The sequence below is a fragment of the Arthrobacter sp. ISL-28 genome, from assembly GCF_018613875.1.
In the GTDB taxonomy this organism is placed as follows: domain Bacteria; phylum Actinomycetota; class Actinomycetes; order Actinomycetales; family Micrococcaceae; genus Arthrobacter.
This window is the reverse complement of record NZ_JAGGPJ010000021.1, coordinates 1-49,456: the sequence shown is the minus strand read 5'-3', so window position 1 is coordinate 49,456 and position 49,456 is coordinate 1. Positions and strand designations below refer to the sequence as shown.

Sequence of the window (49,456 nt, the reverse complement as noted above, 5' to 3'; positions counted from 1 at the left end):
GCTTGACGCGGCTGCTGCCCGTGACGCTATTGGCGGACGAGCCGGCTTCGCTGCTTACATCAGGTGTAGACACAAAAACCCCTATGGGTAGATAGATGACCTTCGCCGGGGGTGCAGTCGACACGGAAATGCCGTAATTCGCACACACCGGGTTACCGGATCCATTGACCAGGCAGTCCTAATACTAGTCCCACCGCGGCAGCCCGGCTTAATCAGCCCAGTTCGGTATCCGCCAGGGATTGGCGCCGGACGGCCAGCACACGCTGCACCACCGTGATGAGGCTCGCCACGGCCAGCAGGATGAGCGTCACGAACAGGACGATGCTCGGCAGCCCCAAGCCCGTGAAGCCGGTGACCACAAGCACGGAGACCAGCCGCTCGGCGCGTTCAGCAATGCCGACATTCGCCTGGAAGCCGAGTGATTCCGCCTTGGCCCGGACATAGGACACCACCATGCCCAGCACAAGGCAGACGACGGCGCTAACGGCTATCCCTGTCTCCGCTCCGCCGGTGAAAAACCAGATGGCGACGCCGGCGAACAGGGCTCCGTCAGCGAGCCGGTCCAGCGTGGAGTCCAGGAAGTTGCCCCAGCGGCCTCCGCGGTCCTGCATCCGCGCCATGATGCCGTCGATGACATCGGAGAAGATGAAGGCTGTGATGAAGATGGTCCCCCACCACAGCTGCCCCAGCGGGTAGAAGACGAGGGCACCGACCACCACGCCCGCCGTTCCGACAATGGTGATGGCATCCGGGGAAACGCCAATTTTGAGAAGCCAGCGGGCAAGCGGGGAGAACAGCGCGGTGAAGAAACCGCGGGCATGCCTATTCAGCATGCGTCTCCCCCGGCCAGGCCTCGGCCACCTGCTGGCGGACCTCGTCGAGGGTCTGGGTGATCGCCTTGGTCTGGGCGATGATCGGGAAGAAGTTCCCGTCCCCGCCCCACCGCGGAACGATGTGCTGGTGCAGGTGCCCGGCAATGCCCGCACCGCCCACCACGCCCTGGTTCATGCCCAGGTTGAACCCGCCCGGATTCGCCACCTTCCGCAGCACGCGCATGGCGGTCTGGGTGAGCTCGGCGAATTCGGCGGTCTCCTCGACTGTCAGGTCCGTGTAGTCCGGAACGTGCCGGTAGGGGCAGACCAGCAGATGGCCCGGGTTGTAGGGGAAAAGGTTCAGCACCACATAGCTGGTGCGGCCGCGGTACACGATCAGGGATTCCTCATCGGTGCGCGCCGGCGCCATGCAGAACGGGCAGTCGTCCTGATTCTTGAACTGGTGTTGCCCGCCCTTGATGTACGCCATACGGTGCGGAGTCCACAGGCGCTGGAAGGCATCCGGAACACCGGCGAGGCCAAAGTCGTCCGTCGCCTCGGCATCGCCCGGATAGCCCGCGTCTGTGTTCTCCTGCACTATGTGCCTCTCCCCCTGGCTAGCTGGTCCGGTTGCGGACGGCGTCCACGATCCGCTGGACGGCCTCGGCCACCGGCACGCCATTGTCCTGGCTGCCGTCACGGAAGCGGAAGGAGACCGCCCCCGCCTCGGCGTCCTCGCCGCCGGCGATCAGCACGAACGGGATCTTGTCCTTGCTGGCCGTGCGGATCTTCTTCGGGAAGCGGTCGGAGGAGATGTCGACCTCGGCGCGGATCCCGGCGGCCTTGAGCTGGTCCACGACGTCGAACATGTAGTCGTTGAAGGCTTCCGCCACTGGAATCCCCACAACCTGGACCGGAGCCAGCCAGGCCGGGAAGGCACCTGCATAGTGCTCCGTGAGGACGCCCATGAAGCGCTCCACAGAGCCGAAAAGGGCGCGGTGGATCATGACCGGACGCTGGCGGGTGCCGTCGGCGGCCTGGAACTCGAGTTCGAAGCGTTCGGGCAGGTTGAAGTCCAGCTGGATCGTGGACATCTGCCATGTGCGGCCCAGGGCGTCCTTCGCCTGAACGGAGATCTTGGGGCCATAGAACGCGGCTCCGCCCGGATCCGGAACCAGCTCGAGACCGGATTCCTGGGCCACCTCGGCCAGGGTTCGGGTGGCTTCGTCCCAGGCGGCGTCCTCGCCCACGTACTTTTCGGGATCCTTGGTGGACAGCTCCAGGTAGAAGTCGTCCAGGCCGTAGTCCTTGAGCAGCCCGAGGACGAAGTTGAGCGTCTTGGTGAGCTCGTCCTTCATCTGCTCACGTGTGCAGTAAATGTGGGCATCGTCCTGTGTCATGCCCCGCACGCGGGTCAGGCCGTGGACCACGCCCGACTTCTCGTACCGGTATACGGAACCGAATTCGAAGAGACGCAACGGCAGCTCGCGGTAGGAACGGCCCCGGGAGCGGAAGATGAGGTTGTGCATGGGGCAGTTCATCGGCTTCAGGTAGTAGTCCTGGCCGGGCTTGCGCACGGTGCCGTCCTCGTTCAGTTCCGCGTCGATGTGCATCGCCGGGAACATGCCTTCCCTGTACCAGTCAAGGTGGCCGGAGACTTCGTACAGGTGTCCCTTGGTGATGTGCGGTGTGTAGACGAACTCGTAGCCGGCGTCCACATGCCGCTGGCGGGAGTAGTCCTCCATCGCCTTGCGGATGATGCCGCCCTTGGGGTGGAAGACCGGCAGGCCGGAACCCAGCTCATCGGGGAAGGAGAACAGGTCCAGCTCGGCGCCCAGCTTGCGGTGGTCGCGGCGTTCTGCCTCGGCGATGCGCTCCTGGTAGGCCTTGAGGGCTTCCTTGGTGGGCCAGGCGGTGCCGTAGATGCGCTGGAGCTGCTGGTTGTTCTGGTTCCCCAGCCAGTAGGCGGCCGACGATCGGGTCAGGGCGAACGCATTTGAGATGAGCTTGGTGTTGGGCAGGTGCGGGCCGCGGCACAGGTCGCACCAGACGCTGTCTCCGCTCTTGCGGTCCACGTTGTCGTAGATCGTGATGTCGCCGGCACCCACTTCGACGTTGACGCCCTCACCGGCCTCGGCGGCGTCATTCTTCTTGCCCAGCAGCTCGAGCTTGTAGGGCTCGTCCGTCATGGCCTCGCGTGCTTCGTCCTCGCTGACGACCCGGCGGACGAACTTCTGGTTCTGGTTGACGATCTTCAGCATCATCTTTTCCAGCTGCCGAAGGTCTTCCGGAGTGAACGGCTCTTCGACATCGAAGTCGAAGTAGAAGCCGTCTGTGATGTACGGGCCGATGCCGAGCTTGGCATCGGGACGCAGCTGCTGCACGGCCTGGGCCATGACGTGTGCGGTCGAGTGGCGCAGCACGTTGAGGCCGTCCGGGGAATCGATGGTGACGCCTTCGATCTCGGCGCCTTCGGGAAGCGGCTGGTCAAGGTCCTTCAGCTCGCCGTCGACTCGGGCAACAACGACGTCACGGCGCTCAAAGAAGAGTTCCGCGCCGGTGGTCCCGGTAGTCACCTTCATCTCTTCGCCATCAACGATGAGGGTGATCTGCTGGGCTTCTGACACGGGTGTCTCCTATTCAAAGTTAAGGCTTCATAGCTTGTGGCATACGGGGACCACAGCCAGCCTCGTCAATCGTATCGGTTACGGCAGAGGCCAGCCAAAGCGGCGCACGGGGAGGGGCGGGCCGAGGCAATCAGCCGCCCAGGCCCGTGATGGCCAGATTTCTGCTGATTCCGGTGAGCGGTCCCGGGAGCCGGAATTCGTCCGGGATTGTCATGCCGGGGTGGGGTTCCCCATTATCGCTGGGCTTATCATTCGAAGGATTGCCACTCGCAGGATTGCCAGGAGCAGACAGATTGCCGGCTTCCTCCTCCGGCACGGGAACCTTCTCCGGGAACGGCAGGGTTTCTATCCGGCTGAGATCCCAGGCCATGGTGGCACTAAGGCTGATCCCCCGGGGACCGGTTCTCCTCGTGGTTCCGCGGATCAGGAGCAGCCGAGTCCCGAACAGCAGGGAGCCCGCCTGCTCCTGGGCTTCGTGGAAGAAAACAGAGTCAATACATCCGGTCCCGTCATCGATGCTGATGAACACGACCCTGCGCCCCCCACGCATGGGCGGCGTCTGCGTGGCGACCCGGACCCCGGCCACCAGCACTTCGGTGCCGTTGCGCAGCCCGAGGAGTTTGTCTGCGGTGGTGACGCCCAGCCTGTCCAGAAGCGGCCGGTGGCTCGACATCAGATGCTCGCTGACATCAACCGCCATCAGGTCAAGCTCAGCCCTGACGTTTTCAATCATGGTAGGCGGCGGGAGTTCTGCCTTGACGTTCAGCAGTTCAACATCTCCCAGGGGCAGGGCCAGCTGGCCCTCAATGACGTCCATTCCTTTCTTGGTCTGGCGGTTCTGCAGGTTCTGAAGATGCTGGACAAGGTCGGCCCTGTTGGCGGCCCCGCCGGATTCGCGGTGCAGCGAATCGAAAGCGCCCAGCTGGGCGAGCCGCTTGATGCTCGGCTTGGTCAGCCTGGACCGCGCCCTGAGATCAGCCAGGGAGTCATATGGCTGCCCGGCCACGATCCTCTTCAGCTCAGCTCCGGAGAGGCCGAAGATCCCTTTCAGGCTCAGCCTGATGCCAAGTTTCCCGCGGTCCGGCCCCTCATCGATCCGTTCCACCCGGTACTCAGCCCCGCTGCAGTTGATGTCCAGTGGAAGAATGGGGATGCCCAGACGGCGGGCCTCGGCGACAAGGAGGCGCTTGGGGTACATGCCGGGATCGTGTTCCCAAAGTCCGGCAAGGAACGCCTCCGGATGATGGGCTTTCAGCCAGGCTGACTGGTAGGTGGGCACGGCAAAGGCCGCGCCGTGTGCCTTGCAGAACCCGAAGCTGCCAAAAGCCTTGAGGGTTTCCCAGACCTTGTCCACCACTTCCGGGGTGTAGTTGTTTTCCCGTGCCTTCTGCCGGAAATATTCCTCGACCTTCGGCTCAAGCTCCTCGTTCCCCAGGGCACGGCGGAATTCGTCGGCCCTGGCCAGCCCGCAGTGAGTCATGACGTCAAAGGTTTTGAGAATCTGCTCGTGGAACACGGTCACTCCGTGGGTTTCCTGCAGCACGGGCTTCAGATCCGGATGAGGGTAGACCTCCGGCGCGAACCCGTGCCGGTGCTCCAGGAACGGGCGCACCATGTCCGATTTCATGGGTCCAGGACGGAACAGGGAGATATCAATGATGAGGTCATTGAAATCCCGGGGCGCCATTTTGCCCACAAGTTCACGCTGGCCGGGCGATTCGATCTGGAAACACCCCAGCGTATGAGTGCTCCGGATGAGTTCATAGGTAGGCTCATCATCCAGCGGCACCGCGTTGAGGTCGATGTGGCCGTCCTCGCTGATGTAGTCCGGCCCGTTGCCATCAGGTCCTGCAGGATGGGCGCCTGCAGCCACCACCTGTGCCTTGGACGGATGGATCCGGATGATCTCCCGGACGGCGAAAGCCATGGCGCTTTGCATCCGGACTCCCAGCACATCCAGTTTGAGCATGCCCATGGGATCCATGTCGTGCTTATCGAACTGGCTCATGGGCAGCCCCAGTCCGCTCGGCTGGACGGGGGTGCGGTCCAGCAGGGTCGCGTCGCCGAGGATTACCCCGCAGGGGTGCATGGAGATGTGGCGGGGAAGCCTGTCGAGGCGTTCAGTGAGATCAACAAGCAGGTCCAGCTGCTGGTTGCCTGAAAAATCCCGCTGCTCCACCCGGTCAGCAAATTCACGAAGCTCAGGCTTTTCCTCAAGCGCTTCCCGGAAGTTGCGCGCAGAGAACCGCCACAGCTGCTTGGCGATCTCCCCGACGTCGTGATCGTCCATTCCCAATGCCATCCCGGCATCACGGACGGCGCCCCGTGCACGATAACCGTTCTGCATGCTCATCAGCGTGACGCGCTCGGCCCCAAAGCGGTCAAAAATCTTTCGGTAAACGTTGTGCCGCTCAGCGCTTTCGACGTCGATGTCAATGTCCGGCAGGGTGGATCTGTCCCGCGACAGGAACCGTTCGAAAATGAGGTCGTGCTGCAGCGGATTCACTTGGCTGATATCGATCAGGTAATTGACCAGGCTTGAGGCGCCCGAACCTCTGGCGGCGGCCCTCACCCCCATGTCCAGGATCATCCGTGACACTTCCGCCACAGTCAGGAAATACGAGGCGAAGCCGAGGTTCGAGATGATCCTAAGTTCATGCTCGAGGCGGGCGCGCATCTCAGCCTCGGCCGCACCGGAAATCCCGGGGAACCGCCGCCCAACACCCGCCTCACACCTTTGCACTAGCTCGGCCAGGGGATCGCCGTCTATGCCGATCACCGAGGCTTCAGGCACCACGGGCTGTTTCCAGCCCATGTCAGAGACAGGATCCATCCTGCAGCGGTCGGCGAGCGCCTCCGTTTGCGCGAGCAGCACCTGAAGATCCGCCGCCCCATAGCCGGCGGCATGAATGATTTCCTTCCCCAGCTCCAGCATCTGCGCGGGCGTTTTCAGCCAGCCCTGCCCGGTTGGCTGAAGCAGCGGTGCGGCGGACAGCTCGGGCAATGATTTCAAGGTGCGGGCGGAGTCCAGGACATCTGCTGTAGCTGCTCCGTCCTCGGCGCAATACCTGACGGCGTTGGTGAGCACGGCAGGAACACTGTATTCCTGGGCGAGCTTGAGCATGCGGACGGCGTGGGCAGTGCTCAGCGGCTCCCCCGGGGCGCTGAGGTGGGAGACGATTTCGGCCACGACGCTTCCTGCCGGCATGGCGTCCAGCCAGCCCTTGAACAGGGTGCGCGGCCGGAGGTAACGGCGCCCTCCCATGGCGCGCCCGACGTCGGAATCAGGACCAATCAGCACGGTGAGCACCGGCTTCAGGGTCTCCGGGTCCAGGACCCTGGATGCCAGTTCTGCCCGGGTGACAGCAACGGGCACGACTCCCCCAGCCTTCCCGGTGGTGCGGGCGTGCGCATCCGAAATCAGCCGGCACAGCGCCTTGTACCCTGCCCCGTTGGTGTGGCCATGAGCGAGCACCACGACGCGGCCGGCGAGCTGGGTGCGGAGGTCTCCGCCGTCGTCGAAAACGGCGAGGTCCACCCCGATGACGGGGTCCAGGCCGGCAGCCATGCACGCCTTGAGGTGTTTTACGGTGCCGTACAGCCCGTCCCTGTCAGTGCAGGCAAGGGCGGTTGCCCCTTCACTTGCTGCCGACTGGGCAAGCTCATCAGGCCAGGAGACCCCATAGTGGGCGCTGAAGGCGGTGGAAACGTGGAGGTGGGTGAAGCTCATGCTGTCTTATGCCGGAGTGCATCGTGGATCCGGAGCAGCCTCCAGCGTCCGCTGCCGGTTTGCCGGACCAGATCAAGGGTCAGATGTCCAGGGGCAGGTGATACCGGTACCGGCTCCGGCGGACTTCCCGCTGGCATCACTTGGACGCGCCAGATCTCGTGATCCACCAGTCCAGGGCCGCTGCCCAGCGGAGCCCGCTGCTCCTCGGCCCACCACTGGCGGCGTTCATACCAGCGAACTGGTTCAGCACATACTGCGTACGTCCTGCCGCCCCATCGAAGTTCCACAGGCTGGCCATCAGGACCGCAAACCACGTCTACGGACTCGCTGAACATGCCCATAGGTGCCTCCGGAAGCCAAACTGAATCTGCTGCATTTAAGTTGCATAACCGCGCGTTCGAATATGTATTCGAATAAGAACAGTCTACGCCGGGCCACCGACAAAACCTAGATGGGTGTGGACGGACGACGGCTCAGGGGGCAGGATGGAGCCATGAGTTCCAATGACGCACTCCTGAAGCATGTAAGCATTGCTGCCAAAGACACTGTTCTGGAGGCCACATTCGATATTGACGGCAACATTCCAGGATCGGGTGCCTTTGTGGTGGGACTCGTCGCAGCAACTCCGGATTATTCGCATCAACGGAGGCTTGGAATTGAGTTCATGAATGGCGAGGCCGTGTCGATGTACTCGTTCAGCCATGACGGCTCTGAAGAGAACTTCGACGTCAAGGGTGTCGAGCACTCGGGCAGCACCATTACGGGCCATTTCCCCATGAGCACCATACTCGGGCTCGGCAAGGGGCACCTCATGTCAGCCTTCAGCGAGGCCGATGGCCGGGAGTTCCAGGCCGGGGTGCCGGTGGAAGAGTCGCTCTAAGCGCCTGCGGCACACGCCAGCCCTCACGCGCCCGCAGCCGCCTGGGGTGAGAGGGCTCGGGCGTGAGACGGGCTAGTGACGCGCCTGGACTGCTTGTTGTCCCTAGTTGTTGTCCTTGTGGATTCTCATCTCAAGTTCAATGAATTTTGAGATCATCGCCCGGTAGGTGCTTTCCACGATGTCCGGGTCGATTTCCTTTTTCTCGGCTGCGGCGCGGACGTGCTCTATCACCCGCTCCACCCGGCCTGGTGCCCGGACTTCCGCATCATCGCCCTTGAGCGTTCCCGCGATCCGGATGAGACGTTCGCGGCGCGCAATCAGCGTGACGATCTGGTCATCAACCTCGTCCACGGCGATTCGGACAGCGGCGAGCTGTTCCCTGTCAGCCTGGGCGCTTTTATCGACTCCGTGATTTGTGGACATGAGCATGACAGTATCGAACCATGCAGCCTCGAGTCGATTTTATTTCACTGGGAGTGCGAAGCGTTGCCGCCTCCCGCCGGTTTTATGTGGACGGCCTAGGCTGGCCGGTCCACCGTGAATTTCCGGAGGTGGTGTTCATCCAGGTCAACCATGGACTCATGCTCTCGCTCTGGGACGCCGGACAGATGCAGGCCGAGGCCAGGGTCGATGCTCCCGCATCCGTCCCCTGCATTACGCTCAGCCACAACGTGGGAAGTGCAGCCGACGTTGACGAGGCAATGGCACAGGCTGAGGCCGCCGGGGCCACCGTCGTCTCCAGTCCCAAGACGCAGCCCTGGGGAGGCTACACGGGCTACTTTGCGGATCCGGACGGCTTTCGGTGGGAGATCGCTTTTAATCCCACGTGGACCGTGGACGACGGCGGCCGGGTCACCGTCTAGCGGACGGGTCACCGCCTAGAAGAGCGCTGCCACCGGCTCGATAAGTTCCGGCGCGTTATTGCGCACATTGCCCACGGCCGGCCCCACTGATTCCACCCGCCAGCCGGCGGCGACCTCCTTCACACCGGAACGGACCAGATCCACCAGGCCCGCAGCGTCATCAACCTCCGGATCCAGCCAAGCGGCCATGGTCTCGCGGCTCATGGGCAGCGGGACGCGGTCATGGAGTGCGGTAAGTTCGCCAAACACGCTGGCTTCTGCCCCCTCCGGCGGGGAGTCCGCCGTCAGGATGGACATGGAAAGCATCCAGCGTGCCGGGTCCCCCTGGTCCTTTGACGGATCCTTCCACCACTCGTACAGGCCGGCAAACACCATGCCGCTGCCTTCCCTGGGATGGACGTAGTAGGGCTGTTTGTTCCGTCCTGAACCCTGCTTCCATTCGTAGTATCCGTCAGCCGGCACGGCGCAGCGCCGGGACTGCACCGCCTTGCGGAATGCCGGCTTCTCCAGCACGGTCTCGCTCCGGGCGTTGATCATTTTCGGCCCCACGCCGGGATCCTTCGCCCATGGCGGGACCAGGCCCCAGCGGGCGATGTGCAGCTGACGGGTTGCACTTCCATCGATCAGACGCTCCAGGACGATAGGAGCATCGTCCGTCGGTGCAAGGTTCCAGGATGGCGGGATGGTTGTCTCGTTCTCAAGTTCGGCGTCGAATTCTGCCAGCAGGTCCCCGACCGCCCTGGCCATCACGTAGCGTCCACACATGGCACCAGCATGCCATCGCAACATAAGCGGGGGAATACCGGCACGCGGGTTACCGTTGTCTGAAGCGAAACCGGCAGGAACGAAACCCAGACCCGAGGAGATCTCCGTGGACTTCACCCCCGAAGACGGCACCATCACTATGTTTTCGACCACCTGGTGCGGCTACTGCACCCGGCTGAAGAAGCAGCTGGATGCCCAGGGTATCGGCTACACCGAAATTAACATCGAAGAGGTTGAAGGCACGGCCGAACTGGTTGAGCAGATCAATGGTGGCAACCGGACAGTTCCCACCATTCTCTTTCCAGACGGCACCGCCGCCACGAACCCTTCGGCCGCCGAGGTCAAGACCCGCCTCGCGGCATAGCTTCAAGCAATCGCAGGCAGGGAGGCGGTCAGCGCAGTTGCGCGGCCGCCTCTTTTGTCAGCGCTGTGGCAATCCGAGTCAGCGTGGCCGATTCCATCGACCACTGCTGCCAGTACAACGGGACGTCCACGTGCCGCTTTGCGTCCAGGACCGTCAGATCCCCGGCGTGGAGCAGCTCCCGCGATTGCAGGTCCGGCAGCATGCCCCACCCGAGCCCGAGCTCGATCGCGCGCACGAAGTCCGAGGATGCGGGGACGTAGTGGCGCGGGGGGTACTTTGCCGCAGAGTCCAACCTGCCTTCCAAGTAACGGTCCTGAAGGGCATCCTTGCGGTCGAACACCACGACTGGCGCCCAGGACAACGCGTCATTAGTGAATCCGTCCGGCAGCCACTGTTCCACAAAGGACCGGCTGGCCACAGCGCGGTACCGCATGACACCCAGCGGACGGACCGTGCATCCCTGCACAGGCTCCGGATTTGAGGTGATTGCCGCCATCGCCGTGCCTTCCCGCAGCCGGTCGATCGAGTGGTCCTGATCTTCGATGGTGATCTCGAAACTTGCCCGCTCAACAGCTGCCAGACCCGGCAGGACCCACGTGGCGAGGGAGTCTGCATTGATGACCAGCGGAATGCGCGGGCGCGCTCCGGCTCCCTCAAGACCCAGTTCGTCCATGGCTTCGCTCTCGAGCAGGGCCACTTGGCGGGACAGCCGAACCACCACCCTTCCGGACGTCGTGGGCCGGACCGGCTTGGTACGGAGCAGGAGGATGCGTCCCGTCTGCTGCTCCAAGGCCTTGATCCTCTGGCTGATGGCGGACGACGTCACGTGCAGCGCGTCGGCGGCCCGGTCGAAGGTGCCATGGTCGATCACGGCCGCGAGGGTTCGGAGCTGCTCCGTGGTGGCTTCCATCCTGAATTTTCCTTAATAGAGGTAAGAAAGATTAGCTGTACTCATGATTCCGCGGCGCCTAAAGTCAGGCAAGTGGATATCACTAACTCCCTTGCAGCCTTGGCCACCGGGTTTGGCGCCGGCCTCTCCCTTATCGTCGCCATTGGCGCCCAAAATGCCTTCGTCATTCGCCAGGGACTGCGCCGCGAACACCTGGTACCCATTGTGGTGGTGTGCATCGCCAGCGACGCCGTCCTGATTGCTGCAGGCGTTGCCGGCGTTGGCCTACTGATCCAGGCCGCGCCGCTTACGCTCGTCATTGTGCGCTGGGCCGGCGCCGGGTTTCTCCTCGCCTACGCACTCTTTGCGGCCAGGCGCGCCCTGAAGCCGGGCGCCCTGAACAGTGCCGCTCCCTCCGAACGGACCACGCTGGCAGCAGCGGTGAGTGCCGCCGTCGCACTGACCTGGTTGAACCCGCACGTGTACCTGGACACGGTCGTACTTCTCGGTTCGCTCGCGTCCGACCATGGTCCGGAGGGCCGCTGGCCGTTTGCCTGGGGAGCGATCGTGGGAAGCACGCTCTGGTTCAGTCTCCTTGGCTTCGGCGCAAAGTTCCTGGCGCCTGTTTTTGCTCGCCCCGGCGCCTGGCGGATTCTCGACGGCGCCATCGCCGTCCTCATGGTCGTTCTGGCGGTGCTCCTTGTCGTTCCGTAACACACGCCGTTCCTTAACACAGGCCGTTCCGTAAGACACCCCAGTCTGTAAGACAGTCCGTTCTGTAGGACGGCCAGTAACAAAGGAAAGGCACCGCCGGCAGCGGTGCCTTTCCTTTGTTGCGCCTAAACCTTCTCGTGGATGCGGTCGGCCATCGGCTTCGGAACCTGGTGTTCCCTGCGGCGGGCAAGGAAGGCCCACAGTTTCGATTCCTCCGCCTGGACCCGGGGTTCCGGGTGTTCGGCAGGCGTCGTCTCCCGGCGCCCTTCGGGGTTCCGGACTGCGTCCTTCTTGGTTCCCCAGCCGAAATCCTCACGCGATGAGTAGCACATCACAGACCTCCTTACAGCGGCTGTACGTTAATCGTCCTCCGCCTGCAGCCGATCTGTCGATGGAATCACGGCAGGAAGGACCAGGTCATTTGTTGATGGGCTGGTCCCGGGTGAGGCTGATGGTCTGGCCGGGCATCAGCTCGCCAGCCGCCAGGTCAGCGAACTCGATCCAGGTGCGGGTCCCCGGGGTCAAGGGCCGGTTGGCGGCATCGAGTTCATCGAGGCGAAGATTGAAGCGGAACGCGACCTGGCGTCCGATGTCCCCGGCCGCCGTCGTGTACGTAACCGGTACGCCGTCGGCAGTGGCCGTAAAGGTTCCCCGCGCGCCGTCGATCTTCAGGTCGCCCGGCATCAGCCTGATCCGGGTTCCCGCCGGGATGGGCCGGTCGGCCTTCAACGCCGGGTTGTACTGCAGCAGCTGCCGGGTGGTGGAGCGGAACCGGTAGCCGAGGCTGTCCAGGGAGTCCCCGTCCACGGTGGTGTAGAAGTCGGCCCGCCCGAAGGCGTTGTTGACGGTCTTTCCGGTGCCGGCCCTGCTGTCCACAGGCTTCTTCTGAAGCTCGATCTGCTGGCCGGGGTGGATGAAGTACACGTTCCCCTGCTCGTGGACGTACGGGACTTTGTTGGCCTCCGCCAGCTGCTCCTGGGTGAGGCCAAAGCGGTACGTGATTCCGTCCAGGTTGTCGCCTGCGGACACGATGTAGCTCCTGGGGACGCCGTCGGCATCGACCATCGCGGTGCCCGTGGCACCGGCCAGCGGGCCGGCCGGCGGAATCAGCCGCAGCCTCATTCCGGGTGTGAGCGGCACCCCGGGTGTGAGGTCATTGAACGCGGCGATCTTGGCCTCGGAGATCCCAAACTCCTTGGTCAGGGCGGCGTAGGTGTCACCCGCCGCCGTCGTGTAGAAATCGATGTTCCCGAACGAATCCGCCACCCTGGGCCCCGTCAGTGGTTGCAGTGCGGGAACAGCCGCTTGTTTGACGGTTCCGGCAGTCACCGGCGCCTCCGGATCGGTCACCCGTGCACCCTGTCCGTCACATCCCGAGAGCGCGCCGGTAAGGGCGCCAGCGAGTACGACGGCGAGCGCCAGACTTTTCGCTGAGACGGCCAGAATTTCCGGCCTTCTTTTCGCACATCCCGTTTCAACCATCGCTGTCCCCCCAATCCTCCGGCGAGAGAAGTCCGCGCCAAGCACGCACTCGAGCATACGCTAGGGACCGGCTCCAGAACCCAGCTGCCGTTTGATGTCCTCGATCTCGTCCTTCAGCCTCTCGACCGTGAGCTGGTATCGGGCGAACTCTGCCCTGCGGCGCCTCGCCTCGGCATAGCTCATGGCGATGGCGAGCATGGCCAAAGGGAGGGCTATCAGCAGTGCCCAGCCGGCTGCGGCGAAGAATTCCAGTGCAACTGGAAGGGAGCGCTTGAACGCCAGGAAATCATTCACCCCGCCTACGACACCGCTCAAAAAGGACTCCAGGGGTCCCATGAACTGCCCTACAACCGGGGCACCGGACAGCGAGGGCGCACTTAATGGAGGTTCTCCGCCGCCGCCCCAGCGGGCATCACCGTAGTGGTACAAAACGTAGAGCCCGGCCCCGACGTTGACGGCAACGAAAAGCAGGACAGAACCAAGCGCGGCCCAGTGAAACCTGTGCGGACGCCAGACAGTCATGGTGAGTCCGAAGACAAGTGCCGCGGCCCAGGGAAGAGTGCGGAGCCCTTCTTCGCTGATGCCGCTCAACAAATCCACTGAACTACCTTCCCCTTGGGCGCCAAATCCTTGCCCGCCGTTACGCCTGCAGGCTGCTGAACTCGGCGGGCCCCAGCGCCGCGTAGTCACTGTAGGTGCTGATCACGGCGTCTTCGATTGCCTGGACGTCCAATCTCGGAACGAGGTCGTTGACGGCACCGGCGGTTGCCGGGTCCCAGTCCAGGCCAAGGGCGCCGTAGCTCGCCGTGAGGACGCTGCGGATCGGCGCTGAATTCTCCACCACGATGACGGAACTGAACAGCCACCCGCCGGACACCACGCGCTGGGCGGTTCCCACGAGCTTGACCTGACGCGAGGGGACGTCCGGATCGGTTCCGTGGACGCTGAACTCACCCGGGCAGTACTCACCCGGAATCTCGCCCACGGCAGCATCCACACCGGTGCTGCGGAGAGCCTCCGCCAGCATCTCGCCGAAGAACGCGAACCGGCCCTTGGCCCCCGCGATCGCATCAGTGTGGGGCTCAACATGATCGACGATCAGGGTTCCCTCGTGGTAGGCCGCGGCGCGTCCCCCGGCTTTGCGGATCAAGGGTTCGAAGCCCTGCTCCCGGCATGCCTGCGCGGCGGCTCCGAAGCCGGGGAGGCGGGTGTCACGCTGTCCGAAGGCAACCGTCGGGGCGGGGCGGTACAGCCTCAGCGTGGGCCCGATCCGGCCCGTCTTCGCCAAGCCCAGCAGCTCGATCCCGAAGTCAAGGTCCCTGGCCGCACCCAGCGATTCGTGCTGCCGAACAACGGTCAGCGTCCGTGATCCGATTCCGGCCTGCTGCATGGTGCTGGGCTCCCTTATGGTCATGGTGCAGTTCCTTTATAGCGGCCGCGTTCGCGGTCCCGGGCGCAGTATGGCTCAAGGCCATGCACCCGTTCTACCGCAGCCACATCGGCAGGCTGCTGGCCGAGCGGCCGAATCTAGGGTACGTCGTCGCTTTCTGCGTCATTACATCCTTAGCTCTTCCGAACGGTCAGGATCTGTTCCGCACGGCCGAACGGCCCCGCCAGGTCATGGAGCACAGTCGACGTGAGCCCTATCCCGTCGGCGCCGAACGACACCGCATTGTCCAACCCCAGCCATTCGCCCTCGGGCCTGCGGTACATGTGGATCTGCAGGTCCAGGTTGGGAAAGGCGTAGCTGTCCCGGCCCGGCGCGACCCGGGCGGCAATGCCGTTCGCCGTGTCCACCAGGCCAACCAGCCGGGCCATGTCCGTGCTGTCGGCCGCATCCGTCAGAGGGTGGTCGGTGCGCAGCCAGACCTTGCCGGCGCCCGGCCGGTGCCCTTCCGCCACCCTCATCTCAAGCGACCGGATGTAACCGCCCGGCCAGACGCTGGCGCCGTCGTACGGCTTGCAGTCGTGAGGGGACGGGATGGGCGCGTCCTCCACGGCGGCAACGGCGGAGGTGTCGCTGGTAATCATCCGCCATGCGGTTGCGCGGATGGCCACCCGTCCGGCCGCCACCAGTTCTGCCTGCAAAAGCTCAATTGTTTTGCCCGGGCGGAGTGTTGTGGTGGTGACTGCGAACTCTCCGCCGGGAATGAGGCCAAGGATCTCGTAGCTGAGGCGTGCCATGCGCATGTCCGGGCGCGGCTCGTGCCGTTCCAGCCGGTCTGCGAGCAGTCCGGCAGCGGGCGCCATGTGCTGTTCGTGCTCGTTCCACGCACCCTGGGCGTGGATGGTGGAGCAGAAGCGTCCCTGGCCGAGATCCTGATAATAGGAGTCGCCCGCAGCGAGTTCCGGCAGTGCAGCAGTCAACGTTGACCCCTTCGAAGCTGTGGTTCGTCATCCCGGATCACCCTATCGCTTCCGGCGCGAAGGACCGGCTTCCTAGCCCACGATCCGGACGCCGTGCCAAAAGGCCACATGGTCCTTGATGTGGGCCGCGAGCGCTTTGGGTTCGGCGTAGTACCACGCGGCGTCCGGGTTCCGCCGCCCGTCAACGACCACGCTGTAGTAACTGGCTTCGCCCTTCCACGCGCAAACAGTACGGTGCAGGCTGTCCTCCAAATATTCGACGCGGACGGACGATGCAGGGAAATAGTGGTTACCCTCGACTTTTACGGTGGCATCGCTTTCTGCGATGACTGCGCCGTTCCAGACTGCCTTGACCATGGTGCCTGCCTCCCCGATGGGTGCCGATCGTTGCCCGCTCAACGACGTTCCACCGCTGTGCCCAGCAACTTGTCCAACAACAGGTCTTCCCCAAAGATTCCATCCGCATCCCTGATCAACACCCCTGTGCCTGGTCGGCAGCCTGATCGGGTGCGCGGCCAGACCCGCGCTTAACGTTCCCGTTCTCCATATGATGTTCTGGGTAGACTCGGAGACTGGTCCTTCTAGCAGCCCTCGGAAGAGGTGTTCCACTGATGCGAGTAATTAGCTACAACCTCCGCAAGCACAAAGCGAGCGGCGAGCTGGCCAACCTGGCCCGCAATTTCGGGATCGATGCCCTGTGCCTCCAGGAATGTGATTCCACGGAGCTGCCGGAGACGCTCGGACCCCTCCACCTGGCCGACGTCACCAAAGGCAACCGGCTCGGTTTGGCAATCTACTACCGCACCGAGCGGTTCACGGCGCTGGAAACCAAGACCTTCGCGCTGAAGAAATCAATGCACGACCACGTCATGGCTCCCGCCCACGAGCGTCTGATCGGCACCCGCGTCGTGGACAACGAGACGGACCATGAACTGGTGATCGGCTCCTTTCACGCGGCGCCGCTGACCGCCTCGAATTCGCTCCGCCGGAAGCAGATCCATGCCGCGCACGCGGAGCTGCTCAGCATGGGGAGCGGCCTCATGACGCTGATGGTCGGGGACTTCAACTACCCGTTCTTCACTAAGAGCCTGCACGCGCACATGAAGGACTCCGGGTACGCCCTGTCGCTCAGCAACCGCAGGACGTACACGCGCTACAAGGTCTTCAAGGGACACTTCGACTTCGCCACGTCCCTTGGACTGGACATCGAAAGTGTGGAGACCCTGCCCCGCGGGAAGTCGGACCACCTGCCGATCCTGGTCACAGCCGAGTACGGTCAGGACCGCTCCCCGATCAAGCAGCAGTCCATTTCCTGACTCGGCAGCTCCCCCGCCAGTCACTTGCCGGGCTGGGCAGTCCCTGGGCTAGGCAGTCCTGTCCGGGCGGGTTCAGGCGCCGAACCGGTATCCAGCGGAATGACGTCGATCTCCGCGTCGCGGCCAACCACTATCAGCACGTACTCGCCGCTGACCCCATTCAGTGCCCCGGCCAGCAGGCCGGAGGCAGTCGAAGCGGCACCGGTTTCGGTAGCGCTCAGGGGCCCGACGGCGGTCCCGCCAACGTCGGCACGTCGCCATACAGTTGCCTCGGTTCCGGTGACTTCGCGGATGACGCGGATCCACGGAACGGGATCGAACCCCGTCACCAGGATGACGTGCCCAATACTGCGCTCCGCGGCAGGCTCTCCGGCCGGCAGCTCCGGGCCGGTGTCCTGACCGGTGCCCGCCGGAGGATGGGCCGGACGGTCCCTCCTCCAGGTGCCGTAGTGATAGGTGGCCACCAGTGCCGTTGCGACCAGCAGGCCGAGCGGGACGCGCACCCGGCCCAACAGGCTTTCCCGGCCGGAGCCGTCAAGCAGATGTTCGAACACCTGATAGCCGATGACCAGCAGCGTCATCAGGGCCACCACTGCACTGACGCCGAAAACCACCACCAGGTAGATGCGCCGCCCTGATTCCGGCTTTCCTGACGCCGCTTTCCCCGGCTCAGGCTTCCCATGCTCAGGCCGCCCTGCGCCGTGCCGATGGAGAGGGTCCCACACCTTCCACCAGACCGGACCGCCGATCGCCAGTGCACTCATGCCTCCCAGCAGCAGCGTGCGGGTTCCGCTTCCGGCCAGGGCGGTCTCCGCCAGGCCCAGCACCGCATTGACGATCACTCCGATCCCCGAGGCGGCGGCCACCAGGGCAGCACCGGAGGCCAGCAGCTTGCTGGCCTGGCGCATGGTGCCGGACCGCCGACTTGCCAGTACGGCATGATAGCGCCAGACGAGTGACCCGACCGCGGCGGCAGCCACGGCAGGGCCGAGAGGTTCCACAATTTGTCCCAATGCATCCGACCGGTCGAAGGCCAGCCGGAGCAGCACGAACAGGGCAGTGACCGCGCCGGAAAGGGCAAGGACACAGCCGCCAAGCACGCCGACGACGGCAAGGGCCACGTTGGCCAGCCCCGACCGAAGGCGAAGCCCGCCTCCACGGATCCAGTGCCACCACCAGACGGCTGCTCCCCCGGCCGCCCAGACGAGCGCCTGCACTACCGGCACCCACCAAGGTTTCCCGACAGATGGGGTGCCCGCCAATCCATACAGGCCGGCATCAAGAATGCCGCCCAAGGCAGTCACCGACCCGCCGGTGCCGATCAGCAGACCGAACACTGAACCCAGCACGATGGGCACACCGGCAAGCCGGATCGGTCCTTTCGTGGGATGCCGCCACATCCACCGATGCCATCCCCAGACAAGGCCCCAAGCCAGTGCCGTAGCGGCGGCCGAGTCCCACTTTGGTGCCTCCCCGCCGATGACCGACGCAGCCAGGCCGAGCAGAGCAGTAGTCCACGTAACGAGGGCAACTGTATAGACTCCGGCCACGTAAAGACCCCAGGCCAGGGATGACCGTTCCTCCGGCGAGGGCAGCCGCCGCCACACAAGCCACCACAGAACAGCGGCCAGAGACCCGCCGATCACGGCGAACGCCAGAGACCTGGCCAGCCCGCCGACGTCGCGCTCCGCCAGAGCTGAGCCGATGGACAACAGCCGTTCCAGCAGCCCGGACAGGCCGGATGCCCCGATCAGCACCAGGACAAAGAGGAGCAGGAAAACGATCAGGCGCCGGACAACGCTCAGGGCAGCGTGCGCTGGCTGGGCCGTTTCAGGCCGGCCAGCGCTCATGGCTTCACCGCACGGGCCGGGCAGATGGTGAGCTGCCACGGGGCGGCTTCAACGAGCCATCTCCCGTTGACCTTGACGAGGTCAAACACATCCTCTGTCTCGTACTCTTGACTCCCGAAAGGGCCGGCTCCGTTCGAGATCGAAATGGCCACTCGAACGTCCGCGGAGGTATCGCGTTCCGTCGTGGAAACGAGGGTGACCCGCATGCCGCCAGCGGTACGGCGGTTCGTCGGGCTGCACTGCCGTCCGGACCGCTCCGCCAGGTAGCCTGCTGCGGCAGCTTCGTCGCCGTCAAGGACGGCAGCCGCATACCGCTGCACCACCCCGGCGGGCGTGCCTTCATCGAGGAGCTCCTGCTGGCCGCTGAAGAAGACGGCGGCCAACGCCACAGCCACGAGGACCGCGATGATGGAAAGAATGACGATCAGGATCCGATCGGGCCGCCCCGCGGATGCGTTCATTCGTGAAGCTAGGTGGCGCGGTGCTCGACGGTGAAGTCGCCGCCGGGATACATAATCGTCTCGTGACCGTCGTCGAAGCGGACGAAGTACGGCGGGGTCCCGTTAGGGCCGCGGACTTCGAGAATTTCACCGTGACGGTCCGACGACTCCACGGTCCGCCCGTGGATGATGATGCGGTCTCCCTGGTTTGCCTGCATGGCAATCACCTCCCAGCCCTAGGGTACGATGCCCGCCCGATCTTCGGAACAGGGTGTGGACAGGATAATTCCGATCAGCTGGTCAGGCCTTGCCGCTCGCGTGCAGGATGCAAAAAGGAGTCCATGGCCGGGCCTCCAGCCGCCCCTCAGCGATCCCTTGGCCGCATACAGCGCAGATGCCGAACGTACCGGCCTCAATCCGTTCCAGGGCGGCCTCGATCTGGGCCAGGCCGCACCTGCTCTGGTCCAGCAGCGCGGATGCCTGGGACAGTTCGAACGCGATGGTGGCGCCTTCGGGATCGTGTTCGTCGTCCACGTTGGAGTTCTGCCGGGCAGCGTTGGCCGAGGAGATGTCTGCCCGGAGCGCTGGCAGCAGGGCGAGTTTCCCGGCGCGCTCCTCTTCCAGCAGGAGCCGGAACCGCGCGACATCAGTCATGTAGCACCGGGCGTTCGTGATCGAGAAGTTTCTCGCTGAGTGCGGGCCAGGATGCAGCGAAAGTGGGGTGCAGGTTGATGCCGGCCACTTCCTGAAGCGGGATCCACTTCAGTTCAATGCTTTCGGGGTCGGTGATGGCGGGCTCGAACGGCTCCACCACGCGAACGGCGACGGTCGTGTAGGACCAGTAGCCGACGTCGAAGACCGAGGTGAACAGGACCCTGACGTTCTGTTCCGGGACAGCGGCCTCCTCAAAGGCTTCGCGGAGCGCACCGGTGACCGCGTCCTCGCCCTGATGGAGCGCGCCACCCGGCAGCCCCCAGGTTCCGCCGTGGTCGCTCCACGTGGCGCGGTGCTGCAGCAGGATACCCTTCTCCGGGTCGTGGGCCAGGAGCCCGGCCGAGCCGAAGCGGCCCCAGAACCGGCCGCGCTCCCCCTCCACCCAAGCGTCCCCTGGATCGCGCGGACCGTAGGGGCGGCGGGGATCTCCTGGCGGGGGCAGAACCGTATTCTCCATCGTTCCAGTGTGCCCCATGGGAAGATGCCTTGATGAGTCTTCGGCTGCTTCTTGTTTCGGACACCCACATTCCCAAGCGGGCGCGGGCACTGCCTGATCAGGTGTGGGCCGCCGTCGCCGACGCCGACGTGGTGTTCCACGCCGGTGACTGGGTGACGGCGGAACTCCTGGACGACTTCGAGCGGCGCAGCCGGCGGCTGGTCGGTGTGTACGGCAACAACGACGGCGACGACCTGCGGCAGCGCCTGCCCGAAACTGTCAGCGTCTCGCTGGATGGAGTGCGCTTCAGCATGATCCACGACACGGGCCCGGCGAAAGGGCGCGAAGAGCGCTGCGAAGCGCTCTTCGCGGACGCCGACGTCCTCGTCTTTGGCCACTCCCACATTCCCTGGGACACGACGTCGGCCGGCGGGCTGCGTTTGCTCAACCCTGGCTCACCCACGGACCGCCGGCGCCAGCCTGTGTGCACGTACATGACCGCCGCCGTCGACAATGGCCGCCTGCTTGAGGTGGAACTGGTGGAGGTCCGGAAGCCATAAAGCGCCGAACAGCAGGAAGCCCCGCCTGCAACGGCAAGCGGGGCTTCCACTAATACACCTCGATCGCTTACAACATCTCAATCGCGCTTGAAGGCGTCCTTGACCTTTTCACCGGCCTGCTTGATGTCAGCCTTGGACTGGTCAGCCTTGCCTTCGGCCTCGAGGCGTTCATCGTCTGTGGCCTTGCCAGCGCCTTCCTTGGCCTTGCCGCCAATCTTCTCAGCTGCGTTTTCCATCTTGTCGTCCAGACCCATGACACACTGTCCTTCCGTCGGCGCAGCCCGCCGACTGCGGGCAGGCTCGTGTTTACAGTTTAGGACGGCGGGCCGCGTCGCGGGAGGGCCGAATCGCCGGCGTGACCTCACGCCTGCGACCTTGGGAAGACCCCCATTTTGGGGGGTCCGGCATGCACCACTACTTCTGGGCTGCAGCCCGGGTTTTCCCAAGACGCAATGGCGACAGTGGGTGTGTCCTGAAATTGAAAGGTAGCCGCGAACCTTGATTGAAGGACTGCCGGGCCCCAGGCGCAGTCCCTCCGATACGCCTGGCCCGGCACACCACTCCCGTACGGACTCTGTCAGTCCTCGACGCGAAGATCCCTCAACAACTCGTCGGTGGCCGGGTCAGGCTCCCCGTCGAAGAATCGGCTGAGTACCTGCTTGAACGCCGTCTCCCCCGGCTCTGCACGCAGGAACAGGGTCATGGATGAATGCAGCTTCTTCGCGTCGACGCCGCCAAAAATCTGGCTGGCCGTGACGTCCTTGAGCCTGCCGACGGTATCCGCACACTCGATAAGCCTCGGCCCGAGCACTGGATGCGCCAGATAGGCGCGCGCTTCATCAAGTGATGAGATGGCGTACTTTCTGGATGCAGCACTCTTCCCCAGCCCGGTGATCTGGGGAAACACAAACCACATCCAGTGGCTCCGTTTTCTGCCGTTCTGCAGCTCGGCCAGGGCCTGGTCGTACGTACCGCCGCTGTTCTGGGCCGTCAAAAAACGCCCTAGGTCATAGGGATCATCCACAGCTGCTCCTAGGTCGAGGCGTCTCGCTCAATCTCTTCCGCCAGATCATCAACATCCTCCGGGCGCATCTCGATTCCTGCTTTGTCGAGACGCTCCTCGAGGACATGGCTGACGTCGTCTTCAACGTGGCCCAACCGGATTTCGTCGCGGAGCTCGTCCGCAATGTGCTCAACGGTCTCGGGGGTTTCGGGGACCTCGGCGCCCGAGCCAGTCCCGGCGTCGCCGGAACCGCCGGCGGTCGTCCCGCCGTCGGGCTCGATGCCCACCTCAGCGTCGTCGTAGGAATATTCAGCACCGGTAGCTGCGGAATCGGTCATACCCAATCGTCGTCGCGCGGCGCGGTGCCGGTCAATATCCCTCGCGGTCTCCGCCCGCGCGTCTTTTCGGTGAGGATCCGTTCATGCAGCTGTAATGGGCCCTGTCGGCAACCCATTCACCGTACAAGGCGGCTGGCGGTCCGTGTTTCTGCGCCAAAGGCCTGGCTTCGAGCTGCATCCCCGCCGCCTGGAGCGGTCTCGTTAACATGCCGGAAACAAGCCGGTCATTGGGGCTTTACTTAGGCGTCCTTTCCGAAACGTTGACGTAACTTCTCTCGCCACGATTTGAAACAAACGTCCACAAGTATCGACCAGGGGGAAAAGCGGCGGGCATCAAAGGAGCCCGGGTGGCAAGGCTTGATGCGAAGGGAAACACCGGTGGAACTCACTGCGGGAAACGTCTGGGTCATGGTGTCGGCGGCACTTGTTCTGCTCATGACTCCAGGCCTGGGTCTTTTTTACGGCGGCATGACCCGTGCGAAGGCCTCGCTCAACATGATCATGATGAGCTTCATTTCGGCGGGCATTGTCGGAGTCGTCTGGGTCCTCTGGGGCTATTCGATGAGCGGCGGAGAAGGTTTCCTCGGCCTGTTCGGCAACCCGTTTGCCAGTTTCGGCCTCTCCAACATCGTCGGCACTGACTTGATCAAGGCCGGCTACAGCGGCACGTTCGCCATGGTCACCGTAGCCCTGATCAGCGGCGCCATCGCCGACCGGGCAAAGTTCACCGCTTGGGTGATCTTCGTCCCGCTCTGGATCACGGCCGTTTACTGCCCGCTCGCGTTCATGGTGTGGGGCGGCGGCCTGATGAGCCAGGGCGGAGCAGTCACTGCGGTGTTCGGGCAGGTCATCGACTTCGCGGGCGGCACCGTCGTCGAAATCAGCTCCGGCATCGCTGCCCTGGTCCTTGCGATCATTGTCGGCAAGCGTCACGGATTCGGTAAGGACCCCGGCCACCGCCCGCACAATGTCCCGTTCATCATGCTCGGCGCCGCCATCCTCTGGTTCGGCTGGTTCGGCTTCAACGCGGGCGCAGCCACCACCGCTGAACAGGCCGGACTGATCTGGATCAATACCCTCGCGGCCCCTGCCGCAGCATTGCTCGGCTGGCTCGTCACGGAGAAGATCCGCCACGGCCATCCGACGTCGCTGGGCGCTGCTTCCGGTGCCGTTGCCGGCCTGGTCGCCATCACACCCTCCTGCGCCAACATCAGCCCCGCCGCCGCAGTGGGCCTGGGCCTGGTCGCCGGGTTTGCTTCCGCCATGTTCGTGGAACTGAAGTTCAAGTTCGGCTTCGATGACTCGCTCGACGTCGTCGGCGTGCACCTTGGTGCCGGGCTCGTCGGGACACTGGCCCTGGGCTTCATCGCGCTCCCCGTTGATGGCCAGGGTGGAGGCCTTTTTTACGGCGGTGGCTTCCAGCAGCTCATCGCGCAGACCGTCGCCGTCCTCATCACCCTCGCCCTGTCCGGCGTCATGACGGCCGTCATCGCCATCGCGGTCCACAAGTCCATCGGCTTCCGCGTCAGCCACGAGGACGAGGTCAGGGGCGTCGACCTGTCCGAGCACGCCGAGACCGCGTACGAGTTCGGCGGATCGGGCGCCAGCCAGTTCCACCCGCTCCGTCAGCCCCTCCCGGCAGCCTCCGCCAAGACCGAGCCTTCCATTGAAACCGAGCCTTCCACTGGAACCGAGCCTTCCATTGGAACCGAGCCTTCCATACAGGCCGAACCGGAAAAGGTTAGCGCCTAGCGCCTATTGCGCTGCGTTCGCTTGGCCGTCAGCGCCGGGCGCAAGCCGCAGCTCCGGCCGGCTCTTCGCCACTTCGTCCAGGACCAGGGCGACCGCCTCGTGAGCTACATTGCCGTCAGGTTCCGGACCCGCAGGCTCCGCCAGAACCGATCTTGCCCGGCTGGAGAACCTGTCCCAGTCTCCGCGGCCCCGCCGAATGGCCTGCAGCGGCGCGAGGAGGGCGGCACGGCGCAGCCAGACGTCGGGCTCCCGCACCCATCGGTCCAGGACAGCTTCAGCTCGTCCCCTGCCCTGAGTATCCAAGCCCTCCATGAGAGGACCCACAACGTCAACGGCCAGCGGATCGACGAGTGCCCTTAGCCGCGCTGTCCGGACAAAACCTTCAATGCGGGTCAGGTCAGAATTCCTGAGCAGACGCACCGTGGATTGAAGGAGAACCACCGCGGCCAAGCGGCGCTCAAAAACCGGCGCCGCCCACAGTTCGGAACTCAGCGCGGTGACGTCGTCGTGCGCGAGGTCGGAGTGACGGCGAAGGGCATCGCGGACAGTTCCCCGCACCGCTCCCACCGAGGAGCCGTAGAACTGAAGGGCGCCGGGCTGAAGATCGACGCCGTGCCTGAGGCGCATCTCGTCGGCCCGGTACCACGCCCCTTCGCGCTGAAGGGCAAGGTCGATAAACTCGCCAGCCTCACTCACCCGTTTATTCTTTACGCCTCAGTGCCAGGGCGTCTAATCCCTAGGGCTTTCCGTCTCCCCCGCGCGAGGCCGGCGACGGACCCCGTGGAAGTGCCGCCGTCGGCCGATGCCTGCGTGAGTTCATTGCCCGGTCGAGCACTTATGCTGACCGGCGCCCGGGCCTAGACTCGTTGCACTGGCTCGTTCGCTGCCAGACTTCTCGCTGTGCTGATCCTTGGCAGCGTGGAAGCAGCGACGGAACGTTGGAAGGTCGAGGTGGCCGTGGTCAAGATCCCATTCGTGCACTCACACCCTGGGCACTCAGAATCGTCGAAACATCCCCGGCGGAAGGCCTTTTCATGGCTGAAGCGGGAAGAGAGTCAATTCACCCACGGCCATAGCAGCCTGTTCTTCCTCGCGCACGATACCCCCGACCCGCCCGTCGTCACGTGCATCCAGGGGCATGAGGTCCTGCCAGGCGAAACCACCTGCAACCACGGGCATCCCGTCGGCTGACTCGAGTTCCTCCTGATCCCGGCAGCGGTCCCGGGGTATCGACAACCGCGAGCGAACGGAGGAAGCTTGCACCGTATGCGATTCGGGGCCCGTTCTGGCGGCCGCTTTGCGGGGCAGCGCGGGCTGATCCTGCCGTCGGGTTTGCTGAGCCAACCCGACGGTCCTCTACCCAACCCATCGTGAAAGAAGCAGTGCAATGACCACGAACGTCGTAGCCCAATTGGATGTTAAGTCGCACGACAACCCTGACGAAAAACGCCGCCCGGACAAGGCGGAAGTGGATGTCGTCACGGTTGGCGATTACACCATTGGCCGTCTTACGTTCCATCCCGGGTGGCGCTGGTCCGAGTCGATAAAGCCTGTGGTGCAGACCGATTCGTGCCAGAACAGCCACGTGGGTTTCTGTGTCAGCGGCAACCTCGTGGTCGAAACGACGGATGGGAACCGCATCAACATCAGCAAAGGCGATTCGTACACGATTCCGCCGGGCCATGACGCCTGGGTCGAGGGGAACGAGGAGTTTACGGGCATCGAGTTTCTCAGCGCCGCCACCTTCGCGAAGGCCCCGGAATAGGCTGTCGGTCCCCGTCTTGCTGCCCTAGCTGTTGCTCCGGTACGCAGCCAGAAACGCTGAGATCCTGTGTACTGCTTCTTCGATGTCCTCGACAGACGGAAGGATGACGAAGCGGAAATGGTCCGGCTGGGGCCAGTTGAACGCCGTTCCATGTGAGACGAGGATCTTCTGGTCCCGCAGGAGATCCAGGACGAACTGCTCATCGTCCTTCACGGGATACAGCTCAGGATCAAGGCGGGGAAACAAGTACATGGCTCCTGCGGCGGGAACGCATGTCACGCCGGGAATGGCTGTGAGGAGCTTGAGCGCCCTATCGCGCTGTTCGCGCAGCCTTCCCCCGGGCTTGATCAGTGCCTCGATGCTCTGGTAGCCGCCCAGACATGTCTGGATCGCGTGCTGGGCGGGGACGTTGGGGCACAGCCGCAGGGAAGCGAGCAGTTCCAGCCCTTCACGGTAGGCCAAGGTTGCCGCATGCGGGCCCGTGACGGCGACCCAGCCGGCGCGATAGCCCGGCATGCGGTACGCCTTGGACAGTCCGCTGAACGTCAGGCAGCAGACATCTTCCGCTATTGAAGCCGTGTGGATGTGCTCGGCGTCCTCGTAGCGGATTTTCTCGTAGATCTCGTCGGAGAAAAGGACGAGGTTGTGTTTGCGGGCCAAGGCAGCGAACTGCTCCAAAACATGGCGCGGATACACGGCTCCAGTGGGGTTGTTCGGATTGATGATCACGATCGCCTTGGTCCGCCGGGTAATCTTCGCCTCGACATCCGCCATGTCCGGCCACCAGTTGTCGTCCTCGTCGCACAGATAATGCACGGGTACGCCGCCGGTGAGCGATACGGCTGCGGTCCACAGCGGGTAATCCGGAGCAGGGATCAGGACTTCATCACCGTTTTCCATGAACGCCTGCAGACTCATGGAAATGAGTTCGCTGACGCCATTGCCGATGAAGATGTCCTCGACACCAATCTGCAGAAGGCCCTTGGTTTGGTAGTACTGGGAGATGGCGGTGCGTGCCGAGAAGATTCCCTTGGAATCGCTGTAGCCTTGGGCCCCGCGCAGGTGATGGATCATGTCCACCACCACGGATTCGGGCGCTTCCAGGCCGAACTGAGCGGTATCCCCGAGGTTCATCTTGAGGATCCGATGGCCCTCGGCTTCCATCTGCTTGGCCGTCTGGAGCAGGGGCCCGCGGAGTTCATAGCGGACGTTCTGGAGTTTGCTGGAGAGCTGCATCGGACGCATGGTTGATCTTTTCATAAACAGCCCGGATGGGGACGTAGCCGCCGGACGATTTATTCGCGGTTAATCCGCCCGTGCGGTACGGGTGCTGGGCTGATTGACTGCACCGGCATTGCCATGCCGGTGTCTCCTCCACGCGCCGAACACCCGCAGCTTCATGCCCGGCCGCCATGGCCGTGTGCAGCGAACGGGTGAGAGACTCGGTCTCATGCGTGAACTGGTCGTCCTCGGCACCGCTTCTCAGGTCCCCACACGAACCCGCAACCACAACGGCTATATGTTGCGCTGGGACGGAGAGGGCCTGCTCTTTGATCCCGGAGAAGGCACGCAACGGCAGATGATCCATGCCGGCGTCTCGGCGTCCCAGATCACGCGCATCTGCCTCACGCACATCCACGGCGACCACTGCTTCGGACTGCCCGGTGTGCTGTCCCGCATGGTTCTGGACGGGGTGGAGCACCCGGTCCACCTGCACTATCCAGCCTCAGGGGAGGACGTGGTCCGGGCACTGCTGTCGGTCACGTCGCCCGGGCTGGATGTGCGGCTGCAGCCACATAATGGACCGGGAGAGATCGCGGACGGTCTTGAGGTGCGGCCCCTCCGGCACCGCGTTGAGACCTATGGCTACCGGCTTTTTGAGCCCGACAGCCGCACGCTCCTTCCGGACCGTCTCGCGCTTGCCGGGATCGTGGGTCCCGACGTCGGTATCCTCCAGCGCAACGGAAGCTTGCGGGGCGTGCGCCTGGACGAGGTGAGCGTGACGCGGCCCGGTCAACGTTTCGCATTCATCATGGACACAGCGCCTTGCCCGGGCGCCGAGGAGCTCGCCGTCGGTGTTGACGTGCTCGTGGCGGAGTCCACCTTCAGTGACGACGACAGCGATCTGGCGGCACAATATGCTCACCTCACCGCGGGTCAGGCAGGGGAACTGGCGGCCGCAGGCGGAGTGGGCATCCTCGTCCTCACCCACTTTTCCTCCCGGTATGGTGACGTGGACCTGCTCGCTGACCAGGCGCGGGCACGCGCGGGCGATGCGAGGGTTGTGGCTGCAAATGACCTGGACAGAATCGCGTTCCCCAAAAGGCAGCGGATTTCATCCTGACATTCAACGACTCGTTCTCGACCGGGGGCTGGAGACAGGGGCACCCGGTGGGGAAAAGTAGAATTGAAACGTCATGCATTGTTCCTATTTTGATGCCGCCCGTTGTCTCTCGTGCACACAGATGGGCCAGCCCTATGCCGACCAGTTGGCAGCCAAACAGCTGCACTGCCGAACCCTCCTAGCCGACCACAGTTCTCTGGAGTGGCTTCCGCCAGTGGAAAGCCGAAAGGCCGGTTTCCGGAACAAGGCCAAGATGGTCGTTGGGGGTTCAGCCAAAAATCCCACGATCGGCATTCTCGATGCGGAGGGACGTGGTGTGGACCTGCGTGAATGCGGTGTATGCGCGCCGGGACTGCTGGCCTGCTTCCCGGTGCTTGCCGCCTTCATCGGTCAGGCCGGGCTCACGCCGTACGACGTGCCCCGGCGCAGCGGCGAACTTAAACACCTGATCATCACGGAGTCGCCGGATGGCGAACTCATGCTGCGTTTCGTTCTGCGATCGGAAAACTTGGTGAACCGCATTCGCCGGCATTTGCCGTCGCTTCGGCAGGCGCTGCCGCAGCTGAAGGTCGTATCCGTCAACCTGCATCCGGAACATAAGGCGGTGCTCGAAGGAGAACGGGAGATACTGCTCACTGAGGAGTCAACGTTGCAGATGCGCGTTAATGACCTCGACCTCCATCTCAGGCCGCAGAGCTTCTTCCAAACCAATACGGAGATGGCGGCGGCCCTCTATCGGCAGGGCCGGGCGTGGGTCAACGAGCTGGCGCCGGCTTCGGTCTGGGACCTCTACTGCGGCGTGGGCGGCTTTGCCCTGCACAGCGCCGACGTGTCCCGCGAGGTTATCGGCATAGAAAAAAGCCGTGAAGCCATCGCCAGCGCCGAGTCAAGCAGCAAGGAGTCCGGCCTCAAGAGGGTGCGGTTTCAGGCCGGAGATGCCACAGCCTTTGCTGTGGCCACCAAGCAGGCAGCCGAATTGGTCATCGTCAATCCGCCCAGACGCGGGATTGGCAGCGAGCTATGCAGCTGGCTGGAAGACTCGACGGTGAAGCATGTGATTTATTCGAGCTGCAATGCCAAATCGCTGGCCCGCGACCTTGCCGCGATGCCTTCATTCACGGCACGACGCGTCCGTCTGCTGGATATGTTCCCGCAGACCTCGCACTACGAGGTCATGGTGCTGCTGGAACGGTCCTAAGACGCGGTGGCCTGCTGACGGAAGCTGCTCCCACCAGCGGGCGCACCCTCAGACGTACTTACTAAACCAGGCCAGCGTGTCGTTCCAGGCGGCGGTTGCCTGCGCCTCGTTGTACCGCTCGCCGGTGTCGTTGTGGAATGCGTGGTCGACGCCGGGATAAACCTTGAGCTCGTGGCGGACGTCAGTGGCGGCCAGAGCATCCCGAAGCGCCGGCATTGCGCCTGTGATCCTGTCGTCTTGTTCTGCATAGACGCCGAAGACTGCTGGCTTGATCGTGGGGACCTTTTCAAGATCTGGGGCGGGTCCGTAAAATGCCGAGGTTGCCTTGAGGCCGGTCAGCTCCGTCGCTGCCTGCCAGGTGATGCCACCGCCGAAGCAGTAGCCGGTCATGGCGATCCGTCCTGCGTCGACGTAGTCCTGTGCGTTCAGGTAATCGAAGCCGGCTTTGAAGTCGGACACGTGGCGCTGCGCTCCCGCCTTCGTCAAGGCTCCGGGGACGGCGTCCCGATCCATGCTCGCGGTGCCTCCCTCCCGGCTCAGCAAGTCCAGCGCCAAGGCTGCATATCCGGCTTTGGCAAAACGCCGTGCCACGTCCTGGATATGGGCGGTCAGTCCGCGGTTCTCGTGGCAGACCAGCACTGCGGGTCCTGGTTTGTCCCCTTCGGGCCGGGCGAGGTAGCCGGTGATGTCGGTTCCGCCCGATGGGAACCTCACGCTCGCCGTCACGATGCCCGCCGCACCTTCAGGAACGGACAGCGGGCTCTTCGCCCCTGGAACAGCACCTGCCGAGGCCGCTCCCGTGCCCGGCGAGGGTGTGGATGGCTCTGGGGTCGGCATCGGGTCCGTGCTGCGCGGGACTTCATTCGGTGTGCACCCGACGAGCAGCATTGCGGCCGCAGCGGCTCCCATGCTGCCGGTGATGAACGCCGCTCGACGGGTGAACGTCCGCCTGCTAAGGGTCCCGGCCCGGTAATCGTCAAAGAATTCCTCGATCAGGTACTTCTCAAACTTGCCGAGCTGCATCATGAAGGGCCTCCTGGAGTTTTGCCGATATCCTCCTCTGAAGTCGGTCATCCGGCAAGCGCCGCGCTGACGGACTCATTCGTCCGGTTCATAGCGTGAGTTGAATCGTTCAGCGGTCATCGCGTAGCCGTCGGTGCCGTCTTCGTTGTTGAACACGACGACGTCCCCCCTGTTGTAGTGCGTGCGGCCTTCCTTGGTGACCACGCTGCCGGCTTCCGGGGCAACTTCAGCCCAGACCGGGGTGGATTTCACATAGGCACCTCGGTGGATCTCGCGGTAGGTGGCGGCGAAGACGTCCGCGTCGACGGTGTGGATGTCGCCGTCGTCGTCCACCAGCCAGTCCCCGGGCTTGCACTGCTGTTCGCCACCCCACTTGCGGTAAGTGAACCCGTCGGTGTCCAGACGCAACGGAATGGCGACGACGTAGTGGTCCGGAAGGCGCCTGTAGCGGCGGAGCTCCCTCATAAGTGGTCCCTTTCCGTTCACGCCTGCGGCAGGTCAAAAACCGTGCCAAAATCAGTGTCCCGCACATCCCGTTCCCCGGCCAGCCTGCCCAGCCGGTGGAGGGCTTCCATATTCCCCGGGGCATCCATGGCGCTCAGAGAGGTGACGGTTTCCCTTGCGGCAAGGGTTCCGTCCAGGCTGCGGACACTCTCCGGACGCAGGTCCACGTTATAACGCAGGTAACTCATCAACGGGGCACCGTTGAGAAGATCGCCCTCCAGCTCCCCCAGTTCCCGGTCGATCACCCTGGCGGTAGGGCTCGCGGACATCCACTGCAGCATTGTCTCCTGCAGCACGGCGCAGTCCTGCAGCACGGACTTCAGCGCCCGCAGGGCGTGGCTTGCGGTCAGTTTTGCCATGCTGACGGCAGGGTCCGCTGCGCCGGTTCCCACCGATACAAGCAGCAGCCTTTCGGCGCCGGTCCCCCAGCCCACCCGGTAGCCTTTCAAGGAGGCGTACATGAGTGCCTGCAGGGCAGGGTTGTTGAAGGGACTGACACCACCGTCGACGAAACTGCCGGTCACGGGGCTCATATCGCTTCCGCCCGTGATAGTGATGGTTTCCGGTTCGAAATAGGCTGGCGCAGCGGTGGAGGCCCGGACAACCTGCCAGAGAGGATAGTCCCGGTTACCCATTCGGCCGTTGGCGCCAGCAACAAAATAACGGCCCCGGGGGTTGTTGCTCACCGGCCACGGACTGCCGCTGTCCAGGCGTTTGATGACCACCAGCAATCCGGTCAGCAGCTCGGGGCCTCCCAGAGTGGTGTCCACACCGAAGAGTTCCTTCAGCTCGGAAACCAGAGCCTGCTCGTCGTACCTGGCGCGCAGAAGAACCTGGCGGAGCAGGCTTCGTTCAAACACCCGCCGCCCGAGGCTGAAATACATGTCCCTGACTTCGCCGACGCTCCGGCCTTGGGCAAGAGCCGCCGCGATGATCGCGCCGGTCGACGTGCCTGCAATCATGTCGAAGTAGTGGCAAAGACGGAAGCCGTCGCCGGAACCATGGCGGTCCCGCAGCAGGTCCTCAACTTTTTCCAGAATTCCGAGGCTCAGAATGCCACGCAACCCGCCGCCGTCGAGTGCGAGAATGCGCTTCGGCCTGCCATCACTGCGGAAATGCTCGTCCCGGGTCAGTATCTGGTAAGGCATCTGGACGCCTCTTCTCATGTTGAGCTGCGTAACACCATGCTAGCCGTGCGCCGATTGCCCGTCAGGGCCCTGCGCTGGCCGGGACCATCGCCCGGATAACCGGTTGACCCGATCCTGCAGGGCGGAACCAGGGAGGGTCCTGCCGGATCAGTGACCTTGAAGTACGTGGTGCACGGGGTGGACTATTGACTATGGCTACCACCGGACTGCTGATATCCGGACAGGCGGGACAGAGGATTGCGGGCGGGACCGGGCAGAGCTGCGGACTTAAAACTTCGTGGATTGAATGATGTCACTTCCGCCGGCAGGAGACCTTGAATACGCAGCGGAGGGCAGCGGCCGCCCCCTTCGAGCTGTGCTGGTTCGTCGTGTGACCGGCCGGTTCATGGGCGTTGCTGATGCGAGCCCGCCTTTATTGACGGCAGTGGATTGTGGTGCAGCGTGTCACGCGTCTTCCTGAGTCATTCCAGCCGGGACACCTGGCAAGCGGTCGCGTTGAAGCGGTGGCTCGTCGAACAGGATCCGGGCCTGGCTGAGGAGATTTTCCTGGATCTTGATCCCGTGACCGGCATCGCCCCCGGTGAACGGTGGAAGGAGGCGCTGCTTCGGGCAAATGAGCGGTGCGAGGCGGTGATCTGCCTGCTCTCCGCGAGCTGGGAGGCCTCTCGCGAGTGCCTGGCCGAATACCGCACAGCGGAAAATCTGGGCAAGCTGATCCTTTGTGCCCGGCTTGAGCCTCTGGAGGATGAAGGTGTCACCGGGGAATGGCAGCGTTGTGACCTCTTCGGCGACGGCCCCACCACTGAAATTCCTATTGAAGGCAAAGACGACGGCCCCGTTGTTCTTCTCACGGAGGGCCTGCGGCGGCTGCACCAGGGTCTGGGCCGAACGGGGATCGGGGCGGAGCATTTCCCCTGGCCGCCGCCGCAGGATCCGGACCGGGACCCATACCGGGGGTGGGAGCCGTTCGAGGAGGCGGACGCGGCGGTTTTCTTCGGACGGGACGGGCAGATCGTGCGCGGCCTGGATGCGCTGCGCACGATGCGCAGCTCCGGCGTCGAATCGATGTTCGTGATCCTGGGACCGTCTGGGGCGGGCAAATCCTCGTTCCTGCGCGCGGGGCTGCTGCCGAGGCTGCGGCGGGAGGACCGACAGTTCCTGGTGCTGGACACCGTGCGCCCGGAGCGCCACCCGCTCACCGGAGACCGGGGACTCGCCCGCGCGGTTCATACCCTGCGCACCCGTCTGGGGCTGCGCACGCCCGCGCTGGGGGAGATCAAGGATTCCTGCAGCCGCGGCGACACGGGACAACTGCGGGAGTGGCTGGCGGAAGCGCGGGGAGCCGCCGCCGGACGGCTGTTGGAGGTTTCGGCCGGGACACCCCCGCCGACCTTGGTCTTGCCGATCGACCAGGCCGAGGAGCTCTTCAGCGCAGATGCCGGCCCCCAAGCCCCCCGGTTCCTGGACCTGCTCGCCGGCCTGCTGGACCACAAAGACGGGACCGTGCCCGCATTGATTGTTGCCGGGACGGTCCGTACGGATTTCTACGAGCCGCTCCAGACCGCGCCTGAGCTGGCGGGGCTGAAGAGTGTCGTCTTCGACGAGCTCAAGCCAATGCCGATCGCCCGCTTCAGGGAGGTCATCCTCGGCCCCTCTGCCCGAGCAACCGAAGCTGGAAGACCACTGGAAATTGAGCCGGTTCTGGTCGACCGGCTACTGGAAGAGAGCGTTCAGGGCGCGGACACCCTGCCGCTGCTCTCACTGACCCTGGCACGCTTGTACCAGGACTACGGCGGCGACGGGGACCTCACCCTGGCCGAATACCATGCGATGGGTGGAATGCAGCAGGTAGTGCAAAACGAGGTCGACACGCTGCTGTCCCCGGACCCGGCACGGCGGCGAGCGCAGCTCGAGCTGCTGAATTCTGCCTTCATTCCATGGCTGGCGACCATAAACCCGGACAATGATCAGCCGGTACGCCGGATCGCCCGCTTGTCAGACCTCCCGGCCGACGCCCGGCCACTCATAGATGCCATGGTGGACCGGCGCCTGCTGGTCCGCGACGAGCGCGGCGGGGAGACCGTGATCGAAGTGGCCTTGGAGAGCCTGCTGCGCCAATGGGATGACCTGGCCGGGTGGCTGGCCGCCGAGCACGAGGACCTCAAAGAGGCCGACAACCTGGAACGCGCGGCGGCCGCTTGGGAACGCAGCGGCCGAAACAAGGCATGGCTCCTCGAAGGAGAAAGGCTAACTGCTGCCGAGATCCTTTTCGGAAAACCCGGATTCCGGGACCGGCTCGACCCCGCCCGGGAGTTCCTCCGTGCCTCCCGAGCGCGGGAAGACGAACGGGTTGCAGCTGAGAAAAGACGGCAGGAGGCCGAACTACAGGCTGCCCGCGATATGCAGGAAGTGACCGAAACGCATGCGGCGGATATCCGGAAACGCTCACGCATTCTCAAGACGGTCCTTGCATCGGCGATCGTTATCACCTTGGTCGCCATCGCTGGCTTCGTATGGGCCTCCTTTGCCGAGCGTGAGGCCACCAAGCGCGACCGGGAAGCTGCCGCACTCCGCTTGGTATCGGAAGGGCTGTCCATGCTTGGAGGGAGCCGCACGGGCGGTGACGTGAACGGCCTAAAGCGCATCCTCGCAGCGCAGGCGATTGCCTCCACCCCGGAAGGCGAAAGCGCACTGCTGAATGTGGCCAATATGAAGCGCGACCTACAAAAGGTCATAGAAACGACGACCAAAATCAGCAGTATGGCGTTCAGCCCCGACGGACGCCAGATCGTCTCCGGCGGCAACGACGGCACGATCCAGCGATGGGACGCGCAAACGGGCCGCGCCGTCGGCGAGCCGATAACCGGGCATACAGACCCGGTGGAGAGCGTTGCGTTCAGCCCCGACGGACGCCAGATTGTCTCCGCCGGTCATGACGGCACGATCCGGCGATGGGACGCGGCCACGGGCCGCACCGTCGGCGAACCGATGACCGGACACAAGGGCAGCGTGAGCAGTGTCGCGTTCAGCCCCGACGGGCGCCGGATTGCCTCCGGCGGCAACGACGGCACGGTGCGGCTATGGGACCCGGCCACGGGCCGCGCCCTCGGCAAACCCATGACCGGACACAAGGATTTGGTCAGCAGTATCGCGTTCAGCCCCGACGGGCGCCGGATTGCCTCCGCGGGCAACGACGGCACGGTGCGGCTGTGGGACCCGGCCACGGGCCGCGCCCTCGGCAAACCCATGACCGGGCACCAGGGGCCCGCTTGGGAGGTGGCGTTCAGCCCCGACGGGCACCGGATTGCCTCCGGCGGCGACGACGGCACGGTGCGGCTGTGGGACCCGGCCACGGGCCGGGCCCTCGGCAAACCCATGACCGGACATGAATACGGCGTGTACGACGTCAAGTTCAGCCCCGATGGGCACCGGATTGCTTCCAGCGGAGTCGACGGCACGGTGCGGTTGTGGGATCCGGAAGCGGGCCATGCCCTGGGGGAACCCATGACTGGACACCAAGGGCCGGCCTGGCATGTGTCGTTCAGCCCCGACGGCCGCCAACTCCTTTCCGGCGGTAATGACGGCACCATGCGGCTATGGGACCCGGAGACGGGCCGCGCCCTCGGCAAACCGATGACCGGACACCGGGACGCGGTGACGAGTGTCGCGTTCAGCCCCGACGGCCGCCAACTCCTTTCCGGCAGCGGCGACGGGACGGTGCGGCGCTGGGACGGAGAAACGGGCCGCGCCCTCGGCAAACCGATAACCGGACACCAGAATGCCGTGACGAGTGTCGCGTTCAGCCCCGACGGCGGCCGGATCGTCTCCGGCGGTACCGATGGCACGGTGCGTCGCTGGGACGCGGAAACGGGCCGGCCCCTCGGCGAACCGATGACCGGACACCAGGACGCGGTGACGAGTGTCGCCTTCAGCGCCGACGGCGGCCGGATCCTCTCCGGCGGTACCGATGGCACGGTGCGTCGATGGGACGCGGAAACGGGCCGGCCCCTCGGCGAACCGATGACCGGACACCAGGACGCGGTGATGACTGTCGCCTTCAGCGCCGACGGCGGCCGGATCGTCTCCGGCGGTACTGATGGCAGTGTGCGTCGATGGGACGCGGAAACGGGCCAGCCCCTCGGCGAACCAATGACGGGGAACCAGTTTGGGGTGACGAGCGTTGCGTTCAGTCCCGACGGGCGTCGGATTGCCTCCGGCGGTACCAATGGCACCGTGGAGCGATGGGACGCGGAAACGGGCCAGCCCCTCGGCAAGCCAATGACCGGGCACCAGAATGGGGTGCACAGCGTCGCGTTTAGCCCCGATGGGCGCCGGATCGGTACCGGCGGTAACGACGGCACGGTGCGGCTGTGGGATGCGGAGAGCGGCCAACCTCTCGGCAAACCGATGACCGGACATGGCGGACCCGTGTACAGTGTGGCGTTCAGCCCTGACGGGCGCCGGATCGTCTCCGGCAGCGACGACAACACAGTGAGGTTGTGGCGCGCACCTCTGGCCTCGTCCGATACCTTGTGTACCAAGCTTTCCCAGAACATCAGTCACAAGCAGTGGCGTGACTGGGTGAATCCGGGCATCGACTACATCGAGGTCTGCCCCGGCCTCCCCATTCCTCCTGACAAACCCGGCCGACGACAAAAATAACCGGCGTGTCGAAAGCTATTAGCCGGCACCTGAGAAGGGATGCAGCCCGGCGGCATGAGCTGCACCCTCCTTGGCTCCGGCTTCAGCCCGGGCCTCTCCCTCAAGGGGCCGGTGGCGCCGTCCCAGGAACCACGGTCCAGGTCTGCATGCGGCCCCTCCCCCCAAAGCGGACGCCTGCGTCCGGAGGTGTGCTGATTCCCTGCCCAGCCTCGGGGACGAGCAGTCCAGCGCATTCATGATTTTCCAAATTGATGAAATCGTCAACTTACCGTCCGGTAGCGGATGCTGTGTGACGGAAGGCCGCCATGGTTCTGGAAGACGGCCATCTGGCGCTTTCGATACCCAGCCGTAAGACTGTGGGCAGTATAAGCACCAGCTAGGCCCAGAGGCTGACGCACCAAGGGCCGTCGGAGACGTGAAGGGAACCTCATATGGAACCGGGTATTCACTTCGCCGCATCCACCTGCCTGATTCTGGCGGTCGTCTGCTTCACCGCCGGTGCTTTCATCTCGCGTCAACCGCGTCAACTGCCGATTCGGAATGGTCATGGCACGGCTGCGGAGCACCTTCGATTCACGGTTCTGGCGGGAACGGTATTCAGTCTCACAGGGGCTGCTCTGATCTTCAGAACGCTCCTTTGATCTGATGCCATGGCGCGACGGACAGCGATCCAACATCAGGGCCGGCTCGGAAAAGTGACCGGCAAAGGCCGCCCTGGCGGCCGTAGAGTGAGGCGAACGCGATGACCGGAAGAACCAGCCAGGGCGGACCGCACTGGCGGCGAGTGATGGCAGCCCTCGCCAACAACGATGCGCGCACTGCCTACGCGCAGATAGTGCTCGGTGCCAGGCTCCCAGATGTGGTTGCCCATCTGAATGATGAACGGCGGAACCGGGCCATCGCTGCCCTGCTGGAGTCTGGCCTCGTTGAACGGGATGCAGCCAACGAACTGGAGGCGTCAGGAACGATCTTCCGCGACCTGCTCAGCCAACAGCCCCGCCGCCAGGCGCAGACTGGATTGGATCGCTTCATGCGCCTTGGCAGGATCGAGAGGTACCCGGCCAATATGGCTGAACGCCGCGAGCTCTTGGCCTGGATTGCCAAGGAAGCCATCGAACCGGGCGAAAATCTCACCGAAAAGCAGGTCAATGAACGGCTCCTAAGCTACACCGACGACGTCGTGATGCTGCGCCGCTACATGATCGACTTCGGGTTGCTGGAACGGACCGCCTCGGGATCCTCTTACTCCCGGCCGGAAGACAGATAGGCGGGCAGCGTCTCCCTTGCACACAGAACGAAAACCGGCTTCAGCCGAGGTGCCCGTAAATGTCCATTTGGTCGCCGAGTTCCTAGGAATACCCTGGCCCTGTCGCCGCCCACGCATGCAGGGTGATGACGAATTCCCCCGGGCAGCTTCGGCCCCGGGGGAATTCGTTGTTTGGGAGATTTACTCTGCCGACCCATCCTTCGGCGCGGCTTTGACGACAGTGGTCCGGGCTGGTTTCTTGGCCGCGCCGTCGCCGTTGTCCCGGGTGTCTGCGGCGGGGGTTGATTTGCCGAAGCCCTTGAGCATCTCGATCACGTCGAACCCTGTGCTGTCCTTGAGCATCTGAGCGGTCTGTTGCACGCCCGAGGAAACATTCTTGCTCACTTGGCCTGCTCCATCATTGGAGATGACCGTCATGTTGCTGATCGCACTCATCGGCGCGGCGATCTCCCTGGCGATGGAGGGCAGAACTTCCAGAAGCCTATTCAGGTATGCTGGCTCGTTGAACTCGCTGTACGCCTCTGCCCTCAAACCTTACGTCGAGTGTGCGAGACATGGCTCCGTCAGCTGCCTCTCAGATGCCGGCGGCGCGGGGTCCGGCCTTCCCATCGGATCCAGAAAGGTCTTCCGTGTCCCTCGTGTATCTGGTTCCCTGGACCTTGGCCCAAGCGTGAGGTGAGTACTCCCACACCACGCCCCAGTCCTGCTGCGGTGACGCGTTGGAGCGCAGAATGAGCAGCACCCCAATGGGGGTGACCTGGTAAGCGTGATGCCCGTTCTCGCCGTCGTCGAAGCGCTCTTGCCGGTCACTGCTGTCACGAACAGTCACAGCCATGTCATTGCTCCTCGCTACGCAGCCCCGCGCAGGAACTCCCGGGATATGGACGCCCATTACCGCACAGATTTTTCGATGATTCAATCCTTGAAGATGGCGCCAGCGGCGTGGGTGTGCCGATCTTAAGTAGATCCTGCGGCTCTGGGCGCCATTTCTTGATGTTGGTCGGGAAGATTGGAGTCAGAGCCGTTCAGCAGAGCGGTCGAAGCTACTTAACGGGACGGTGCTCTAAGTGGAACGCACAGATACGGCAGAACCATCCTCTGCGCTCCTGCGGGACGCGGCGCCGATCTTGGATGAGTCCCTGCCCGTCCTGGACCCCGCCCCTCTGACAGTCCTCGTTGACGACGCCGGGGACACGGCAGCACAAAGATTCTTTTCCGAGTATCTGGACCTGCTGCCGGCTCGGGTGTCCAAAGTCATTGGGGGCCTGACCAGCAGTGATGTGGCGGCGTCCAGGGATGCTGTGGTGAGCCTGAAGGTCACCTCCGCAATGGCCGGGGCCGTCCGGATGGAGCACTACTGCCGCCAGCTGGAGGAAAGGCTGGCGGCCCGGAGGCTTCCCGATGCGGCGGCAGTCCTCATAGGGATGTCCAAGACGTCAAGACTGATTCTCCACGAGGGTGGCCGAGTCCAGCCAGAGACCCCTACCGGCCATTTCGCTTCTGCTGACTAGCCTACGAATCGTGAAGGACCCGCTATCTCCGCTGGAGCCCTTCCGGTGTGGGAACACTTCCCGGTGCCATTTTCAGTGCCGGTGCCGGAGCGTAATCTGGACTCCGTCCAAGCAGATCCTGCCAGGGAAGTGATAGCAGTCATGACGCAGTCGGATATAGCTCAAGCCATCGCAAAGTTGCGGCAGCGCCTGGGGGACAGCCCGGAGGCGGCACGCTCCCGCGACTCCAAGGCCATTGCAGTATTGGATGATGGGCTCCGTGTACGGGTCTACGGACCCCGCGGTTGGTCCCAGCAGACGGACATGGCCCCATCGGTCGGTGGCCAGGGCTCCGCCCCATCGCCCGGTTGGCTGTTGCGCTCCGCAGCCGCTTCCTGTCTGGCGACACTCATTGCCATGCGTGCAGCCGAGACCGGAGTAATGCTGTCCCGTCTGGAAGTCGAAGTCGACAGCGAATCCGACGACCGAGGGCTGCTGGGAATCGGTCCCGATGTTCCTCCGGGACCATTGGGCATGCGCACCGTGGTCCGTCTCGCTTCCGCAAATGCCGACGAGGCGGACCTCGGAGATCTCGTTCGCTGGGCCGATGAGCACTCTCCGGTGGACGACGCGGTTCGTCGAGCAGTCCCCGTCGAACTTGCGATTAACGTCGTCTAGCGGCGGTTGTCAGGCGACGCCGCGAGGGGATGCCCTGGTGATTGACGGAAGCTCCCAAATTGGGGGTGGAACCGCCGTCGACATTGGCGCTGGCCCCGGCGTAGGCTGGCAGCATCGGCGCATGTGCCCGGTGACTCTGCGTCGATACCTCAATCGATGAAGGAGGACCAATGAGTGCTGTACGTGAATTCATGACTACGGATGCACGGTGTATTACGGAGAACCAGTCCCTCGTAGATGCCGCACGGATGATGCAGGATCTCGATTGCGGATCGTTGCCGATCTGTGGTGACGACGGCAAGTTGAAGGGCATGATCACTGACCGGGACATCGTGCTCAAGTGCGTAGCTGTGGGCCGTGATCCACGCGAAATGATGGCCCGCGACCTCGCCACCGGTACGCCCCACTGGATTGACGCTGATGCGAATGTTGACGCCGCTATCGAAATGATGGAGAGGTACCAGGTCCGGCGGCTCCCGGTCATCGCCGACCATAAGTTGGTAGGCATCATCAGCCAAGGTGACATCGCTCGCAACTACACTGAGGAGAAAGTGGGCGAGCTTGTGGAGCACATCTCCGAACGCAAGCGGATGCAGTCGAGCAGTTCATAAAGTCAAGCATCATCAACAAACCAGCGCCACGGAGTACTCCGTGGCGCTATTTTATGCCCGTTCATGGCCTTCTTCGCGGCTTACACAGGCAGCGGCGCCGGCCAGGGATGGGATGTCGACACACCCGATCCACCGTACTCGAGGAGAATATGATGACCGCTATCTACACTTTCGACGTCTTTACCAGCCTCGACGGCTTCGGCGCCCACAGCGGCAACTGGGGCGGCTACTGGGGCAAGCAAGGCCCCGAGCTGCTCGACCACCGCCTCGCCTTGTACAAACAGGAGCAGCGGATGGTCTTCGGGGCCAACACCTATCGGGCGCACGCGCAGATGCTGGCCTCGAGCACCGAAGAGTCTGACATGCCTGACCCATGGGTCACCCGGATGAGGAACCTGCCGGCAACGGTGGTATCGACCACGCTTAAAGGACCCCTCGATTGGCCGGACGCGACCGTCGTGAGCGGCGACGCCGTCGACGTCGTCGCCCGCCTCAAGGAGGAGTCCGAGGTGCCGCTGCGCTCGCACGGCAGCCTGTCGCTGAACCGGGCGCTGATGGCCGCCGGTCTGGTCGACCGCGTCCAGGTGACGCTCTTCCCGGTGATCACCGGTCAGACCGGATTGAACCCGATCTTCCAGGGTGGGGCCGATTTCGATCTCGAACTGATCGAGAGCCGGACGCTCGACGGCCACACCCAAGAGCTCATCTACCGGCCCACCCTGCACGTCTGAATCTGTCCATAGACTGCTTCACAGATGCCCGCAGAAGCGCACCATGGCGCTAACGCGAGCGCCGATCCTGTCCCCGTTCCCATGGGGTCCGCCGCCGTTCCTTCTGGCCCCCAGTGCGATGAGCAGGGAGATCAGCGTTGAATCGCTGACGGCCTGCCGCCGTCCCGTCACCATCCGCTGCGGGTCGGGGTGTGCCCCTGTCGGGAATCTTCGGGCATTGCCATTTCGGCCCGCAGCCCGAGGAGACGGATGGGGCGGTCCGGCTCGATCTTCGCCACAAGGTCGAGGGTCCGCGCGAGCACTTCTCCGGGGTCCGATGTCTCGGGGATCTTCCGGGCGTACGTCTTGGTGAAGAACGGGGCGTAGCGGACCTTGAGAGTCAGTCCGATCACCGGCCGCCCCTCGGCTGCGACATCTTTGAGGACGTGCGCCGCCAACTCCCTGACGGCGCCGTCAATCTGCCCGGATTCCGTCAGATCGCGCTGGAAGGTGGTTTCCCGGCTGTGCCCGCGTGCCACCCAAGGCGTGTCATCGACTGTCCGCGCGCCGTCACCTCGTCCGAGCTGCGCATACCAGGGGCCCATCTTCGGACCGAACTCGGGGACAAGGTCATCAGGATTGGACGCTGCAAGGTCCGCAACCGTCTCGATGCCGAGCTTGGCAAGGCGGCGCGACACCTTCGTTCCCACGCCCCACAGCTCGATCGTCGGCCGGCTCCCCATGACGTCGAGCCAGTTAGCAACCGTGAGACGAAAGATACCGGCCGGCTTGCCGAACGACGTTGCTACCTTGGCGCGGACCAAAGTATCACCGATGCCGACACTGCAGTGCAACCGGGTCTCCTCAAGTACGGCGTGCTGCAGTTGCCGGGCGTAGGCCTCAGGATTCTCCGCCAGCACACCAACGAACGCTTCATCCCAGCCGAGCACCTGGACCGTAGCTCCCGGTTGCGAGCGGAGCACCGACATGACTTTTTCGGACGCAGCGAGGTAGGCATCCTGGTCGACGGGCAGGATGACGGCGTCGGGCACTTTCCGTGCGGCGATGCGCAGCGGCATTCCCGAGCCGACGCCGTACACCCTGGCTTCGTAGGACGCCGTCGACACTACCGCCCGTTCGCTCGGATCGCCGCGGCCGCCAACAATCACTGCCTTGCCCGCAAGCTCGGGCCGGCGCAGCACTTCGACAGCTGCGATGAACTGGTCAAGGTCCACATGCAGCACCCACGGTTCGCTCACAGCCCCAGTCTGCCTCGGCCGAGCGCTCCGCACCACTGCTGGGATGAGGACGGCGTGAATCCCGTTGACTAGTTATGCAGGACAGCGTCCGCGGGACGCGGTGAGATGACCGGGTCAGCATGGCGATGCACCAGTGCCCAGGTGTCGCCCTCGGGGCGATAAACGCTCGTTACCCGCAGATCAAACTGCGATAATTCGTCTCCTCCTCCAAGCTTTGCCTGCCAATGTTCTATGTCGAGGAAGACGGCGAGATCGGAAGTGACGTGACTAGTGAGGCCATCAACAGCAGTGACACGTCCATCCTTGAATCGGGCAGCGGCTGAATCGAGGGCCTTAGATACCTGATCCCAGCCCACAACCGGAGGACCCCAGGGATTCGCAAGGGATCCATCGTGGCCGTGGGAGAAAACGGCCTTGGCGGGTTCCGGGTCTCCCTTAGCAAATTCATTCAACGTTTGATGAAACCGGCCGACGACCTCGTCAAGCTGCATTGTTCCCACCTTCTGACCGATTGTGGCGTTCCGAGAACCGAATCCTACGCCACGGGATCCAGCCCGTCACCTGTGCCGTGACGTCTTCAGACTCGTAAATGCTGCCGACTTGCAGGCGCTCAGAACGGGGTAAAAAAGTGGCACCGCGCCAAGTTTTTTTGTCGCGGTGCCATCTAGTTTGTCAATATCACACAGCAGGACTAGAAGTCCCAGTCCTCATCCTCCGTGTTGACGGCCTTGCCAATGACATAAGAAGACCCGGATCCCGAGAAGAAGTCGTGGTTCTCGTCGGCGTTCGGCGACAGGGCCGACAGGATGGCAGGGTTCACATCGGTGACCGAAGCCGGGAACATCGCCTCGTAGCCCAGGTTCATCAGCGCCTTGTTGGCGTTGTAGTGCAGGAACTTCTTGACGTCCTCAGCCAGGCCGACGCCGTCGTACAGGTCGTGCGTGTACTGGACTTCGTTCTCGTACAGCTCAAAGAGCAGCTCGAACGTGTAGTCCTTGATTTCCTGGCGGCGCTCCTCGGAAACCTTCTCCAGGCCCTTCTGGAACTTGTAGCCGATGTAGTAGCCATGCACAGCTTCGTCGCGGATGATCAGGCGGATCAGGTCGGCCGTGTTCGTCAGCTTGGCCCGTGAGGACCAGTACATGGGAAGGTAAAAGCCCGAGTAGAACAGGAAGCTTTCCAGGAGCGTCGAGGCCACCTTGCGCTTCAGGGGATCGTCGCCCTGGTAGTAGTCCATGACGATATGGGCCTTCTTCTGAAGGTTCTCGTTTTCGGTGGACCAGCGGAAGGCGTCGTCGATCTCCTTGGTGGAGCACAACGTGGAGAAGATCGACGAGTAGCTCTTGGCGTGCACGGCCTCCATGAAGGCGATGTTCGTGTACACGGCTTCTTCGTGCGGGGTCAGCGCATCCGGGATCAGGCTGACGGCGCCCACGGTGCCCTGGATCGTGTCCAGCAGGGTCAGCCCGGTGAACACGCGCATGGTGAGCTGCTGCTCCACCGGTGTCAGGGTGGCCCACGACTGGACGTCATTGGACAGCGGTACCTTCTCCGGCAGCCAGAAGTTGTTGACGAGGCGGTTCCAGACCTCGACATCCTTGTCGTCCTGGATGCGGTTCCAGTTGATCGCCTCTACGTGCGACAGCAGCTTGACCTTCTCGGCCATGTCTTCCCCTAAAAAGTTGGGTTGGTTCTTACTTAAAGCGTACGACGGCGGGCGGTTGCCCGCCGTCGTACAGTTACGATTTAGTTGAAGCTACAACATGCAGCTGACGCAGCCCTCCACCTCAGTCCCTTCCAGCGCGAGCTGGCGGAGACGGATGTAGTAGATGGTCTTGATGCCCTTGCGCCAGGCGTAGATCTGGGCCTTGTTGATGTCGCGGGTGGTGGCGGTGTCCTTGAAGAACAGCGTCAGCGACAGTCCCTGGTCCACGTGCTGGGTGGCAGCCGCGTAGGTGTCGATGATCTTCTCGTAACCGATCTCGTACGCGTCCTGGTAGTACTCCAGGTTGTCGTTCGTCAGGTACGGCGCCGGGTAGTAGACGCGGCCGATCTTGCCTTCCTTGCGGATCTCAATCTTGGACGCCACCGGGTGGATCGAAGAGGTGGAGTTGTTGATGTAGGAAATCGAGCCGGTGGGCGGAACGGCCTGCAGGTTCTGGTTGTAGATGCCGTGCTCCATGACGGAGGCCTTCAGCTCGCGCCAGTCATCCTGGGTGGGGATGTGGATGTTCTTGAACAGCTCCCTGACCTTCTCGGTCTGCGGAACCCATTCCTGCTCCGTGTACTTGTCGAAGAACTCGCCGGACGCGTACTTGGACTTTTCGAACCCGCCGAACGTCTGGCCGGTCTGGATGGCCAGCTTGTTGGAGGCGCGGATGGCATGGAACACCACCGAGTAGAAGTAGATGTTGGTGAAGTCCAGGCCCTCTTCGGAGCCGTAGTGGACCCGCTCGCGGGCCAGGTAGCCGTGCAGGTTCATCTGGCCCAGGCCGATGGCGTGCGACTGGTCATTGCCCTTGGCGATGGACGGCACCGAGGTGATGTTGGACATGTCGGACACGGCCGAGAGCGAGCGGATGGCCGTCTCGATGGTCAGCCCGAAGTCCGGCGAGTCCATGGTCTTCGCGATGTTCAGCGAGCCCAGGTTGCAGGAGATGTCCTTGCCCGTCTCGGCGTAGGACAGGTCATCGTTGTACGTGGTGGGCTGGGAAACCTGGAGGATCTCCGAGCACAGGTTGGACATGATGATCTTGCCGTCGATCGGGTTGGCCCGGTTCACGGTGTCCTCAAACATGATGTACGGGTAGCCGGACTCGAACTGGATCTCGGCGAGGGTCTGGAAGAACTCGCGCGCCTTGATCTTGGTCTTCTTGATCCGGGAATCGTCCACCATCTCGTAGTACTTCTCGGTGACCGAGACGTCGGAGAACGGCATCCCGTAGACGCGTTCGACGTCGTACGGCGAGAACAGGTACATGTCCTCGTCCCGCTTGGCCAGCTCAAAGGTGATGTCCGGGATCACGACGCCGAGCGAAAGGGTTTTGATGCGGATCTTCTCGTCCGCGTTCTCCCGCTTGGTGTCCAGGAACCGGTAGATGTCCGGGTGGTGGGCGTGCAGGTACACGGCGCCGGCCCCCTGGCGGGCACCGAGCTGGTTGGCATAGGAGAAGCTGTCTTCGAGGAGCTTCATCACGGGGATGACGCCGGAGGACTGGTTCTCGATCTGCTTGATCGGCGCGCCGACCTCGCGGATGTTGGTCAGGGCGAACGCCACGCCGCCGCCGCGCTTGGACAGCTGCAGGGCGGAGTTGATGGAGCGGCCGATCGACTCCATGTTGTCTTCGATGCGGAGCAGGAAGCAGGAGACGAGCTCGCCGCGCTGTTTCTTGCCGGCGTTCAGGAACGTGGGGGTGGCCGGCTGGAAGCGGCCCTCGATGATTTCGTCCACCATCTGCAGCGCCAGCTGCTCGTCACCGCGCGCCAGGTGCAGGGCGACCATGCAGACCCGGTCCTCGTAGCGCTCAAGGAAGCGGTTGCCGTCGAAGGTCTTCAGCGTGTAGGAGGTGTAGAACTTGAACGCGCCCAGGAAGGTTTCAAAGCGGAACTTCTTCTTGTAGGCGCGCTTGAAGAGCTCGCGGATGAAGTTCATCGTGTACTGGTCGAGGGTTTCGCGCTCGTAGTACTGGTTCTTCACCAGGTAGTCGAGCTTTTCCTCGAGGTCATGGAAGAAGACCGTGTTGTTGTTCACGTGCTGCAGGAAGTACTGGTGCGCGGCCTCGCGGTCCGCCTCGAACTGGATCTCGCCGTTGGGACCGTACAGGTTCAGCATGGCGTTGAGCTCGTGGTAGCCCAGGCCCTTGTAGGCGGCAGGCAGTGCCGGCTTCTCCTGCTTTTCAACAGCACTGGTGACCGACTCCATGGACGTGTCCCTTCCTTCGGGCCTGGTTACTTCTGTATCTGCGACAGTCGTGTCCAAAACTCTTCCAATCCTTTTTGTACACGGTCGACGTCTTCCGGCGTCCCCATGAGTTCGAAACGATATAAATGCGGGACCCCGCATTTGGCGGCGATGATGTCCCCCGCCATGCAGTAGTTGTCCCCGAAATTCGTGTTGCCCGCCCCGATCACGCCTCTGATCAGGCGCCGGTTCTGCGGGTTGTTCAGGAATCTGATGACCTGCTTGGGCACCGAGCCTTCGCCGCCGGTTCCGCCGTAAGTCGGCACCACCAGCACGAACGGCTCGGAAGCGGTCAGCGGCTGGTCCTTCGGATACAGCGGGATCCTCGCGGCGTCCGCACCCAGCTTCTCGATGAAGCGCTTGGTGTTCTCGGAGGCCGAGGAAAAGTAGATGAGGTGACTGCATGTCCTGTTCTCAGGCGTCGTGTTCGCAGCATGCGCTGCAACCGGCGCATCGGCAAGTGCCGGCGCTGCCATGGGAGTCACCTCACCTACTTAGAAATTCTGTGCCATTGGGCTTTTCCCAAGTACATCCTGACCCTGGGAATCTCCGCCCCGACAGTTCTCAGCCCGGAAATTCTCCGCCGGGCCGGCCTACGGCCCCTCCTGGGAACCGGCCTTAGGCCACGGAGACTGCTGCGCTCAGGGCCAGCTCCTCGATCTTGTCCGGGCGGAAGCCAGACCAGTGGTCCTGGTCGGTGACCACAACCGGGGCCTGCATGTAGCCCAGGGACTTCAGGCGCTCAAGGGCGTCCGCATCCTGGGAGATGTCGACGCTCTGGTACGTGATGCCCTTCTTGTCCAGTGCGCGGTACGTTGCGTTGCACTGAACACAGGCCGGCTTCGTGTAAACCGTAACGGTCATGGTCCCTGTCCCCTTTGTTGAAGTCACTGCTTCTGCTCTTCTGAGACTTTGGTTGAAGTCTCTGCGTCTAATCTGTGTATCTAAAAATCTGGCCATCGTCGCGGAACCTACTGCCCGGTACTGGCTTCGCCGGCGCCCCGCTCAATCTGTATGTCGATACTACATGTAGTGCACGGCTCCCAGCGGAACCCCTAGATGATGTATTACAAGTATGTCATTTAATGCACTTTTAATCCACAGGCCGGGGTCCCCAAAATGTCCGGATTTCCGGCTTTTTCGAGGACGAAATCCACACCCTGTGGAGTAGTTAGACACATTTAAACGCCAGCGTGTCGGGCTGAAGACGGCGTGTCGGCCCTGCCCGCGGGTGGCCACAAAGTGTGGTCCGGCGCACCCAAAAAGGGCCCGGAGGCAGAGTTCTTGTGATTAACGACTCCGGCGACATCCCGGACTCCGGCGGCAGGCGAGGCTCCGCGTGGCGCCATGCCAGGTTTTCGCGCGGTGAGCAGCCAGAGTAGTGTGGGCTGGTGGTCAATCCCCTACACCTGAGGACCCTGCTGGAAGTGACCCGGCTGGGATCCTTCGCGGCCGCGGCGAGCCGGCTTGGCTACACAGCCTCGGCCGTTTCGCAGCAAATGTCAGCCCTGGAACGCGACACCGGCGTTCGCCTGTTCCAGCGGTCGGCCCGGAGCGTCGTGCCCACTGACGCCGCCATGGTCATGGCCCGGCATGCGGCCAAGGTGCTGACCGACATTGAGGCCCTGATGGCGGCCGCATCCAAGACCCATGACACCACAAGCCAGGAGCTGCGGCTGGGGATCTTCCCCAGCCTTGCCACCTACGTCCTGCCGCGCATCCTGAAGAACCCGGCATGGAAGGGTCTCGGCATCGACCTCCGGGTCTCCGTGGCCGAGCCGGCGCAGACCATCCAGGGACTCCGCACGGGCGGCGACGTCGATGTGGCGCTGGTGTACCAGGTAGGCCAGTCAGGCCTCGCCTGGCCGCACACGATCAACCGCCAGTGGATCGGCGACGACAACTTCCGCGTGGTGCTGCCCACCGGCTGGGGCTTCCGCAGCGAGGCCAAGGTGGCAGCGGACCACCTCTCGGACATGCCCTGGATCATGCACCACCCCGGCACGAGCGACGCCACCGTGATCGAGCGGCTCTTTGCCAGCTGCAATCTGCACCCGCGCGTGGTGGCCTACAGCGACGACTTCCACGCCAGCCTGGAAATGGCCGCCGCGGGGCTGGGGGCCGCGCTGGTCCCGGAGCTGGCGCTGCGACACCGGCCGGCAGGCGTGGTGGTGCTGGATGTTCCGGAGATCAGGCTGGCCCGCAACGTCTTTGCTCTGCTGATCAACGAGAAGAAGACCGCCCGGGTTCAGCTCTTCGTGGACCTGCTGGCCGACACGCTCGGCAGCATGGGGTCTTCAGATAAATAATCGCCGATGCTGGAATGCACCGCTTTTCGGGTCTATGTTGAAGATATGACCACCAAGGTAGCGAGCAAACACTTCGGAGAGATTGAGCTCAATCACGGCCGGGACCACAGCATCGCCACCGAGCATGAACTCCGCGGCCAGCGCCTGGAGCTGGATCTGAACATCAATGCGCACGACCACTTCGATGAGGCGGCCATGCACAAGGTGGACTACCGCTTGCGTTACCTGCCGGAGCTTGTGGACGAGGTCCGCGAGATGATCGCCGAAGAGCTGGAGCAGGAAGGCACCAGTCCGCAGGAATATCTCCGCTTCCACTGCAACGCCATCAAGGAGGAGCACCTCCAGAAGGTCTTCGGCGTTTCGGATAAGAGCCAGCTCACCAACGCGGTGTTCCTGAAGGCCCTGAAGCTGGGCCATGTGGGCATCTATCCGGGCCAGCCCGAGCGCTACTTCGTCCTCGACTTCACGCTCGGCTCCCACTTCACCGACGAAGTGCTGGTGGCCTGCGCTGATGAAGACGGCGTCGTGGACGACGAAATCGTCTGGGAATCCTGATTCAAATCTCCATCGATTGCCGAGAAAACGCCCTTATGCAGGTCGAATAGGGCGTTTTCTCGGCAATCGA

Annotated in this window: 55 protein-coding genes; 20 read left to right on the top strand and 35 right to left on the bottom strand. The window is 63.6% G+C overall.

The window, feature by feature from the left end:
* Positions 1 to 212 precede the first annotated feature (212 nt).
* The 5 genes from pgsA to J7E80_RS23895 all read right to left on the bottom strand — a co-directional run bounded on the left by pgsA (position 213) and on the right by J7E80_RS23895 (position 7,510).
* On the bottom strand, positions 213 to 833 hold the full coding sequence (gene pgsA, locus J7E80_RS15835; RefSeq protein WP_215053200.1) for a phosphatidylinositol phosphate synthase: 621 nt from the start codon (positions 831 to 833) through the stop codon (positions 213 to 215).
* Positions 823 to 1,410: an HIT domain-containing protein gene (locus J7E80_RS15830; RefSeq protein ID WP_215053199.1), complete on the bottom strand. Its 588-nt coding sequence runs from the start codon at positions 1,408 to 1,410 to the stop codon at positions 823 to 825. Before J7E80_RS15830 ends, pgsA begins: the two co-directional genes overlap by 11 nt.
* A 19-nt stretch (positions 1,411 to 1,429) precedes the next feature.
* Positions 1,430 to 3,394, bottom strand: coding sequence for a threonine--tRNA ligase (gene thrS / locus J7E80_RS15825; protein WP_251036971.1), 1,965 nt, complete (start codon positions 3,392 to 3,394; stop codon positions 1,430 to 1,432).
* A gap of 175 nt (positions 3,395 to 3,569) precedes the next feature.
* Positions 3,570 to 7,169 carry a DNA polymerase III subunit alpha gene (locus J7E80_RS15820; RefSeq protein WP_215053197.1) on the bottom strand — a complete coding sequence of 1,200 codons (3,600 nt, stop codon included), beginning with the start codon at positions 7,167 to 7,169 and terminating at the stop codon, positions 3,570 to 3,572.
* Entirely contained in the window at positions 7,166 to 7,510 is a 345-nt protein-coding gene (locus J7E80_RS23895; protein ID WP_251036962.1) for a DUF6504 family protein, read from the bottom strand. Before J7E80_RS23895 ends, J7E80_RS15820 begins: the two co-directional genes overlap by 4 nt.
* Positions 7,511 to 7,662: 152 nt before the next feature.
* On the opposite strand from J7E80_RS23895, the gene J7E80_RS15815 reads away from it, so the two are divergent.
* Positions 7,663 to 8,049 (top strand): hypothetical protein, encoded by a 387-nt coding sequence (locus tag J7E80_RS15815; protein ID WP_215053196.1) that lies wholly within the window; start codon positions 7,663 to 7,665, stop codon positions 8,047 to 8,049.
* 102 nt (positions 8,050 to 8,151) lie between these two features.
* Here J7E80_RS15815 and J7E80_RS15810 read toward each other — a convergent pair whose 3' ends face one another.
* Positions 8,152 to 8,478: a chorismate mutase gene (locus J7E80_RS15810; protein WP_215053195.1), complete on the bottom strand. Its 327-nt coding sequence runs from the start codon at positions 8,476 to 8,478 to the stop codon at positions 8,152 to 8,154.
* A gap of 14 nt (positions 8,479 to 8,492) precedes the next feature.
* Here J7E80_RS15810 and J7E80_RS15805 point away from each other — a divergent pair, with 14 nt between their 5' ends.
* Positions 8,493 to 8,912, top strand: coding sequence for a VOC family protein (locus tag J7E80_RS15805; RefSeq protein ID WP_215053194.1), 420 nt, complete (start codon positions 8,493 to 8,495; stop codon positions 8,910 to 8,912).
* Positions 8,913 to 8,927: 15 nt separating this feature from the next.
* Here the strand turns inward: J7E80_RS15805 and J7E80_RS15800 are convergent, their stop codons facing one another.
* Entirely contained in the window at positions 8,928 to 9,677 is a 750-nt protein-coding gene (locus tag J7E80_RS15800) for an SOS response-associated peptidase (RefSeq protein ID WP_215053193.1), read from the bottom strand.
* A gap of 106 nt (positions 9,678 to 9,783) precedes the next feature.
* Here J7E80_RS15800 and J7E80_RS15795 point away from each other — a divergent pair, with 106 nt between their 5' ends.
* Positions 9,784 to 10,041 carry a mycoredoxin gene (locus J7E80_RS15795; protein ID WP_215053192.1) on the top strand — a complete coding sequence of 86 codons (258 nt, stop codon included), beginning with the start codon at positions 9,784 to 9,786 and terminating at the stop codon, positions 10,039 to 10,041.
* A gap of 28 nt (positions 10,042 to 10,069) precedes the next feature.
* On the opposite strand, the gene J7E80_RS15790 is transcribed toward J7E80_RS15795, so the two are convergent.
* Positions 10,070 to 10,951 carry a LysR family transcriptional regulator ArgP gene (locus J7E80_RS15790; RefSeq protein WP_215053191.1) on the bottom strand — a complete coding sequence of 294 codons (882 nt, stop codon included), beginning with the start codon at positions 10,949 to 10,951 and terminating at the stop codon, positions 10,070 to 10,072.
* A 78-nt stretch (positions 10,952 to 11,029) separates the two neighbouring features.
* Between J7E80_RS15790 and J7E80_RS15785 the strand changes: the two genes are divergently transcribed.
* Positions 11,030 to 11,644 carry a LysE/ArgO family amino acid transporter gene (locus tag J7E80_RS15785; protein ID WP_396020789.1) on the top strand — a complete coding sequence of 205 codons (615 nt, stop codon included), beginning with the start codon at positions 11,030 to 11,032 and terminating at the stop codon, positions 11,642 to 11,644.
* Between the two features lie 125 nt (positions 11,645 to 11,769).
* Here the strand turns inward: J7E80_RS15785 and J7E80_RS15780 are convergent, their stop codons facing one another.
* The 6 genes from J7E80_RS15780 to J7E80_RS15755 form a co-directional block, all read right to left on the bottom strand.
* A complete protein-coding gene (locus J7E80_RS15780; RefSeq protein ID WP_215053189.1) occupies positions 11,770 to 11,976 on the bottom strand; it encodes a hypothetical protein in 207 nt (68 codons plus the stop codon).
* An 85-nt stretch (positions 11,977 to 12,061) separates the two neighbouring features.
* The gene (locus J7E80_RS15775; protein WP_215053188.1) at positions 12,062 to 12,994 is read right to left on the bottom strand and encodes a LysM peptidoglycan-binding domain-containing protein; all 933 of its coding nucleotides are present in this window, start codon (positions 12,992 to 12,994) and stop codon (positions 12,062 to 12,064) included.
* 192 nt (positions 12,995 to 13,186) lie between these two features.
* Entirely contained in the window at positions 13,187 to 13,726 is a 540-nt protein-coding gene (locus J7E80_RS15770; protein WP_215053187.1) for a hypothetical protein, read from the bottom strand.
* Positions 13,727 to 13,766: 40 nt separating this feature from the next.
* On the bottom strand, positions 13,767 to 14,516 hold the full coding sequence (locus tag J7E80_RS15765) for a lipoyl protein ligase domain-containing protein (RefSeq protein WP_215053205.1): 750 nt from the start codon (positions 14,514 to 14,516) through the stop codon (positions 13,767 to 13,769).
* A 173-nt stretch (positions 14,517 to 14,689) separates the two neighbouring features.
* Entirely contained in the window at positions 14,690 to 15,493 is an 804-nt protein-coding gene (locus J7E80_RS15760; RefSeq protein ID WP_215053186.1) for a thioesterase family protein, read from the bottom strand.
* A gap of 72 nt (positions 15,494 to 15,565) precedes the next feature.
* Entirely contained in the window at positions 15,566 to 15,892 is a 327-nt protein-coding gene (locus J7E80_RS15755; RefSeq protein ID WP_251036960.1) for a DUF427 domain-containing protein, read from the bottom strand.
* A 212-nt stretch (positions 15,893 to 16,104) separates the two neighbouring features.
* On the opposite strand from J7E80_RS15755, the gene J7E80_RS15750 reads away from it, so the two are divergent.
* Positions 16,105 to 16,809 (top strand): endonuclease/exonuclease/phosphatase family protein, encoded by a 705-nt coding sequence (locus J7E80_RS15750; protein ID WP_215053185.1) that lies wholly within the window; start codon positions 16,105 to 16,107, stop codon positions 16,807 to 16,809.
* Positions 16,810 to 16,829: 20 nt separating this feature from the next.
* On the opposite strand, the gene J7E80_RS15745 is transcribed toward J7E80_RS15750, so the two are convergent.
* The 5 genes from J7E80_RS15745 to J7E80_RS15725 all read right to left on the bottom strand — a co-directional run bounded on the left by J7E80_RS15745 (position 16,830) and on the right by J7E80_RS15725 (position 20,270).
* Entirely contained in the window at positions 16,830 to 18,659 is a 1,830-nt protein-coding gene (locus tag J7E80_RS15745) for a DUF5671 domain-containing protein (protein WP_215053184.1), read from the bottom strand.
* Positions 18,656 to 19,120: a hypothetical protein gene (locus J7E80_RS15740; RefSeq protein WP_215053182.1), complete on the bottom strand. Its 465-nt coding sequence runs from the start codon at positions 19,118 to 19,120 to the stop codon at positions 18,656 to 18,658. The genes J7E80_RS15745 and J7E80_RS15740 overlap by 4 nt, the downstream gene beginning before the upstream one ends.
* 8 nt (positions 19,121 to 19,128) lie before the next feature.
* Positions 19,129 to 19,317: a DUF1918 domain-containing protein gene (locus J7E80_RS15735; protein ID WP_215053181.1), complete on the bottom strand. Its 189-nt coding sequence runs from the start codon at positions 19,315 to 19,317 to the stop codon at positions 19,129 to 19,131.
* Between the two features lie 82 nt (positions 19,318 to 19,399).
* Positions 19,400 to 19,753: a TraR/DksA C4-type zinc finger protein gene (locus tag J7E80_RS15730; RefSeq protein WP_215053179.1), complete on the bottom strand. Its 354-nt coding sequence runs from the start codon at positions 19,751 to 19,753 to the stop codon at positions 19,400 to 19,402.
* Positions 19,746 to 20,270 carry an NUDIX domain-containing protein gene (locus J7E80_RS15725; RefSeq protein WP_251036959.1) on the bottom strand — a complete coding sequence of 175 codons (525 nt, stop codon included), beginning with the start codon at positions 20,268 to 20,270 and terminating at the stop codon, positions 19,746 to 19,748. The genes J7E80_RS15730 and J7E80_RS15725 overlap by 8 nt, the downstream gene beginning before the upstream one ends.
* Before the next feature lie 32 nt (positions 20,271 to 20,302).
* On the opposite strand from J7E80_RS15725, the gene J7E80_RS15720 reads away from it, so the two are divergent.
* Positions 20,303 to 20,809, top strand: coding sequence for a metallophosphoesterase (locus J7E80_RS15720; protein ID WP_215053176.1), 507 nt, complete (start codon positions 20,303 to 20,305; stop codon positions 20,807 to 20,809).
* A gap of 77 nt (positions 20,810 to 20,886) precedes the next feature.
* On the opposite strand, the gene J7E80_RS15715 is transcribed toward J7E80_RS15720, so the two are convergent.
* The 3 genes from J7E80_RS15715 to J7E80_RS15705 form a co-directional block, all read right to left on the bottom strand.
* Complete coding sequence (locus J7E80_RS15715; RefSeq protein WP_215053174.1) at positions 20,887 to 21,063, bottom strand: CsbD family protein; 177 nt, start codon at positions 21,061 to 21,063, stop codon at positions 20,887 to 20,889.
* A 323-nt stretch (positions 21,064 to 21,386) separates the two neighbouring features.
* A complete protein-coding gene (locus J7E80_RS15710; protein WP_215053172.1) occupies positions 21,387 to 21,833 on the bottom strand; it encodes a DUF1810 domain-containing protein in 447 nt (148 codons plus the stop codon).
* 8 nt (positions 21,834 to 21,841) lie between these two features.
* Entirely contained in the window at positions 21,842 to 22,150 is a 309-nt protein-coding gene (locus J7E80_RS15705; protein ID WP_251036958.1) for a hypothetical protein, read from the bottom strand.
* 378 nt (positions 22,151 to 22,528) lie between these two features.
* Here J7E80_RS15705 and J7E80_RS15700 point away from each other — a divergent pair, with 378 nt between their 5' ends.
* Positions 22,529 to 23,902, top strand: a complete 1,374-nt coding sequence (locus J7E80_RS15700; protein ID WP_215053170.1) for an ammonium transporter — start codon at positions 22,529 to 22,531, stop codon at positions 23,900 to 23,902.
* Between the two features lie 3 nt (positions 23,903 to 23,905).
* Here J7E80_RS15700 and J7E80_RS15695 read toward each other — a convergent pair whose 3' ends face one another.
* On the bottom strand, positions 23,906 to 24,598 hold the full coding sequence (locus J7E80_RS15695; protein ID WP_215053168.1) for a DNA alkylation repair protein: 693 nt from the start codon (positions 24,596 to 24,598) through the stop codon (positions 23,906 to 23,908).
* 204 nt (positions 24,599 to 24,802) lie between these two features.
* On the opposite strand from J7E80_RS15695, the gene J7E80_RS15690 reads away from it, so the two are divergent.
* The gene (locus tag J7E80_RS15690) at positions 24,803 to 25,093 is read left to right on the top strand and encodes a hypothetical protein (protein WP_215053166.1); all 291 of its coding nucleotides are present in this window, start codon (positions 24,803 to 24,805) and stop codon (positions 25,091 to 25,093) included.
* Between the two features lie 196 nt (positions 25,094 to 25,289).
* A complete protein-coding gene (locus J7E80_RS15685; RefSeq protein ID WP_215053164.1) occupies positions 25,290 to 25,667 on the top strand; it encodes a cupin domain-containing protein in 378 nt (125 codons plus the stop codon).
* Between the two features lie 24 nt (positions 25,668 to 25,691).
* Here the strand turns inward: J7E80_RS15685 and J7E80_RS15680 are convergent, their stop codons facing one another.
* A complete protein-coding gene (locus J7E80_RS15680) occupies positions 25,692 to 26,912 on the bottom strand; it encodes a pyridoxal phosphate-dependent aminotransferase (RefSeq protein WP_215053162.1) in 1,221 nt (406 codons plus the stop codon).
* Between the two features lie 205 nt (positions 26,913 to 27,117).
* On the opposite strand from J7E80_RS15680, the gene J7E80_RS15675 reads away from it, so the two are divergent.
* Positions 27,118 to 28,011 carry a ribonuclease Z gene (locus tag J7E80_RS15675; RefSeq protein ID WP_215053160.1) on the top strand — a complete coding sequence of 298 codons (894 nt, stop codon included), beginning with the start codon at positions 27,118 to 27,120 and terminating at the stop codon, positions 28,009 to 28,011.
* A gap of 73 nt (positions 28,012 to 28,084) precedes the next feature.
* On the top strand, positions 28,085 to 29,209 hold the full coding sequence (gene rlmC / locus J7E80_RS15670) for a 23S rRNA (uracil(747)-C(5))-methyltransferase RlmC (RefSeq protein ID WP_215053159.1): 1,125 nt from the start codon (positions 28,085 to 28,087) through the stop codon (positions 29,207 to 29,209).
* 48 nt (positions 29,210 to 29,257) lie between these two features.
* Here rlmC and J7E80_RS15665 read toward each other — a convergent pair whose 3' ends face one another.
* The 3 genes from J7E80_RS15665 to J7E80_RS15655 all read right to left on the bottom strand — a co-directional run bounded on the left by J7E80_RS15665 (position 29,258) and on the right by J7E80_RS15655 (position 31,884).
* The gene (locus J7E80_RS15665) at positions 29,258 to 30,235 is read right to left on the bottom strand and encodes a dienelactone hydrolase family protein (protein ID WP_215053157.1); all 978 of its coding nucleotides are present in this window, start codon (positions 30,233 to 30,235) and stop codon (positions 29,258 to 29,260) included.
* Between the two features lie 72 nt (positions 30,236 to 30,307).
* Positions 30,308 to 30,697, bottom strand: a complete 390-nt coding sequence (locus tag J7E80_RS15660) for a hypothetical protein (RefSeq protein ID WP_215053155.1) — start codon at positions 30,695 to 30,697, stop codon at positions 30,308 to 30,310.
* Positions 30,698 to 30,714: 17 nt separating this feature from the next.
* Positions 30,715 to 31,884, bottom strand: a complete 1,170-nt coding sequence (locus tag J7E80_RS15655) for a patatin-like phospholipase family protein (RefSeq protein WP_215053153.1) — start codon at positions 31,882 to 31,884, stop codon at positions 30,715 to 30,717.
* A 441-nt stretch (positions 31,885 to 32,325) separates the two neighbouring features.
* Here J7E80_RS15655 and J7E80_RS15650 point away from each other — a divergent pair, with 441 nt between their 5' ends.
* From J7E80_RS15650 to J7E80_RS15640, 3 genes are all read left to right on the top strand, one after another.
* Positions 32,326 to 36,546 carry a TIR domain-containing protein gene (locus tag J7E80_RS15650; RefSeq protein ID WP_215053151.1) on the top strand — a complete coding sequence of 1,407 codons (4,221 nt, stop codon included), beginning with the start codon at positions 32,326 to 32,328 and terminating at the stop codon, positions 36,544 to 36,546.
* A gap of 431 nt (positions 36,547 to 36,977) precedes the next feature.
* Positions 36,978 to 37,187 (top strand): hypothetical protein, encoded by a 210-nt coding sequence (locus J7E80_RS15645; protein ID WP_215053149.1) that lies wholly within the window; start codon positions 36,978 to 36,980, stop codon positions 37,185 to 37,187.
* Positions 37,188 to 37,288: 101 nt separating this feature from the next.
* A complete protein-coding gene (locus J7E80_RS15640) occupies positions 37,289 to 37,813 on the top strand; it encodes a DUF2087 domain-containing protein (protein WP_215053147.1) in 525 nt (174 codons plus the stop codon).
* A 180-nt stretch (positions 37,814 to 37,993) separates the two neighbouring features.
* Here J7E80_RS15640 and J7E80_RS15635 read toward each other — a convergent pair whose 3' ends face one another.
* Together J7E80_RS15635 and J7E80_RS15630 are read right to left on the bottom strand one after the other, a co-directional pair.
* Complete coding sequence (locus tag J7E80_RS15635; protein WP_285291860.1) at positions 37,994 to 38,344, bottom strand: flotillin domain-containing protein; 351 nt, start codon at positions 38,342 to 38,344, stop codon at positions 37,994 to 37,996.
* A 43-nt stretch (positions 38,345 to 38,387) separates the two neighbouring features.
* Positions 38,388 to 38,648: a hypothetical protein gene (locus J7E80_RS15630; protein ID WP_215053143.1), complete on the bottom strand. Its 261-nt coding sequence runs from the start codon at positions 38,646 to 38,648 to the stop codon at positions 38,388 to 38,390.
* Positions 38,649 to 38,880: 232 nt separating this feature from the next.
* On the opposite strand from J7E80_RS15630, the gene J7E80_RS15625 reads away from it, so the two are divergent.
* From J7E80_RS15625 to J7E80_RS15610, 4 genes are all read left to right on the top strand, one after another.
* A complete protein-coding gene (locus J7E80_RS15625; RefSeq protein ID WP_215053141.1) occupies positions 38,881 to 39,324 on the top strand; it encodes an Hpt domain-containing protein in 444 nt (147 codons plus the stop codon).
* A gap of 141 nt (positions 39,325 to 39,465) precedes the next feature.
* Positions 39,466 to 39,981 (top strand): OsmC family protein, encoded by a 516-nt coding sequence (locus tag J7E80_RS15620; RefSeq protein WP_215053139.1) that lies wholly within the window; start codon positions 39,466 to 39,468, stop codon positions 39,979 to 39,981.
* 170 nt (positions 39,982 to 40,151) lie between these two features.
* On the top strand, positions 40,152 to 40,592 hold the full coding sequence (locus tag J7E80_RS15615; RefSeq protein ID WP_215053137.1) for a CBS domain-containing protein: 441 nt from the start codon (positions 40,152 to 40,154) through the stop codon (positions 40,590 to 40,592).
* Positions 40,593 to 40,744: 152 nt separating this feature from the next.
* Entirely contained in the window at positions 40,745 to 41,323 is a 579-nt protein-coding gene (locus J7E80_RS15610) for a dihydrofolate reductase family protein (RefSeq protein ID WP_215053202.1), read from the top strand.
* Positions 41,324 to 41,490: 167 nt separating this feature from the next.
* On the opposite strand, the gene J7E80_RS15605 is transcribed toward J7E80_RS15610, so the two are convergent.
* From J7E80_RS15605 to nrdH, 6 genes are all read right to left on the bottom strand, one after another.
* Positions 41,491 to 42,546, bottom strand: a complete 1,056-nt coding sequence (locus J7E80_RS15605) for a DNA polymerase IV (RefSeq protein WP_215053201.1) — start codon at positions 42,544 to 42,546, stop codon at positions 41,491 to 41,493.
* An 83-nt stretch (positions 42,547 to 42,629) separates the two neighbouring features.
* Positions 42,630 to 43,052, bottom strand: a complete 423-nt coding sequence (locus J7E80_RS15600; RefSeq protein ID WP_215053135.1) for a nuclear transport factor 2 family protein — start codon at positions 43,050 to 43,052, stop codon at positions 42,630 to 42,632.
* A gap of 200 nt (positions 43,053 to 43,252) precedes the next feature.
* Positions 43,253 to 44,227 (bottom strand): class 1b ribonucleoside-diphosphate reductase subunit beta, encoded by a 975-nt coding sequence (nrdF, locus tag J7E80_RS15595; protein ID WP_215053133.1) that lies wholly within the window; start codon positions 44,225 to 44,227, stop codon positions 43,253 to 43,255.
* 90 nt (positions 44,228 to 44,317) lie between these two features.
* Positions 44,318 to 46,483: a class 1b ribonucleoside-diphosphate reductase subunit alpha gene (gene nrdE, locus J7E80_RS15590; protein WP_215053131.1), complete on the bottom strand. Its 2,166-nt coding sequence runs from the start codon at positions 46,481 to 46,483 to the stop codon at positions 44,318 to 44,320.
* 26 nt (positions 46,484 to 46,509) lie between these two features.
* The gene (gene nrdI / locus J7E80_RS15585) at positions 46,510 to 46,998 is read right to left on the bottom strand and encodes a class Ib ribonucleoside-diphosphate reductase assembly flavoprotein NrdI (protein WP_215053130.1); all 489 of its coding nucleotides are present in this window, start codon (positions 46,996 to 46,998) and stop codon (positions 46,510 to 46,512) included.
* A gap of 142 nt (positions 46,999 to 47,140) precedes the next feature.
* Positions 47,141 to 47,386 (bottom strand): glutaredoxin-like protein NrdH, encoded by a 246-nt coding sequence (nrdH, locus tag J7E80_RS15580; protein WP_215053128.1) that lies wholly within the window; start codon positions 47,384 to 47,386, stop codon positions 47,141 to 47,143.
* Between the two features lie 527 nt (positions 47,387 to 47,913).
* On the opposite strand from nrdH, the gene J7E80_RS15575 reads away from it, so the two are divergent.
* Complete coding sequence (locus J7E80_RS15575) at positions 47,914 to 48,831, top strand: LysR family transcriptional regulator (protein WP_215053126.1); 918 nt, start codon at positions 47,914 to 47,916, stop codon at positions 48,829 to 48,831.
* A 45-nt stretch (positions 48,832 to 48,876) separates the two neighbouring features.
* Positions 48,877 to 49,386: a DUF2004 domain-containing protein gene (locus tag J7E80_RS15570; protein WP_215053124.1), complete on the top strand. Its 510-nt coding sequence runs from the start codon at positions 48,877 to 48,879 to the stop codon at positions 49,384 to 49,386.
* Positions 49,387 to 49,456: the final 70 nt, after the last annotated feature.

Excerpts from the sequence above, each read along its gene's own strand:
- J7E80_RS15810 (WP_215053195.1), bottom strand. The coding sequence starts at position 8,478 with ATGCTCATGTCCACAAATCACGGAGTCGATAAAAGCGCCCAGGCTGAC.
- J7E80_RS15780 (WP_215053189.1), bottom strand. The coding sequence starts at position 11,976 with ATGTGCTACTCATCGCGTGAGGATTTCGGCTGGGGAACCAAGAAGGAC.
- nrdI (WP_215053130.1), bottom strand. The coding sequence starts at position 46,998 with ATGGCAGCGCCGGCACTTGCCGATGCGCCGGTTGCAGCGCATGCTGCG.
- J7E80_RS15750 (WP_215053185.1), top strand. The coding sequence starts at position 16,105 with ATGCGAGTAATTAGCTACAACCTCCGCAAGCACAAAGCGAGCGGCGAG.
- J7E80_RS15720 (WP_215053176.1), top strand. The coding sequence starts at position 20,303 with ATGAGTCTTCGGCTGCTTCTTGTTTCGGACACCCACATTCCCAAGCGG.
- J7E80_RS15615 (WP_215053137.1), top strand. The coding sequence starts at position 40,152 with ATGAGTGCTGTACGTGAATTCATGACTACGGATGCACGGTGTATTACG.
- J7E80_RS23895 (WP_251036962.1), bottom strand. The coding sequence starts at position 7,510 with ATGGGCATGTTCAGCGAGTCCGTAGACGTGGTTTGCGGTCCTGATGGC.
- J7E80_RS15820 (WP_215053197.1), bottom strand. The coding sequence starts at position 7,169 with ATGAGCTTCACCCACCTCCACGTTTCCACCGCCTTCAGCGCCCACTAT.
- rlmC (WP_215053159.1), top strand. The coding sequence starts at position 28,085 with ATGCATTGTTCCTATTTTGATGCCGCCCGTTGTCTCTCGTGCACACAG.
- J7E80_RS15640 (WP_215053147.1), top strand. The coding sequence starts at position 37,289 with ATGACCGGAAGAACCAGCCAGGGCGGACCGCACTGGCGGCGAGTGATG.
- J7E80_RS15645 (WP_215053149.1), top strand. The coding sequence starts at position 36,978 with ATGGAACCGGGTATTCACTTCGCCGCATCCACCTGCCTGATTCTGGCG.
- J7E80_RS15600 (WP_215053135.1), bottom strand. The coding sequence starts at position 43,052 with ATGCAGCTTGACGAGGTCGTCGGCCGGTTTCATCAAACGTTGAATGAA.
- J7E80_RS15610 (WP_215053202.1), top strand. The coding sequence starts at position 40,745 with ATGACCGCTATCTACACTTTCGACGTCTTTACCAGCCTCGACGGCTTC.
- nrdF (WP_215053133.1), bottom strand. The coding sequence starts at position 44,227 with ATGGCCGAGAAGGTCAAGCTGCTGTCGCACGTAGAGGCGATCAACTGG.
- J7E80_RS15815 (WP_215053196.1), top strand. The coding sequence starts at position 7,663 with ATGAGTTCCAATGACGCACTCCTGAAGCATGTAAGCATTGCTGCCAAA.
- thrS (WP_251036971.1), bottom strand. The coding sequence starts at position 3,394 with ATGAAGGTGACTACCGGGACCACCGGCGCGGAACTCTTCTTTGAGCGC.
- J7E80_RS15630 (WP_215053143.1), bottom strand. The coding sequence starts at position 38,648 with ATGGCTGTGACTGTTCGTGACAGCAGTGACCGGCAAGAGCGCTTCGAC.
- pgsA (WP_215053200.1), bottom strand. The coding sequence starts at position 833 with ATGCTGAATAGGCATGCCCGCGGTTTCTTCACCGCGCTGTTCTCCCCG.
- nrdE (WP_215053131.1), bottom strand. The coding sequence starts at position 46,483 with ATGGAGTCGGTCACCAGTGCTGTTGAAAAGCAGGAGAAGCCGGCACTG.
- J7E80_RS15715 (WP_215053174.1), bottom strand. The coding sequence starts at position 21,063 with ATGGGTCTGGACGACAAGATGGAAAACGCAGCTGAGAAGATTGGCGGC.
- J7E80_RS15675 (WP_215053160.1), top strand. The coding sequence starts at position 27,118 with ATGCGTGAACTGGTCGTCCTCGGCACCGCTTCTCAGGTCCCCACACGA.
- J7E80_RS15735 (WP_215053181.1), bottom strand. The coding sequence starts at position 19,317 with ATGCAGGCAAACCAGGGAGACCGCATCATCATCCACGGGCGGACCGTG.
- J7E80_RS15745 (WP_215053184.1), bottom strand. The coding sequence starts at position 18,659 with ATGAGCGCTGGCCGGCCTGAAACGGCCCAGCCAGCGCACGCTGCCCTG.
- J7E80_RS15765 (WP_215053205.1), bottom strand. The coding sequence starts at position 14,516 with ATGCAGCAGGCCGGAATCGGATCACGGACGCTGACCGTTGTTCGGCAG.
- J7E80_RS15660 (WP_215053155.1), bottom strand. The coding sequence starts at position 30,697 with ATGAGGGAGCTCCGCCGCTACAGGCGCCTTCCGGACCACTACGTCGTC.
- J7E80_RS15665 (WP_215053157.1), bottom strand. The coding sequence starts at position 30,235 with ATGATGCAGCTCGGCAAGTTTGAGAAGTACCTGATCGAGGAATTCTTT.
- J7E80_RS15655 (WP_215053153.1), bottom strand. The coding sequence starts at position 31,884 with ATGCCTTACCAGATACTGACCCGGGACGAGCATTTCCGCAGTGATGGC.
- nrdH (WP_215053128.1), bottom strand. The coding sequence starts at position 47,386 with ATGACCGTTACGGTTTACACGAAGCCGGCCTGTGTTCAGTGCAACGCA.
- J7E80_RS15570 (WP_215053124.1), top strand. The coding sequence starts at position 48,877 with ATGACCACCAAGGTAGCGAGCAAACACTTCGGAGAGATTGAGCTCAAT.
- J7E80_RS15685 (WP_215053164.1), top strand. The coding sequence starts at position 25,290 with ATGACCACGAACGTCGTAGCCCAATTGGATGTTAAGTCGCACGACAAC.
- J7E80_RS15725 (WP_251036959.1), bottom strand. The coding sequence starts at position 20,270 with ATGGAGAATACGGTTCTGCCCCCGCCAGGAGATCCCCGCCGCCCCTAC.
- J7E80_RS15790 (WP_215053191.1), bottom strand. The coding sequence starts at position 10,951 with ATGGAAGCCACCACGGAGCAGCTCCGAACCCTCGCGGCCGTGATCGAC.
- J7E80_RS15805 (WP_215053194.1), top strand. The coding sequence starts at position 8,493 with ATGCAGCCTCGAGTCGATTTTATTTCACTGGGAGTGCGAAGCGTTGCC.
- J7E80_RS15705 (WP_251036958.1), bottom strand. The coding sequence starts at position 22,150 with ATGACCGATTCCGCAGCTACCGGTGCTGAATATTCCTACGACGACGCT.
- J7E80_RS15680 (WP_215053162.1), bottom strand. The coding sequence starts at position 26,912 with ATGCGTCCGATGCAGCTCTCCAGCAAACTCCAGAACGTCCGCTATGAA.
- J7E80_RS15730 (WP_215053179.1), bottom strand. The coding sequence starts at position 19,753 with ATGACTGATGTCGCGCGGTTCCGGCTCCTGCTGGAAGAGGAGCGCGCC.
- J7E80_RS15800 (WP_215053193.1), bottom strand. The coding sequence starts at position 9,677 with ATGTGTGGACGCTACGTGATGGCCAGGGCGGTCGGGGACCTGCTGGCA.
- J7E80_RS15620 (WP_215053139.1), top strand. The coding sequence starts at position 39,466 with ATGACGCAGTCGGATATAGCTCAAGCCATCGCAAAGTTGCGGCAGCGC.
- J7E80_RS15740 (WP_215053182.1), bottom strand. The coding sequence starts at position 19,120 with ATGAACGCATCCGCGGGGCGGCCCGATCGGATCCTGATCGTCATTCTT.